Source organism: Mangrovibrevibacter kandeliae, assembly GCF_024519155.1.
Classification (GTDB): Bacteria; Pseudomonadota; Alphaproteobacteria; order Rhizobiales; family Rhizobiaceae; genus Mangrovibrevibacter; species Mangrovibrevibacter kandeliae.
In genome coordinates this window covers 279618-335430 of sequence record NZ_JANIFJ010000005.1, presented here as the reverse complement: position 1 = coordinate 335430, position 55813 = coordinate 279618, and the positions used below count along the sequence as shown (strand labels likewise).

At 68.9% G+C, this 55813-nt stretch carries 54 protein-coding genes and 2 pseudogenes (2 of these 56 only partly in view); 21 read left to right on the top strand and 35 right to left on the bottom strand.

All coding sequences use genetic code 11. From position 1 onward, the window contains the following. From NPA30_RS15175 to NPA30_RS15165, 3 genes are all read right to left on the bottom strand, one after another. Positions 1 to 832: the 5' portion of an adenosine deaminase gene (locus tag NPA30_RS15175; protein ID WP_256803575.1), read on the bottom strand. Its footprint begins 206 nt before the window's first position; the window shows 832 of its 1038 coding nt (coding positions 1-832); it begins with the start codon at positions 830 to 832; the stop codon falls past the left edge of the window. Next, the gene (locus tag NPA30_RS15170) at positions 829 to 2025 is read right to left on the bottom strand and encodes a phosphopentomutase (RefSeq protein WP_256803574.1); all 1197 of its coding nucleotides are present in this window, start codon (positions 2023 to 2025) and stop codon (positions 829 to 831) included. Before NPA30_RS15170 ends, NPA30_RS15175 begins: the two co-directional genes overlap by 4 nt. Positions 2026 to 2139: 114 nt before the next feature. Continuing rightward, the gene (locus NPA30_RS15165; RefSeq protein ID WP_256803573.1) at positions 2140 to 2712 is read right to left on the bottom strand and encodes a pilus assembly protein N-terminal domain-containing protein; all 573 of its coding nucleotides are present in this window, start codon (positions 2710 to 2712) and stop codon (positions 2140 to 2142) included. Between the two features lie 321 nt (positions 2713 to 3033). On the opposite strand from NPA30_RS15165, the gene NPA30_RS15160 reads away from it, so the two are divergent. From NPA30_RS15160 to NPA30_RS15115, 10 genes are all read left to right on the top strand, one after another. After that, positions 3034 to 3210, top strand: a complete 177-nt coding sequence (locus NPA30_RS15160; RefSeq protein ID WP_256803572.1) for a Flp family type IVb pilin — start codon at positions 3034 to 3036, stop codon at positions 3208 to 3210. Positions 3211 to 3311: 101 nt separating this feature from the next. Beyond that, positions 3312 to 3503 carry a Flp family type IVb pilin gene (locus tag NPA30_RS15155; protein ID WP_256803571.1) on the top strand — a complete coding sequence of 64 codons (192 nt, stop codon included), beginning with the start codon at positions 3312 to 3314 and terminating at the stop codon, positions 3501 to 3503. A gap of 85 nt (positions 3504 to 3588) precedes the next feature. Next, complete coding sequence (locus tag NPA30_RS15150) at positions 3589 to 4098, top strand: A24 family peptidase (RefSeq protein ID WP_256803570.1); 510 nt, start codon at positions 3589 to 3591, stop codon at positions 4096 to 4098. Between the two features lie 131 nt (positions 4099 to 4229). After that, positions 4230 to 5063: a Flp pilus assembly protein CpaB gene (gene cpaB, locus NPA30_RS15145; protein WP_256803568.1), complete on the top strand. Its 834-nt coding sequence runs from the start codon at positions 4230 to 4232 to the stop codon at positions 5061 to 5063. 11 nt (positions 5064 to 5074) lie between these two features. Beyond that, entirely contained in the window at positions 5075 to 6661 is a 1587-nt protein-coding gene (locus NPA30_RS15140; RefSeq protein ID WP_256803567.1) for a type II and III secretion system protein family protein, read from the top strand. Positions 6662 to 6687: 26 nt separating this feature from the next. Further along, positions 6688 to 7401 (top strand): CpaD family pilus assembly protein, encoded by a 714-nt coding sequence (locus NPA30_RS15135; RefSeq protein ID WP_256803566.1) that lies wholly within the window; start codon positions 6688 to 6690, stop codon positions 7399 to 7401. A gap of 5 nt (positions 7402 to 7406) precedes the next feature. Further along, positions 7407 to 8693, top strand: coding sequence for an AAA family ATPase (locus tag NPA30_RS15130; RefSeq protein ID WP_372338824.1), 1287 nt, complete (start codon positions 7407 to 7409; stop codon positions 8691 to 8693). Between the two features lie 30 nt (positions 8694 to 8723). Beyond that, positions 8724 to 10229 carry a CpaF family protein gene (locus NPA30_RS15125; protein WP_256803565.1) on the top strand — a complete coding sequence of 502 codons (1506 nt, stop codon included), beginning with the start codon at positions 8724 to 8726 and terminating at the stop codon, positions 10227 to 10229. After that, the gene (locus NPA30_RS15120; RefSeq protein ID WP_372338829.1) at positions 10226 to 11239 is read left to right on the top strand and encodes a type II secretion system F family protein; all 1014 of its coding nucleotides are present in this window, start codon (positions 10226 to 10228) and stop codon (positions 11237 to 11239) included. Before NPA30_RS15125 ends, NPA30_RS15120 begins: the two co-directional genes overlap by 4 nt. 55 nt (positions 11240 to 11294) lie before the next feature. Then, complete coding sequence (locus NPA30_RS15115) at positions 11295 to 12251, top strand: type II secretion system F family protein (RefSeq protein WP_256803619.1); 957 nt, start codon at positions 11295 to 11297, stop codon at positions 12249 to 12251. Positions 12252 to 12338: 87 nt separating this feature from the next. On the opposite strand, the gene NPA30_RS15110 is transcribed toward NPA30_RS15115, so the two are convergent. Further along, positions 12339 to 13157: a tetratricopeptide repeat protein gene (locus tag NPA30_RS15110; RefSeq protein WP_256803563.1), complete on the bottom strand. Its 819-nt coding sequence runs from the start codon at positions 13155 to 13157 to the stop codon at positions 12339 to 12341. Positions 13158 to 13298: 141 nt separating this feature from the next. Here NPA30_RS15110 and NPA30_RS15105 point away from each other — a divergent pair, with 141 nt between their 5' ends. The 3 genes from NPA30_RS15105 (at position 13299) to NPA30_RS15095 (ending at position 15965) form a co-directional block, all read left to right on the top strand. Further along, positions 13299 to 14693 (top strand): leucyl aminopeptidase family protein, encoded by a 1395-nt coding sequence (locus tag NPA30_RS15105; protein ID WP_256803562.1) that lies wholly within the window; start codon positions 13299 to 13301, stop codon positions 14691 to 14693. A gap of 64 nt (positions 14694 to 14757) precedes the next feature. Next, positions 14758 to 15108, top strand: coding sequence for a MarR family transcriptional regulator (locus tag NPA30_RS15100; protein ID WP_256803561.1), 351 nt, complete (start codon positions 14758 to 14760; stop codon positions 15106 to 15108). After that, on the top strand, positions 15105 to 15965 hold the full coding sequence (locus NPA30_RS15095; RefSeq protein WP_256803560.1) for a C40 family peptidase: 861 nt from the start codon (positions 15105 to 15107) through the stop codon (positions 15963 to 15965). Before NPA30_RS15100 ends, NPA30_RS15095 begins: the two co-directional genes overlap by 4 nt. Positions 15966 to 16115: 150 nt before the next feature. Here the strand turns inward: NPA30_RS15095 and NPA30_RS15090 are convergent, their stop codons facing one another. Next, positions 16116 to 17030 (bottom strand): LysR substrate-binding domain-containing protein, encoded by a 915-nt coding sequence (locus NPA30_RS15090; protein ID WP_256803559.1) that lies wholly within the window; start codon positions 17028 to 17030, stop codon positions 16116 to 16118. A 74-nt stretch (positions 17031 to 17104) separates the two neighbouring features. Here NPA30_RS15090 and NPA30_RS15085 point away from each other — a divergent pair, with 74 nt between their 5' ends. Continuing rightward, complete coding sequence (locus NPA30_RS15085) at positions 17105 to 17377, top strand: hypothetical protein (RefSeq protein ID WP_256803558.1); 273 nt, start codon at positions 17105 to 17107, stop codon at positions 17375 to 17377. A 6-nt stretch (positions 17378 to 17383) separates the two neighbouring features. Here the strand turns inward: NPA30_RS15085 and NPA30_RS15080 are convergent, their stop codons facing one another. The 12 genes and pseudogenes from NPA30_RS15080 to NPA30_RS15030 all read right to left on the bottom strand — a co-directional run bounded on the left by NPA30_RS15080 (position 17384) and on the right by NPA30_RS15030 (position 29750). Then, on the bottom strand, positions 17384 to 18325 hold the full coding sequence (locus tag NPA30_RS15080) for a 2-hydroxyacid dehydrogenase (RefSeq protein WP_256803557.1): 942 nt from the start codon (positions 18323 to 18325) through the stop codon (positions 17384 to 17386). Positions 18326 to 18328: 3 nt separating this feature from the next. Then, a complete protein-coding gene (locus NPA30_RS15075) occupies positions 18329 to 18976 on the bottom strand; it encodes an NUDIX domain-containing protein (RefSeq protein ID WP_256803556.1) in 648 nt (215 codons plus the stop codon). Next, a complete protein-coding gene (locus NPA30_RS15070; RefSeq protein WP_256803555.1) occupies positions 18973 to 20628 on the bottom strand; it encodes an ABC transporter ATP-binding protein in 1656 nt (551 codons plus the stop codon). The genes NPA30_RS15075 and NPA30_RS15070 overlap by 4 nt, the downstream gene beginning before the upstream one ends. Before the next feature lie 10 nt (positions 20629 to 20638). Further along, positions 20639 to 21685, bottom strand: coding sequence for a cation diffusion facilitator family transporter (locus NPA30_RS15065; protein ID WP_256803554.1), 1047 nt, complete (start codon positions 21683 to 21685; stop codon positions 20639 to 20641). Next, positions 21682 to 21906 carry a type II toxin-antitoxin system VapC family toxin gene (locus NPA30_RS15060; protein ID WP_256803553.1) on the bottom strand — a complete coding sequence of 75 codons (225 nt, stop codon included), beginning with the start codon at positions 21904 to 21906 and terminating at the stop codon, positions 21682 to 21684. Before NPA30_RS15060 ends, NPA30_RS15065 begins: the two co-directional genes overlap by 4 nt. A 43-nt stretch (positions 21907 to 21949) precedes the next feature. After that, positions 21950 to 22114: pseudogene (locus NPA30_RS19640) on the bottom strand (PIN domain-containing protein); the annotation flags it as partial. Then, positions 22105 to 22359 (bottom strand): hypothetical protein, encoded by a 255-nt coding sequence (locus NPA30_RS15055; protein ID WP_256803552.1) that lies wholly within the window; start codon positions 22357 to 22359, stop codon positions 22105 to 22107. The pseudogene NPA30_RS19640 and the gene NPA30_RS15055, both read right to left, overlap by 10 nt. Before the next feature lie 23 nt (positions 22360 to 22382). Continuing rightward, on the bottom strand, positions 22383 to 23585 hold the full coding sequence (locus NPA30_RS15050; protein WP_256803551.1) for an ABC transporter permease: 1203 nt from the start codon (positions 23583 to 23585) through the stop codon (positions 22383 to 22385). A 1-nt stretch (position 23586) separates the two neighbouring features. Beyond that, positions 23587 to 24723, bottom strand: a complete 1137-nt coding sequence (locus NPA30_RS15045) for a microcin C ABC transporter permease YejB (protein ID WP_256803550.1) — start codon at positions 24721 to 24723, stop codon at positions 23587 to 23589. A 126-nt stretch (positions 24724 to 24849) separates the two neighbouring features. Next, positions 24850 to 26718 (bottom strand): extracellular solute-binding protein, encoded by a 1869-nt coding sequence (locus tag NPA30_RS15040; RefSeq protein ID WP_372338828.1) that lies wholly within the window; start codon positions 26716 to 26718, stop codon positions 24850 to 24852. After that, positions 26718 to 28652 carry an extracellular solute-binding protein gene (locus tag NPA30_RS15035; protein WP_256803548.1) on the bottom strand — a complete coding sequence of 645 codons (1935 nt, stop codon included), beginning with the start codon at positions 28650 to 28652 and terminating at the stop codon, positions 26718 to 26720. Before NPA30_RS15035 ends, NPA30_RS15040 begins: the two co-directional genes overlap by 1 nt. Positions 28653 to 28877: 225 nt before the next feature. After that, on the bottom strand, positions 28878 to 29750 hold the full coding sequence (locus tag NPA30_RS15030; protein ID WP_256803547.1) for a c-type cytochrome: 873 nt from the start codon (positions 29748 to 29750) through the stop codon (positions 28878 to 28880). Positions 29751 to 29976: 226 nt separating this feature from the next. On the opposite strand from NPA30_RS15030, the gene NPA30_RS15025 reads away from it, so the two are divergent. Together NPA30_RS15025 and NPA30_RS15020 are read left to right on the top strand one after the other, a co-directional pair. Then, the gene (locus NPA30_RS15025) at positions 29977 to 30705 is read left to right on the top strand and encodes a 3-deoxy-manno-octulosonate cytidylyltransferase (RefSeq protein ID WP_256803546.1); all 729 of its coding nucleotides are present in this window, start codon (positions 29977 to 29979) and stop codon (positions 30703 to 30705) included. A 2-nt stretch (positions 30706 to 30707) separates the two neighbouring features. Beyond that, a complete protein-coding gene (locus tag NPA30_RS15020; protein WP_372338823.1) occupies positions 30708 to 31676 on the top strand; it encodes a prephenate dehydratase in 969 nt (322 codons plus the stop codon). Positions 31677 to 31697: 21 nt separating this feature from the next. Here the strand turns inward: NPA30_RS15020 and bluB are convergent, their stop codons facing one another. The 12 genes and pseudogenes from bluB to NPA30_RS14965 form a co-directional block, all read right to left on the bottom strand. Beyond that, positions 31698 to 32306 (bottom strand): 5,6-dimethylbenzimidazole synthase, encoded by a 609-nt coding sequence (gene bluB, locus NPA30_RS15015; RefSeq protein ID WP_256803544.1) that lies wholly within the window; start codon positions 32304 to 32306, stop codon positions 31698 to 31700. Positions 32307 to 32415: 109 nt separating this feature from the next. Next, positions 32416 to 32673 (bottom strand): annotated as a pseudogene (locus NPA30_RS19635) (hypothetical protein); the annotation flags it as partial. Between the two features lie 30 nt (positions 32674 to 32703). Then, positions 32704 to 33396, bottom strand: coding sequence for a TetR/AcrR family transcriptional regulator (locus NPA30_RS15010; protein WP_256803543.1), 693 nt, complete (start codon positions 33394 to 33396; stop codon positions 32704 to 32706). Between the two features lie 233 nt (positions 33397 to 33629). Further along, entirely contained in the window at positions 33630 to 34988 is a 1359-nt protein-coding gene (locus tag NPA30_RS15005) for an enolase C-terminal domain-like protein (RefSeq protein WP_256803542.1), read from the bottom strand. Positions 34989 to 35000: 12 nt separating this feature from the next. Further along, positions 35001 to 35843, bottom strand: a complete 843-nt coding sequence (locus NPA30_RS15000) for an ABC transporter ATP-binding protein (protein ID WP_256803541.1) — start codon at positions 35841 to 35843, stop codon at positions 35001 to 35003. Next, on the bottom strand, positions 35840 to 36841 hold the full coding sequence (locus tag NPA30_RS14995; RefSeq protein WP_372338822.1) for an ABC transporter substrate-binding protein: 1002 nt from the start codon (positions 36839 to 36841) through the stop codon (positions 35840 to 35842). The genes NPA30_RS15000 and NPA30_RS14995 overlap by 4 nt, the downstream gene beginning before the upstream one ends. 38 nt (positions 36842 to 36879) lie before the next feature. Next, a complete protein-coding gene (locus NPA30_RS14990) occupies positions 36880 to 37653 on the bottom strand; it encodes an ABC transporter permease (protein WP_256803540.1) in 774 nt (257 codons plus the stop codon). A gap of 185 nt (positions 37654 to 37838) precedes the next feature. Next, positions 37839 to 39029 (bottom strand): M24 family metallopeptidase, encoded by a 1191-nt coding sequence (locus NPA30_RS14985; protein ID WP_256803539.1) that lies wholly within the window; start codon positions 39027 to 39029, stop codon positions 37839 to 37841. Next, entirely contained in the window at positions 39019 to 39795 is a 777-nt protein-coding gene (locus NPA30_RS14980) for a sugar phosphate isomerase/epimerase family protein (protein WP_256803538.1), read from the bottom strand. The genes NPA30_RS14985 and NPA30_RS14980 overlap by 11 nt, the downstream gene beginning before the upstream one ends. A 56-nt stretch (positions 39796 to 39851) precedes the next feature. Next, the gene (locus NPA30_RS14975) at positions 39852 to 40865 is read right to left on the bottom strand and encodes a hydroxyacid dehydrogenase (RefSeq protein ID WP_256803617.1); all 1014 of its coding nucleotides are present in this window, start codon (positions 40863 to 40865) and stop codon (positions 39852 to 39854) included. Between the two features lie 5 nt (positions 40866 to 40870). Continuing rightward, positions 40871 to 42724 carry a DUF2264 domain-containing protein gene (locus NPA30_RS14970; protein ID WP_256803537.1) on the bottom strand — a complete coding sequence of 618 codons (1854 nt, stop codon included), beginning with the start codon at positions 42722 to 42724 and terminating at the stop codon, positions 40871 to 40873. Beyond that, positions 42721 to 43770, bottom strand: coding sequence for a LacI family DNA-binding transcriptional regulator (locus tag NPA30_RS14965; RefSeq protein WP_256803536.1), 1050 nt, complete (start codon positions 43768 to 43770; stop codon positions 42721 to 42723). Before NPA30_RS14965 ends, NPA30_RS14970 begins: the two co-directional genes overlap by 4 nt. A 176-nt stretch (positions 43771 to 43946) precedes the next feature. Between NPA30_RS14965 and NPA30_RS14960 the strand changes: the two genes are divergently transcribed. After that, complete coding sequence (locus NPA30_RS14960; protein WP_372338827.1) at positions 43947 to 45239, top strand: ABC transporter substrate-binding protein; 1293 nt, start codon at positions 43947 to 43949, stop codon at positions 45237 to 45239. Between the two features lie 177 nt (positions 45240 to 45416). On the opposite strand, the gene NPA30_RS14955 is transcribed toward NPA30_RS14960, so the two are convergent. The 6 genes from NPA30_RS14955 to NPA30_RS14930 are packed head-to-tail and all read right to left on the bottom strand — an operon-like array spanning position 45417 to position 51726. Further along, positions 45417 to 46499, bottom strand: coding sequence for an ABC transporter ATP-binding protein (locus NPA30_RS14955; protein WP_256803534.1), 1083 nt, complete (start codon positions 46497 to 46499; stop codon positions 45417 to 45419). A 23-nt stretch (positions 46500 to 46522) separates the two neighbouring features. Next, entirely contained in the window at positions 46523 to 47596 is a 1074-nt protein-coding gene (locus NPA30_RS14950) for a Gfo/Idh/MocA family protein (protein ID WP_256803533.1), read from the bottom strand. Then, a complete protein-coding gene (locus NPA30_RS14945; RefSeq protein WP_256803532.1) occupies positions 47589 to 48602 on the bottom strand; it encodes a Gfo/Idh/MocA family protein in 1014 nt (337 codons plus the stop codon). Before NPA30_RS14945 ends, NPA30_RS14950 begins: the two co-directional genes overlap by 8 nt. Positions 48603 to 48610: 8 nt before the next feature. After that, positions 48611 to 49489: a carbohydrate ABC transporter permease gene (locus tag NPA30_RS14940; RefSeq protein ID WP_256803531.1), complete on the bottom strand. Its 879-nt coding sequence runs from the start codon at positions 49487 to 49489 to the stop codon at positions 48611 to 48613. Continuing rightward, entirely contained in the window at positions 49482 to 50435 is a 954-nt protein-coding gene (locus NPA30_RS14935) for a carbohydrate ABC transporter permease (protein WP_256803530.1), read from the bottom strand. The genes NPA30_RS14940 and NPA30_RS14935 overlap by 8 nt, the downstream gene beginning before the upstream one ends. 4 nt (positions 50436 to 50439) lie before the next feature. After that, the gene (locus tag NPA30_RS14930; RefSeq protein WP_256803529.1) at positions 50440 to 51726 is read right to left on the bottom strand and encodes an ABC transporter substrate-binding protein; all 1287 of its coding nucleotides are present in this window, start codon (positions 51724 to 51726) and stop codon (positions 50440 to 50442) included. 324 nt (positions 51727 to 52050) lie between these two features. On the opposite strand from NPA30_RS14930, the gene NPA30_RS14925 reads away from it, so the two are divergent. The 4 genes from NPA30_RS14925 to NPA30_RS14910 form a co-directional block, all read left to right on the top strand. Continuing rightward, entirely contained in the window at positions 52051 to 53196 is a 1146-nt protein-coding gene (locus NPA30_RS14925) for a Gfo/Idh/MocA family protein (protein WP_256803528.1), read from the top strand. Positions 53197 to 53207: 11 nt separating this feature from the next. Next, a complete protein-coding gene (locus tag NPA30_RS14920; RefSeq protein ID WP_256803527.1) occupies positions 53208 to 54374 on the top strand; it encodes a dihydrodipicolinate synthase family protein in 1167 nt (388 codons plus the stop codon). Positions 54375 to 54474: 100 nt separating this feature from the next. Next, positions 54475 to 55323 carry a sugar phosphate isomerase/epimerase family protein gene (locus NPA30_RS14915; RefSeq protein ID WP_256803526.1) on the top strand — a complete coding sequence of 283 codons (849 nt, stop codon included), beginning with the start codon at positions 54475 to 54477 and terminating at the stop codon, positions 55321 to 55323. A gap of 50 nt (positions 55324 to 55373) precedes the next feature. Then, positions 55374 to 55813, top strand: the beginning of a protein-coding gene (locus NPA30_RS14910; protein ID WP_256803525.1) for a Gfo/Idh/MocA family protein. 775 nt of this gene lie beyond the right edge of the window; only the first 440 of its 1215 coding nucleotides appear in the window; its start codon is at positions 55374 to 55376; its stop codon lies beyond the right edge, outside the window.

Sequence of the window (55813 nt, the reverse complement as noted above, 5' to 3'; positions counted from 1 at the left end):
TGACCGTCACTTTCGCGCCGGCCTGGTGCAGCGCTCGCAGCGGATGGGCGGCGAGATCGGGATAGAGACCGAGCGCGAGGTTGGAGCCCGGGCAGACCTCCAGCACGATGCCGGCCTCGACGATCCGCGAGACGAGGTCGGGGCTCTCGGCGGCGCGCACGCCGTGCCCGAGCCGCTCGGGCCGCAGAGCGTCCAGCGTCTCGGCGACCGCCTCGTGCGCGCATAATTCACCGGCGTGCGCGGTGAGGCCAAGACCGGCGTCGCGGGCGATGTCGAAGGCGCGGGCGAAATCGCGTGGCCGCCCCTGCCGCTCGTCGCCGGCCAGGCCGAAGCCGGTAACGAGGGGATGCGCGCACCGCGCGGCGAACTCGGCCGCTGTCTCGACGACCTCGGCACCGAGATGGCGCACCCCGACCACGATCATGCGCGACACGATGCCGGACTGCGCTTCGGCCTGCCGCATGCCCTCGGCGAGGCCGGCGACGTAGGCCTTCGCGTCGAGCCCGGCGGCGCGGGCGTGGTCGGGCGAGACGAAGATCTCGGCGTACAACGTGCCGCAGGCGGACAGGCGAGCGAGATGGTCGCCGGCCAGTAGGGCGAAGTCCTCCTCGGTGCGGAACGCCGTGGACACCCGGTCATACCCGGCGAGGAAGCTGGTGAAGTCGTGCCAGCGATAGTTCTCGGCCTCGAGGATGTCGGAGAGATCGATGCCGTAGCGCTCGGCTTGGCGGATGGCCAGCGCCGGCATCGCGGCGCCCTCGATGTGGCAGTGCAATTCGGCCTTCGGCAGCCAGCGCAGCCGATCGCCGTCGGCGGGGGCGCTGCCTCTCACAGGAAGCTCCGGCCGTGCCGGCCGGGCGCCAGGCCCAGATGCGCGGCGATCGTTTCGCCGATGTCGGCGAAGCTGTCGCGACGGCCGATCGACCGGGTGCGGATCTGCGGCCCGAAGCCGAGGATCGGGACCCGCTCGCGCGTGTGGTCGCTGCCCGTCCAGGAGGGGTCGCAACCATGGTCCGCGGTGATCACGGCGAGGTCGTCGGCCCGCAGCCGGCGCTCGAGTTCGGGCAGCCGCCGGTCGAACGCCTCGAGCGCCGCGGCATAGCCTGCGATATCGCGCCGATGGCCGTAGAGCGTGTCGAAGTCGACGAAGTTGGCGAAGACGAGATCGCCGTCGCCCGTGTCGTCGAGGGCGCCCAGCATGGCGTCGAACAGCGCCATGTTGCCGTCGCCCTTGCGCACCTCGTCGATGCCCTGGTGGGCGAAGATGTCGCCGATCTTGCCGATGGCGACGACGCGGTGGCCGCTCGCCTGGACGCGGTCGAGCAGGGTCGGCTCGACCGGTGGCACGGCATAATCGCGTCGGTTCGCGGTGCGGCGGAAGTCGGCGGCGGTGGTGCCGACGAAGGGGCGGGCGATGACCCGGCCGATGTTCAGCGGATCGACGTGTCGCCGCGCGATGGCGCAGAGCGCATAGAGCCGCTCGAGCCCGAACCCCTCCTCGTGCGCGGCGATCTGCAGGACGCTGTCGGCGGAGGTGTAGAAGATGGGCTTGCCGGTGGCGATGCTGTCCTCGCCGAGTTCGGCGATGATCTGCGTGCCCGAGGCGTGGCGGTCGCCGAGGATGCCGGGAATGCCGCTGTCGTCGACGATCTGGTCGATCAGCGCGGCGGGGAAGGTGGGAACGGTGCGAGGGAAATACCCCCAGTCGAACGGCACCGGCACGCCGGCGATCTCCCAGTGGCCGGAGGGCGTGTCCTTGCCCTTCGAGCGCTCGCCGGCCGAGCCGAAGAAGCCGCAGCCCTCGCCCGGAGATCCGTCGAGGCCGGCCGCGAGCGGCAGGCCCAGCCGATCGAGATTGGGAAGTGCGAGGGGCCCGGAGCGTCCGCCAGGACGGTCGGCCTCGCCGCGGGCGCAGGACGCCCGGATGTGGCCGTAGGTGTCGGATCCTTCGTCGCCATAGGCCGCGGCATCGGCTGCACCGCCGATCCCGAACGAATCCATGACCATGAGGATTGCCCGCGCCATCGCCTCACCCGTGCTGCACGCCGGCCGGTGCCGAGGCTGCATGTGCCGGTTACCCTAAGCCGACGAACCGAGAAGGCAATGGACGCGCTGCGCCGACCCGGACGGCGTCTGGCGTCAGTGGCCGCCGGTGGCGAGCTGCTGGTGGGAGGTGAACTGCCCGCTCGCGGCGGTGAAGCTGTCGCTGTTGTCGCCGACGGTCACCGTGGGTTCGCACTCGGGCGCGCAGGCATAGGTGGAGCGCTCCGCCTGACGGAACACCCGGACGGTGCCGTCTTCACTGCTCTTCACGGTGACGTTCGTCTCCAGGATTGGATCGCCGTCGTTGTCGAGGATGATCAGATTGGTGACGCCGTAGGAGCGGCCGGTCAGGATTAGGGTCTGGGAGTCGTGGACGGTCGCGTCGACGATGGCCGGGTTGCCGATGATGATCGAGGCCGCCGGACGTGCGACTTTCAGAAGCTTGGCATGATCCAGGCTCACCATCATGCCGCGTCCCCGGGTCGTCTCGACCGAGGCGAAGACCGAGCCGCCGGCGGAGGCGGTGCCGACGTCGTCCGCCGGGACTTCGATGAGGTCGGCCGCACCGGCATCGGCGATCGCGAGCGCGAGCGGCAGAAGCGAGAGAAGGGCGGTGCGGCAGAACAGGCTCGGCATGAAACTCGTCTCGGTGATGGCGATGCCCGACAATGACATCCGTTTGGTGAAGCGGCAGTTAATTCGCCGAGCTGATCGGTAACCTTGCTACAGCCGCCCCGGGACCGGTTGAGAGCGATCGTAAAGCTCTCTAAGCACTTTGTGGAAAGGCCCTGCGGCGCCTTGCGGGGCGGGCTCCGGCCTGTCGCCGCGACAAGTTCAGCTCAAAATTTACTCAAGTATCTCCCGTTTTCGAAAGCATTGGATAAGCGTGTTCGTTAAGTGGATCGAAATGTCCGAGGGCTAGTCTGGGTTCAACCGATCGGCGGAAAGCTGACGGGAATGCTGTTGCAAACGGTCTCAGGAGTCCGAACAATGTCCAAGCTCTATTCTCGCTTCGTCAAGAACGAGTCCGGCGCCACCGCCATCGAATACGGCCTGATCGCCGCCCTGATCGCGGTCGGCATCATCGCCGGCGCGTCGCTGCTCGGCAGCAACCTCAGCTCCAAGTTCTCGGCGATCGCCACCAAGATCGGCACGACCGTTCCGTAATCGGCCGGCACGACCGAACGCCTTCGGGTGCAGCCCTCGGGCTGCATCCTCCTGTCCGTGCGGACAGGCACCGCCCCGATCGCCATCATGCGAGCAACGCGATGACGCATTTCACGCCGCTGTGGAAGCTCAAGAGATTCTGCGGGGCCCGCTCCGGTGCCACCGCCATCGAATACGCGCTGATCGCCGGGCTGATTGCCGTCGGCCTGATCGGCGGCGCGGCCACGCTCGGTACTGATCTCGGACTGAAATACACCGCCATCGCGGGACTGTTCACCGCCGGGGTCGAATAAGCGCCGGCCATTCGAGCCTGCCTGCCGCGGCGTTCACGCCGGCCGAACCGTCACCGCCACTCGCCGATCCGACCGTGAGGACCGCGTGACCCTCGCCCAACTGCTCCTCCTCGTCTTTCCGCTGCTGATGCTGTACGCGGCGGTTTCCGACCTCCTGTCGATGACGATCCCCAACTGGCTCTCGCTCGTCCTCATCGCGGCCTTCGGCGCCTTTGCGGTGGCGGCGGGTGTGCCTCTGGCGGCGCTGGGCGCCCACGCGCTGGTCGCGGCGCTCTGCCTGATCGTCACCTTCGGCTTCTTTGCGGCCGGCTGGATGGGGGGCGGGGACGCCAAGCTGATCACCGCGACGGCGATCTGGTTCGGACCTTCGCCGGAAATGGCGCAGTACGTCACCTATGCCGCGATCTACGGCGGTGTCCTCACCTTGATGCTGATCGCGCTGCGTGCGGTGTTCAAGCCGACCTTCGGCGTCGCCTCCCTCGACCGCCTGCTCGATCGCGCAACCGGCGTCCCCTACGGCGTGGCGCTCGGGGCCGCGGGCCTGGTGACCTTTGCCGGCAGCTACGGCCCGCAGCTCTGGGGCGCGGCCGTTTAGCGATGCGCAAGGAGTCCTAACGGTTTTCGACCGGCGGAACCGGACCGAGAGAATTCGTTAACCATGCATTGAGGATTTTCCGGCGATAACCATCCCAGCCCGCACGTGTGTCGATCTGCTGGGGATTGGAAATGAGACTTGCTCGCCTCGCCGTCATGGGAGTTGCCGTCGTCGCGGCCGTGGCTGCCGGCACGGTCGCGCTCAACCTCAGCTCCACCGAGCAGCCCGAAAGCGTGATCATCAGCGCGGCGCCGGTGGAACCGCCGATCCGGCTGACCGACGTCCTGGTAACGACCAAGGAAATCCCGATGGGCGGCCTCATCGACGGGGCGCTCGACTGGCAGTCCTGGCCGGCCGATAACGTCGCCTCGAGCTTCATCCTGAAGAGCCAGCGGCCGAACGCGATCACGGAACTCAAGGGCTCCCTCGCACGCCAGTCGTTCTTCCCGAGCGAGCCGGTGCGTGAATCAAAGCTCGTGAAGTCCGACCACGGGTTCATGTCCGCGATCCTGCCGGCCGGCTCGCGCGCGGTCGCCGTGCAGATTTCGGCCGACACCTCGGCCGGCGGCTTCATCCTGCCCAACGACCACGTCGACATGATCATGGCCCGCCGGCGTGCGACCGACGCGAGCGCCGGCACCGGCGGCGCGACGCAGTACGACACCGAGACCATCCTCCACAACCTGCGCGTCCTCGCGATCGACCAGACGATCGAGGAGAAGGACGGCGAGAAGGTGGTGGTCGGGTCCACCGCGACGCTGGAAGTGACGCCCGAACAGGCCGAGGCGGTGACGGTCGCCCAGCAGATGGCGGACCGCCTCGTGCTGTCGCTGCGCTCGCTCTCGGACTCGGTGCCCGGCGGCAGCGGCTACACCGCCTCGATGCTGCAGGACGACCAGTCCCGCAACGCCAAGATCCGCATCGTCCGGTTCGGCCTGACGAGCGACATCACCACCAAGAAGTGACGAGAGCGATCATGACCTGCGTCCGGACTCTCCGCCAGCGCCTGCTCGCCACCGCCCTCGGTGCGCTCACGGCAATCGGGCCCTGCCTCGCCAGCCTGCCGGCCGCGGCAGCCGGGGACGACAGCGTCATCAGCGTCAGCCGTCCGCATCAGACGATCACGCTCGGCCTCGACAAGTCGAAGGTGATCGACCTGCCGCGGGACGCGCACGACATCCTGGTCGCCAATCCCGCCGTCGCCGATGCGATCACCCGCACGTCGCGGCGCATCTACATCTTCGGCAAGCAGATCGGCCAGACGAACATCTTCGTCTTCGACGGGCAGGGCCACGAGGTCGCCGTGCTGGACCTGCGCATCGAGCGCGACATCCACGGTCTCGAAGACACCATACGCAAGTACATCCCGAACTCCGAGGTGAACGCCGAACTCCTCAACGACAACGTCGTCCTGACCGGCGCGGTGGAGACGCCGCAGGACGCCGCGCGCGCCGTGCGGCTGGCCGAGATCTACGTGACCGGCGGCGAGGCGACCACCAGCCAGTACATCAAGAGCGCCAGCGGCTCGGCCGGCAGCGGCGGCAGCGACGTCTCGCAGGCCTCGGAAGAGCGCCAGAAGAGCCAGATCGTCAACCTCCTGCAGATCCGCGGCGAAGATCAGGTCACGCTCAAGGTGACGGTCGCCGAGGTGCAGCGCTCGGTGGTCAAGCAGCTCGGCCTCGACGGCACGATCCAGAGCACCATCGACGGCATCGCCTTCGGCGCGGTCAGCGACAGCCCCTTCGGCCTCGGCAAGGCGATGTCGTCGGCCGGCGCGAACATCGCCGGCTCGATCGGCAGCTCCGACATCAGCGGTCAGCTGACGGCGCTGGAGCAGGCCGGCGTGATGCGCACGCTGGCCGAACCGAGCCTCACCGCCATCTCGGGCGAGAGCGCGAGCTTCAAGGTTGGCGGCGAGTTCCAGATCGCGGACGGCAAGTCGGAGACGCCCGAGACGCGCACCCCGATCCTCAACGCCGCCGGCAACATCGTCGGCTACGACACGACGCCGGCGACGGTGGACTACCCGCACCGCACCATCGACTACGGCATCGGCCTCGATTTCACCCCGGTCGTGCTGTCGCCGGGACGCATCAGCCTGAAGATCCGCACCAGCGTCTCCGAGCCGACCTTCGAGTCGCCGTTCTCCATCCCGCGCGGCTCGCTCGCCGCCGGCGTCAACCTCATCGGCATCCGCAAGCGCCTCGCCGACACCAGCGTCGAACTGCCCTCCGGCGGCTCGCTGGTGATCGCCGGCCTGGTGCGCGACGAGGCGCGTCAGGTGATTTCGGGGCTGCCGGGCCTGGCCAAGGTGCCGATCCTCGGCACGCTGTTCCGCAGCCGCGACTTCCAGCACTACGAGACCGAGCTCGTCGTCATCGTCACGCCCTATCTGGTGCGGCCCGTGGCACGCCAGGATCTCGCCCGTCCCGACGATGGCCTGAACTTCACGAGCGACGGCTCGGCCAACTTCCTCGGCAAGATCAATCGCGTCTACGGCGCGATGGAGACCAAGCTGCCGCCCGGCCGGTACCACGGCGTGGTCGGCTACATCTACAAATGACCGACGCAAGGAGAGGGACCGTGTCCATGCCCGCCCGCCTGGGCCACACTTCCAGGCCCCGCCGCCTGCGTCGCCTGCCGGCCGGTGCCGTTCTGGCGGCCGCACTGCTCGCCGGTTGCGCCGACCGGCACAGCGTCGACGTCGGCGCCGTTCCCGACGACTATCGCACCCGCCATCCGATCGTCGTGTCGGAGGCCGAGACCGCGATCGAGCTGCCGGTGGTCTCGTCGGAGCACCGCCTGCCCGAGTCGGCGCGGGCCCGCGTGGAAGAATTCGCCGGCCGGTTCAAGACCGCCGGCGCCTCGGTCATCCGCGTGATGCTGCCGTCCGGCTCGCTCAACGAGGCGGCGGCCGGCATCGCCTCCAAGGAGGTCGTGACCATCCTGCGCCGACAGGGCATCGCCAACGACCGCATCCTGCTTCAGCCCTACGAGGCCGGCGGTCTTTCCGGGCCGGCGCCAATCCGTCTCTCGTTCAACGCGCTGGCCGCGCGGACCGCGCCGTGCGGCCGCTGGCCGGAGGATCTCGGCGACACGAGCGAGAACAAGAACTACTTCAACTTCGGCTGCGCCTCGCAGCAGAACCTCGCCGCCCAGATCGTCGATCCGCGCGACCTTCTCGGGCCGCGCGCCTCCACCGGCATCGATGCCGAGCGGCGCACCAACATGCTCGACAAGTATCGCACCGGCGCCGCGACGGCGTCGGCCAAGCCCCCAACCGATCTCGACTACGACTGGTGAGCGCGATGGCCAACAGCAGCACGGAAGCGATGGCGTTCGCGGATCCGGCCGGCGGCATGGACGGCGAGACGCCCGAGGGCATGGAGCTCGCCCGGGCCATCCCGCGCATCTCGATCCAGGCCTTCTGCGAGACCGAAAGCGTCGCCGGGCCGATCGAGAAGTGCGGCCAGGACCGGCGCATGGCCAAGGCGCACATGCGCGTCCACATGGGCGGCATCCGCGCGGCCATCGAGCACTACACGAACGCGCCGACGCCGAACCTCGTGATCCTCGAGTCCCGCTTCGCGCCGGCCGAACTCGTCGAGGAGCTCGAGGGGCTCGCCGAAGTCTGCGATCCCGGCTCCAAGGTCGTGATCATCGGCCACTACAACGACGTGAACCTGTACCGCGACCTGATCCGCCGCGGCATCTCCGAATACATGGTGGCGCCCGTCGGCATGGCCGACGTGATGGGGATCGTCACCGACCTCTTCGTCTCGCCGGACGCCGCGCGGCTCGGCCGCTCGATCGCCTTCATCGGCGCCAAGGGCGGCGTCGGGTCCTCCACGATCGCCCACAACGTCTCGTGGTCGATCTCGAAGCTCTTCGCCACCGACGTGGTGCTCGCCGATCTCGACCTCGCCTTCGGCACCGCCAACATCAATTTCGACCAGGATCCGGCACAGGGCATCGCCGAGGCCGTCTACTCGGCCGACCGGATGGACGACGTCTTCCTCGATCGCCTCCTCGCACGGTGCTCCGACCACCTGTCGCTGCTCGCGGCCCCTTCGATCCTCGACCGCACGTACGACTTCGCGTCCGACGCCTTCAACGACCTGATCGATACCGCCCAGCGCGGCGCGCCGGTGGTGTCGCTCGACGTGCCGCACATCTGGACGGACTGGACCCGCACCGTGCTCGGGCGTGCGGACGAAATCGTCATCACCGCGACCCTCGACCTCGCCAACCTGCGCAACACCAAGAACCTCGTCGACACGCTGCGGCGGCACCGTCCGAACGATCGCCTGCCACGGCTCGTGCTCAACCAGCTGGCGATGCCCAAGCGGCCCGAGATCTCGCCCGAGGAGTTCGTGGAGCCCCTCGGACTCGAGCCGGTGGCGCTGATCCAGTTCGATCCGCACGTCTTCGGCATGGCCGCCAACAACGGTCGCATGATCGCCGAGACCGACGCCAAACATCCCGCCGTCGAAGCGTTCCAGCAGATCGCGCACGTGCTCACCGGCCGCGTCACCGCCAAGCGGCCGAAGAAGGCTTCGCCCCTGCAATTTTTCGGCCGCCTGCGTGGCAGGTAAGGCCGGCGTGTTCACGAGGATCGTCTAGCCATGTTCGGCAAGCGCGGCAAAGAGGGCGCAAGGCCCGAAGCTCCGGCGAGCGAGCCGGCGAAGCCGGTCGTCAGCGCACCGCCGATGTCGGCGGCGATGCCCGTCAGCTCGGCTCCCCCGGTGCTGGAAGACAGCCGTGGCGCAGGCCTCGGCCGCACGGCCCCGGCCGCGACCCCCGCGCCGGTCGCGCCGCCGCGCGCCCCGATGAAGGCAAAGTCCGAAACCTTCTATACGACGAAGACCGAGGTGTTCGCGGCGCTGATCGACACGATCGATCTCTCCCAGCTCGCCCGGCTGGCGCCGGAGAGCGCGCGCGAGGAAATCCGCGACATCGTCAACGACATCATCGCGATCAAGAACGTCGCGATGTCCATCTCCGAGCAGGAGGAACTGCTCGAGGAGATCTGCAACGACGTGCTCGGCTACGGCCCGCTCGAGCCGCTGCTGGCCCGCGACGACATCGCCGACATCATGGTCAACGGCTCGCGCCAGACCTTCATCGAAGTCGGCGGCAAGGTGCAGGAATCGAAGGTCCGGTTCCAGGACAACCAGCAGCTCCTCAACATCTGCCAGCGCATCGTCAGCCAGGTCGGCCGGCGCGTCGACGAATCCTCGCCGATCTGCGACGCGCGCCTTCCGGATGGCTCGCGCGTCAACGTCATCGTGCCGCCGCTTTCCATCGACGGTCCGGCACTGACCATCCGAAAGTTCAAGAAGGACAAGCTGACCCTCGATCAGCTCGTCAAGTTCGGGGCGATCACGCCGGAGGGCGCCGCGATCCTCCAGATCATCGGCCGGGTGCGCTGCAACGTCGTCATCTCCGGCGGCACCGGCTCGGGCAAGACGACGCTGCTCAACTGCCTCACCCGCTACATCGACGAGGACGAGCGGATCATCACCTGCGAGGACTCGGCCGAGCTGCAGCTGCAGCAGCCGCACGTGGTCCGCCTCGAGACCCGCCCGCCGAACATCGAGGGCGAGGGCGAGATCACCATGCGCGACCTCGTCAGGAACTGCCTGCGCATGCGGCCCGAGCGGATCATCGTCGGCGAGGTGCGCGGTCCGGAGGTGTTCGACCTCCTGCAGGCGATGAACACCGGCCACGACGGCTCGATGGGCACGATCCACGCCAACTCGCCGCGCGAGTGCCTGAAGCGCATGGAATCGATGATCGCCATGGGCGGCTTCACCCTTCCGGCCCAGACGGTGCGCGAGATCATCGTCGGCTCGGTGGACGTCATCATCCAGGCGGCGCGCCTGCGCGACGGCTCGCGCCGCATCACCCACGTCACCGAGGTGGTGGGCATGGAAGGCGACGTCATCACCACCCAGGACCTCTTCGTCTACGACATCCTCGGCGAGGACGCGAACGGCAAGATCGTCGGCCGCCACCGCTCCACCGGCATCGGCCGGCCCGTCTTCTGGGACCGCGCCCGCTACTTCGGCGAGGAGCAGCGCCTTGCCACCGCCCTCGACGCCTCCGAGATGAAGGGCGAGGGCATCTGATGAGCCCGACCCTTGCCATCGTCCTCTTCGTCGCGCTCACGACGCTCGCCGTGGCGGCATTCGCCTATGCGTTGCTCGAGCCGCGGATTTCGCAGGAGCGACGGGCGGGCACGCGCCTGAAGCAGTACAAGACGGCCGAGACCGACAGCCTGTCGAAGGGCGTCGCGCGCGATCGCGTGCAGGAGGCGGCCCGGCGGCGGCGCAACATCCAGTCCTCGCTGAAGGAGATCGAGACCCGTCAGCGCGAGCGCGACAAGCACGTGTCCAATCCTTCGCTGGCGCGGCGGCTGGAGCAGGCCGGCCTGCCGATCACCGTGCGCGCCTACGTGGTGTGGAGCATCGTGTCCGGCTTCGTCTGCCTGCTCTTCGGACTGCTGTTTCAGCCGTCGCTGCTCGTCGCGCTCGGCCTCGGCGTGATCGGAGGGCTCGGCCTGCCCCGCTGGTACATCAACCGGCGCGCCAAGCGCCGCAAGAACAAGTTCATCACCGAGTTCCCGAACGCCATCGACCTGATCGTCCGCGGCATCAAGGCCGGCCTGCCGCTGAACGACTGTCTGCGCATGCTCGCCCAGGAGACGCCGGAGCCGGTTCGCGGCGAGTTCGTGAAGATCGTGGAGGCGCAGCAGGTCGGCATGACGACGGCGCAGGCGGTGGAACGGCTCTACCAGAACGTGCCGCTGGCGGAGACCAACTTCTTCTCCATCGTCATCACCATCCAGTCGCAGGCCGGCGGCAATCTGTCCGAGGCGCTGAGCAACCTGTCGAAGGTGCTGCGCGAGCGCAAGAAGATGAAGGCCAAGATCCAGGCCGTCTCGATGGAGGCGAAGGCCTCAGGCGGCATCATCGGTTCGCTGCCGGTGGTGGTGGCGCTGCTCGTCTACGTCACCACGCCCGACTACATCACGCTTCTGTTCACCAACTCGATCGGCAACATGATCCTCGCCGCGTCGGCGATATGGATGTCGATCGGTGTTCTCGTGATGAAGCAGATGATCAACTTCGACTTCTAGGTCGGCGGGCGGCGCAAGGAGGAGCACCACGGTGGACAGCCTGTTCGGCATACCGATGACCACGCTGCTCGGCGTGCTCGTCGCCGTCGCGACCTTCGCCGCGCTGATGACGGTCGCCCTGCCGCTGCTCGCCCGCAACGAGCTCAAGGGCCGGATGAAGGCCGTGGCGCTCGAGCGCGACGAGGTGCGGGCGCGCGAGCGCGCCCGCCTCAGCGCCGAAAAGGATCGCGGCGGCTCGCTGCGCGAACGCGAACAGCGGGGCGTGGCCGCTGCCGTCGTCGAGCGGCTCGACCTGAAGAAGGCGCTCGCCGACGACAGGACGGTGCAGAAGCTGCGCACGGCCGGCTATCGCGGAAAGCGGCCGCTGACGCTGTTCCTGTTCCTGCGTGCGCTCCTGCCGATCGTCTTCTTCGTGCTCGCCGCAGCCTATGTCTTCGGCATCGGCATCATGGCCGAACGCCCGTTCTTCGTTCGCCTCGTGATCTGCCTGATCGTGGCCTATATCGGCTTCTATGCGCCGATCTTCTACGTCTCCAACAAGGCAGCCAAGCGCAAGAAGTCGATCAACCGGGCCTGGCCGGACGCGCTCGACCTGCTGCTGATCTGCGTCGAGTCGGGCATCAGCATCGAGGCGGGATTTCGCCGCGTCGCCGACGAGATCGGCATCCAGTCGGTGCCGCTCGCCGAGGAGCTGGTGCTCCTCAACGCCGAACTCTCCTACCTGACCGATCGCAAGCAGGCCTACGAGAATCTGGTGATGCGCACCGATCTCGACGGCGTGCGGTCGGTCTCGACGGCGCTGATCCAGGCCGAGCGCTACGGCACCCCTCTCGGCACCGTCCTGCGCACGCTCGCGCAGGAGGACCGCGACATCCGCATGAACATGGCCGAGAAGAAGGCCGCGGCGCTGCCGCCGAAGCTGACCGTGCCGATGATCCTGTTCTTCCTGCCGGTGCTGTTCGCGGTGATCATCGGGCCGGCGGTGATCCAGGCGATGGGCATCGCGCACTGAGACGCCGGCGCCCGCCCGGGGCGGAGGACCTCCGGCACCGGTCGACGCCGTGTGCGAGGCGACGGGCGCGAGGGTCGGCGACGGGGGTCAGGACTTCGGCTTGTCGCCGTCCTTCAGCATCGACCAGGTGTTCTGCTGTGCCAGCATCTGCCGGAGATAGGCGACGTTCGCGGTGGCCTGGTCCGCCGGAAGCTCGGCCGAGGCAATCTTCTCGGCTTCGTCGAACCGCCCCTGCAGTCCGACGCACAGCGCAAGGTTCTGCCGGATGCGGCTGTCGGCGCCGGGCTGCTGCGCGGCCTGCCGGAGGGTCGCCTCGGCCTGCTTGAGGTCGCGCGCCAGGAGGTAGGACATGCCGAGATTGGACAGCACCGACGGCTCGTTCGGCTGGATGTCGAGCGCCTTGCGGTAGAGCACCCGCGCTTCGTCCGGCTTGCCGATCTGGTCGAGGATGGCCCCTTCCGCCGACAGCAGGCGCCAGTCGGGATAGTCCGGCGTCTGGGCGCGATGGATCGCATCCAGCGCCTTATCGAAATTTCCGGAGGCGGCGAGCGCCTTGCCATAGGCGGCGAGCACCTCCCGGTCCTTCGGGAAGGCGATCGCCATCTGCTGCATCACCGCCAGAGACTGGTCGTTGCGGCCGGTCATCTGGAGGGCGGCTGCGTAGGAGAGACCGACGGTCTTGTCCTTCGGGTTCTTATCGTAGGCGGCACCGTAGCGCCGCACCACGCCGTTGAGCTCGGCGCTGCTCATGCTGGCGAGCGCCGCCCCGGTCACCGGGCGGCTGATGGAGCCGGTGGTGAGCTTCGAGGTCGAACTGCACGCGGCGAGGGCGGCAATCGCGCAGAACGCCGGAACGAGGAGTGCCTTCCGCTGCCGGCAGGCCGGCTTATAATACGACGAGGGCAAAGGCGATCTCCTGTCCGGCCGTGCTGACGCATCCCTGTCTTTGGACGCGCCGTCGCCGGACCCTAGGTCGTTAACCCTGCCTGAAGATTGACTCGGGTGGCGCGGCGCTGATCCGGCCGCCGAGGACGTGAAGGACATCCCATGCATCATCGCCTGCTGCCTCCCGACCATGCGGGAGCCCTGCCTGTCTGGCCCGTCGCGGCGCGAGCCCTGGAGGCGGCGCCGCAGGCCGCCCGGGACTGGGCGGCGCTCGTCGGCTTCAAGGCGGGAGCCGGCGAACTCCTGCCCGTGCCCGGGGCCGAAGGGAGCCTCGCCGGCGCGTTGCTCGGGCTCGGCGGCGAAGAGGGTGGCGCGCGCGGCGATGCGCCGATGCGCTCCCTCCTCGTCGGAGCGCTCGCCGGGTTGCCGGCGGGCGACTGGCGGCTCGCGGCGCAGGAGGGACTCGATCCGGCACTCGCGGCGCAGGCCTTCCTGATCGGCGGCTATCGCTTCGAGCGCTACCGCAAGCCGCAGGACGGCGAGGGGCCGCGGCTCGTCGTTCCCGACGGCGTTGACCCGGACGAGGCGGTCGCGGTGGCCGAGGCCGTCGCGCTCGCCCGCGATCTCATCAACACGCCGACCAACGACATGGGACCGGACGGCATCGAGGCCGCCGCCCGCGCCCTCGCGACCGAGTTCGGGGCCGAAATGCGCAGTGTCGTCGGCGACGACCTCCTGTCGCAGAACTTCCCGATGATCCACGCCGTCGGCCGGGCCAGCGCCGTCGCACCGCGGCTGATCGACCTGACCTGGGGCGCCTCCGACGCGCCCAAGCTGACCCTCGTCGGCAAGGGCGTCGCCTTCGACACCGGCGGCCTCGACATCAAGCCGGCATCGGCGATGCTCCTGATGAAGAAGGACATGGGCGGTGCGGCCAACGTGCTCGCGCTGGCCCGCCTCGTGATGGCCCGCCGGCTCGGCGTGCGGCTGCGCGTGCTGGTGCCCGCGGTCGAGAACTCGATCTCGGGCGCGGCCTTCCGCCCCGGCGACGTGCTGAGGAGCCGCAAGGGCAAAACGGTGGAGATCGGCAACACCGATGCGGAGGGACGGCTCGTTCTCGCCGACGCGCTGGCGCTCGCCGACGAGGAGGCACCGGAGCTGCTGATCGACATGGCGACCCTGACCGGCGCGGCGCGCGTCGCGCTCGGTCCGGACCTGCCGCCCTTCTACACCGACGACGACGCCTTCGCCGCCGCGCTGTCAGAAGCCGCTTCGCAGGTCGCCGATCCCGTCTGGCGCCTGCCGCTCTGGTCGCCCTACGCCGGCAATCTCGCCTCGAAGGTCGCCGACATCAACAACGTCACGAGCGACGGCTTCGCCGGCTCGATCACCGCCGCCCTGTTCCTCCAGGGCTTCGTCGAGCAGGCGAAGACCTGGGCGCATTTCGACATCTACGGCTGGCGGCCGAAGGCGGGCCCGTACGGTCCCGTCGGGGGCGAGGCGCAGGCGATCCGTGCGCTCCATGCGCTCGTCGCCGCGAAATACCCTAGTCGCTGACTTGGCGACGGCTCTGCTCGACTCTAGCTTTCGGTTCGCAGGCGAAACGAGGCTGAGTCGGGCGGTGGGGTTTGAACTGAGACCGGCGCAGGCGCTGCGCCTCCTGCATCGAACTTCGCTCAGCCAGGCCCGAAGTCAGGCTCCCGATCTCACCTTGCGCCAGACGGCGATCCTCTTGACGATCTATCTGGAGCCGCCGCCGCACACGGTGCGCGGCCTGGCCGCAAGGCTGAACGTGACGAAGCCGGTGATCACCCGGGCGCTCGACACGCTCGGCCGCATGGACCTCATCGAGCGACGCCGCGACGACGCCGACAAGCGGAGCGTGCTGGTCCGGCGAACCCCGGCGGGCAGCCTCTACGTCGCCCGGATGGCCGACCAGTTCGTCGAAGAGGCGGGGGCTCTCGCGTCGTGACTCTCAATCCGCGTCTGAACGCGTTCCGCGATGATCTCGCCGACGCCCGGCTGGAGGGCCAGGTGGCAGCCGCGCGTTTCGTCGCCGGCCGGCCAGCCAGGGTGACGGCGGCCGTCGCGCCGCTGCGGCGCCAGCCGCGTGCGGATGCGCCGCTCGACACCGAGGCGCTGCACGGCGAGGCGGTGTCGGTCTTCGAGGAGGATCGCGAGGGCTGGGCCTGGGTGCAACTCGCAGCGGACGGCTATGTCGGCTACCTGCCAACCGGCGCGCTCGGCCAAGCCGACCCGGTGCCGACGCATGTCGTGATCGCACCGCGCACGCTGGTCTTCCCCGGCCCCGACATCAAGCGACCGCCGCTCGGCGACGTGCCGATGGGCGCGGCGGTGCGCGTCGTCGGCGAGGCAGAGGACCACAATGCCCGCTATGCCCTCGTCGAGCCGGCGGGTGCGATCGTGATCCAGCATCTGGCGCCGATCGGCCAGCGCTCGCCGGATTATGTCGCAGTCGCCGAACGCTTCCTCGGCGTGCCCTATCTGTGGGGCGGCAAGACGGCGAGCGGCATCGACTGCTCCGGCCTCGTCCAGATCGCCTGCGCCATGGCGGGCATCGCCGCGCCCCGCGACAGCTCCGTGCAGGAGCGCGAAGTCGGCACCCGCTTGGCGGGCGTCGAGGCGCTGCAGCGCGGCGATCTGGTGTTCTGGCCCGGACATGTCGGAATCATGCTGGATGGCGAGCGGCTGCTGCACGCCAACGCCCATCACATGATGACCGCCATCGAGCCGCTGGCCGAAGCCATTGCCCGGATCGCCGCGAAGGGCGCGCCGGTGACCGGGGTCCGACGGCTCGCTGTCGGCTGAAGATCCATGGCTTCGGCGTCCCTGCGGTCCCGCGACCGCCCCACGGGCCTAGACCGGACGAGCCGATGTGCGAGGACGGGCGCCCGAGCCGGTCGAACACCGTCCCGTCCTGGCGAAAGTGGGTGAACGAGTGCTGCCCGACTGGCCGGTTCAGGCGGGTGCGCCGTGCACCGGCCGCGCCGGATCCACCGCGGCGAGCAGCCAATCCCGGAAGGCGCGGATCTTCGGCAGGTTGCGGCGTCCCTCCGGATAGCAGAGCCAGTAGAAGCGGGCCTCCTCCGCCATCGCGGCAAAGGGCTGGATCAGCGCGCCGGAGTCGAGCTCGGTCCGGTGGAAGGTCGGCGTGAGAATGGCGACACCCGATCCGCCAATCGCCGCCCGCGCCTCCAGATGCTGGTCGCCCATGCGCGACGAAGGCCAGCGGTGCGGATCGAAGCCGACGACCCCGCAGCGCTCGAACCAGAGCCGCCACCACGGGTCCTCCGGATCGATCAACGGATAGCGCATCAGGTCCGCGGCGTTCGTCGGCAACCCCAGCCGCTCGACCAGCGGCCTGCCGAGCATCGGCGTGAACTCCACGGGAAACAGCCGGTGCGCGATCAGGCCCGGCCACTGGCCGTCGCCGGAGCGGATCGCGGCATCGATGTCCTCGCGCTTGAAGTCGGCAACGCGCCGCGTCGGGTCGATGCGCGTCGCCATGTGCGGATGGTGCAGTTGGAAGCTGCCGATCCGCGGCGCCAGCCAGTTGGCGGCAAAGGTGGGGATTACGCTGAGCGACAGGACGTCGCCGGCACTGCCGCTCGCGGCCGCGAAGACCCCCGCCAGCCGATCCAGCGCCTCGGTCGTCGCCGGTGCCAGAAGCTGGCCCGTCGGTGACAGCTCGACCGCGCGTGGCCGGCGCAGGAAGAGCGGCGTCCCCACACGCTCCTCCAGCACCTTGATCTGATAGCTCACGGCCGCCTGGGTCATGCCCAGCTCGGCCGCGGCCCGGGTGAAGCTCAAGTGCCGTGCGGCCGCCTCAAAGACGCGGATCGCCGCGAGCGGCGGCAGGTCGCGACCGGTCATGCATCAATCCTCCTTATGCAGGATGATCGAGCTTTCGTTGGAAGACAAGCGGCCGCAGGCGCAGATGAAGGGGCATGAACCAATTGGAGCGCGGAGCGGAAAACGCCGCGATACAGGTAATGTCGCTTCTCTATTTCGCGCGGAGTAACCGCGTCGCCGTCTTTGTCGACCGGCTGAAACGCGTGTTGCGCAGCGCTGGCGCCAGGCGAGCGCGCATCAATCCCATTGATCCGTCGACGCTTCCGGCTCAGCGTCTTCGCGACCTCGGCCTGCTCGACGGGAAAGGCGGCACGAGCGATGAGAATCGCCGCGGTTGCGGGACGGCCGCTTATCGCGACCTGCTCTGATCGGCGTCAGTACCCGGCGCTACGATCGACCAGATGGCGCAGCGGATCGCCGCGGTCGTGCGCGTCCATCTGGGCGACCATCAGCGGCAGCAGCGCCTCGGGGTCGGAGACCGCCGCGGCGTGCGGCGTGACGAAAACCCGCGGGTGCGCCCAGAGCGGGCTGTCCTGTGGAAGGGGTTCGGTCGCGAAGACATCGAGCGAGGCTTCCATCAGGGTGCCGGCATCCAGCGCGGCGAGGATGTCGGCCTCCACCTGCAGGCCGCCCCGGCCGGCATTGATCAGCACCGGGCCGCCGAGCGGCGTCACCGACTTCATCTTCGACAGGAACGCGGCGTCGACGATGCCGGCGGTCTCGGCCGTGAGCGGCAGCAGCACGACGACGATGTCGCTCAGCGCGAGAAACCGGGTGAGGCCCTCGGCGCCGTGGAACGTCTCGACACCGCCGACGGTGCGCGGGCTGCGCGTCCAGCCGGCCAGCCGGAAGCCGAGTGCGCCGAGCTTGTCCGCCGCGTCGCGGCCGAGTTCGCCAAGGCCGAGAATGCCGACGGTGACGGCGCCCGCCGCCGGCTGGGAGCGCTCGTGCCAGAGGCGTTTGCCCTGCTGCTCGCGATAGACGCGGCCCTGCCGCAGATGGTCGAGCACCCGCCAGACGACGAATTCCGTCATGCGCTGGGTGAGGTCCTCGGCGACGACCCGCACGATCGGCACGTCCGGCAGATCCGGATCGCGCAGGAGGTGATCGACCCCGGCGCCGAGCGAGAAGATGGCCTTGAGGCCGGGCAGGCCGAGGAGGGCACGGGGCGGCTGCTTCCAGACGATCGCATAGTCGACTGCGGCGTCGTCGCTTCCGCTCCGTTCGGTGATGACGGAGCGTTCGGGCGCCACGCGCCGCAGGATGTCGAGCCAACGGCCGGGATCGAAGCCGGTGGCGCTGAACAGGATCGTCATGGATCAGGCCTCGTCGAGGGTGGCGTTGAGCGCGGCGGCGCGGGCACGCCCCTTGCGGGCGAACCAGTGGGTGCAGTTGACGAGGAAGCCGTTTTCGACGCGGCCTTCGTCCACCGCATCGATCAACTCGTCGACCTTCGCCAGAACCGGCCGGATGTCCTCGCCTTCGTCTGCCTGACCGGCGGCGCTCGGCAGGTCCGACGCATCGACGATGGCCAGATAGATGATGGCGTATTCGTCGGAGAAGCCCGGCGAGGAGAGAAAGGCGTAGCAGCGCTCGATCGCCTTCGCCGCGAGCCCGGTCTCCTCCGTCAGCTCGCGCGCCGCGGCCTCGTCCGGCGCTTCGCCCGGGTCGATCAGGCCCGCCGGCAGCTCGAGCGACGCCGCGTTCGCCGTCGCGAGGGCCGCGCCGATGCGGAACTGCCGGATCGCGACGATCGCATCGAGCGCCGGATCGTAGGGCACGACGACCACGATCGAGCCGATGGCGATCGCCTCCCGCCGAACCGGCGCGCGCATCTCTCCGTCGTCGAGCCCGCGATAGGAGACCGTCCAGTCGCTGAAGGTGCGGAAGTTGTCGGCCAGCACCTCCTGCGCATGGATCTCGAAGTCGAGCGGCTGGTCGGCGAGCGCGTCGCGATAGTGGCTCACTGCGACACCACCCCGGTCGGCGCCGTCTCGATGCGGAAGGCGGCTGCCATCAGGGCTTTCGTGTAGTCGGTCTGCGGCCGATCGAAGATCTCGTCCGCCGGCCCGCGCTCGACCACGACGCCGTTGCGCATCACGATCACCTCGTTCGACAGGGCACGCACCACCTTCAGATCGTGGCTGATGAAGAGATAGGCGAGGTTGTGGCGCTTCTGCAGGTCGCGCAGGAGATCGACGACCTGCGCCTGCACGCTCATGTCGAGCGCCGAGGTCGGCTCGTCGAGCATGACGAAGCGCGGGTTCAGCACCATCGCCCGGGCGATCGCGACGCGCTGGCGCTGGCCGCCGGAGAACTCGTGCGGATAGCGGAATCGGGTCGCCGGATCGAGACCCACCTCCTCGAGCGCCGAAACCACCCGAGCGTCCCGCTGCGCGGCCGACAGGGAACGCTCATGAATGCGCAGCCCCTCGGCGATGATGTCGGCGATCGACATGCGCGGCGAGAGCGAGCCGAACGGGTCCTGGAAGACGATCTGCATCCGCTCGCGCAGGGGCCGCATCGCGCGGAGAGCGCGGGTGTCGATGCGCTCGCCCTCGAAGCGGATTTCGCCCTGCGAGGAGATCATGCGCGACAGCGCGAGGCCGAGCGTCGTCTTGCCCGAGCCGGACTCGCCGACGACGCCGACGGTCTGGCCGGCGCGGATCGCGATGTCGATGCCGTCCACCGCCTTGACGTGATCGGTGGTGCGGCGCAGGAGGCCGGTCTTGATCGGGAACCAGACCTTGAGGTCGTGTGCCTCCATCACAACAGGCGCATTGGCGTTGGCCGGCGGCGGCGCGCCCTTCGGCTCGGCAGCTAGGAGGTGCCGCGTGTAGTGATGCTGCGGGTTCTCGAAGATCGCTGCGGTCGGCCCGGTCTCGACGATCTTGCCGCGATACATCACGCAGACCCGGTCGGCGATCTTGCGCACGATGCCGAGATCGTGGGTGATGAACAGCATCGCCATGTGCCGATCGGCCTGCAGCTTTTTCAGCAGTTCCAGGATCTGCGCCTGCACGGTGACGTCGAGCGCGGTCGTCGGCTCGTCGGCGATCAGGAGGTCCGGCTCGTTGGCGAGCGCCATGGCGATCATCACGCGCTGGCGCTGGCCGCCCGACAGCTGGTGCGGATAGGCGCCGAGACGCTTCTCCGGCTCGCGGATGCCGACCTGTCGCAAGAGTTCCAGCACGCGTTCGCGCGCCTGGCGGTCGGACAGTCCGCGATGAAGCTTCATCACCTCCCCGACCTGCTTCTCGATCGTGTGCAGCGGGTTCAGCGAGGACATCGGCTCCTGGAAGATCATCGAGATCTTGTTGCCGCGGACCTTGCGCAGGTCGCGCTCGTCGTCGTCGATCAGGTTCTCGCCGCGATAGAGGATGGCGCCCCGCGGATGGCTGGCGGCCGGGTAGGGCAGGAGCTTCAGGATCGAGAGCGCCGACACCGACTTGCCGGAGCCGGACTCGCCGACGAGCGCCACCGTCTCGCCGGGCGCGATGTCGTAGGAGATGCCGTCGACGGCGGTCGAGACGCGCTCGCCCTGGCGGAAGGCGACGGCGAGGTCCTGGACCGAGAGGAGGGTCTCGGCGGGTGACGTCCGGGCTGCAACCTGGTCCATGCGGGGTTCCTCAGACGGGCGCGGCGTGGGCGTGATGGTCGGAGTGGGTGTGGCCGGCGTGATCGTGCGGATGGTGCGCGTGCTCCCGGTGACCACAGCCGTCTTCCACCTCGTCCGCGCAGATGCCGTACTCGATCTCGACCGTGGTGTGGCCGATGCCGAAGGCCTCGCGCATCTCGGCCTTGATCGCACGCGTCACCGCCATTGCGTCGCTGTCCTCCTCCAGGCAGGCGTGGAGAGTCGCCATCTTGCGCTCGGGCGTGATCGTCCAGGCATGCAGATGGTGAACCTCGCGCAGCCCGGCGACCTGCCGGGTGAGATGCGGCGCGACCGCCTCGACGGCGAGATCGGTCGGCGCCCCCTCGAGCAGCACCTGACCGGCGTCGCGCACCAGCCTGTAGGCGGAGGCGAGCAGCAGCAGCGCGACGAGGACCGACAGGATCGGGTCGATCGGGGTCCAGCCGGTGAGGAGGATCACCAGCGCCGCGGCGAGCGCGGCGACCGAGCCGAGAAGATCGCCCATCACGTGCAGCAGCGCGCCGCGCATGTTGAGGTTCTCACGGTCGCCGCCGTGCAGCACGAAGAACACCGCGACGTTGACGAGCAGTCCGGCCGCGGCGATCGCGAGCATCGGGCCACCGAGGATCGCGGCGGGCTGCTCGAGCCGGTGCCACGCCTCGTAGACGATCAGCGCGGCGATGGCGAAGAGCGCAAGGCCGTTCACGAAGGCGACGAGCACCTCGAAGCGATCATAGCCATAGGTGCGCCTGTCGTCGCGTGGCTTGCGCGTCAGCCGGAACGCGATGACGCCGAGGCCGAGCGCCGCGAAGTCGGTCAGCATGTGCCCGGCATCGGCGAGCAGTGCCAGCGAGCCGGACCACAGGCCGCCGACGACCTCGGCCAGCATGAAGGCGCCGGTGAGGATGGCGGCGATGGTCATCCGACGCTCGTTGGCGCCATGGGCGTGGCCGCCGATGGCGTTGTGCGAATGGCCGTGGTGGTGGCCGTGGTCACCCGAAGGGTGGTGGTCGTCATGCATGGTCCGGCGATCGCTCATCTGTCTTCGGCACCATCGAGATCAAGGGCTCGAAGGCGAACGACGGTTTCGGGTAGTTGCAACCGTCTGTCCTCGGACAGGAGGTGGCTGCATCCGGTTTCGACGGCTGTCGCGATATGGATCGCGTCCGCGAGTTTGTTCTTCAGTTTCGCCCGCATGGTGGCGCTCCGTCTCAGAATGGTCCGATCGACCGGCACCACCAGCAGCAGCGGACCGGACACGAGCGTTTGCTCGTAGATCCACCAGAGCGGCGTCTTCGAGTTCGACCGGCTTGGCGAGGGCCTCGGCCAAGGTCAATTCGCTCGTGAATAGCTGGCCTCTGTCTGCCGCGACACGTTGCACGAATCGCCTCAGGGTGTCGTTCCGCCGCTCCACCAGGTCGATGAAGACGTTCGTGTCGAGATAGATGGTGCCGCCGGTCAGTCCCATTCGTCCCGCAATTCGCGAACGCGCGCCACGGCCTCTTCGATGCTCGGGTTCCGATCTGCCGCGGCCCCCCAGAACCTCAGGAGCGACGACTGCCGCGCCTCGATCGCGTCCGCGGCCGGTTCAGGCTCGACGAACTCGCCTTCGAAGACGGCGGTCACCGGCTTGCCCGGAGCGAACGCCGCGCGCACATCTTCGGGAAGTTCATTCAGTTCGAGCGTCTTCGTGATTTTACCGATCTCGCCCACGGCCATTGTCCTCTCGACCTGTCCTACCCGAAGCTCTTCCTGGGGTCGAAGGCGTCGCGCACGGCCTCGCCGATGAAGACCAGCAGCGACAGCATCAGGCTTATCACGAGGAAGCCGGAGATGCCGAGCCAGGGCGCCTGCAGGTTGTTCTTGCCCTGAGCGAGAAGCTCGCCGAGCGAGGGTGAGCCGGGCGGCAGCCCGAAGCCGAGGAAGTCGAGCGAGGTCAGCGTCGAGATCGAGCCGTTCAGGATGAAGGGCAGGAAGGTCAGCGTCGCCACCGTCGCGTTGGGCAGAAGGTGGCGGAACATGATCGTCCAGTCGCCGACGCCGAGCGCGCGCGCCGCGTTGACGTATTCGAAGTTGCGGGCGCGCAGGAACTCCGCCCGCACCACGCCGACGAAGGCCACCCAGGAGAAGAGCAGCATGATCCCGAGCAGGATCCAGAAGCCCGGCGGCAGGATCGCGGCGATGATCAGCAGCAGATAGAGGACCGGGATCGACGACCAGATCTCGATGAAGCGCTGGAACAACAGATCCACCCAGCCGCCGAAATAGCCCTGCACCGCGCCGGCGAAGACCCCGATCACCGCCGAGGCGGCGGTCAGCACGAGGCCGAACAGCACGGAGATGCGGAAGCCGTAGATCAGCCGGGCGAGGACGTCGCGTGCCTGGTCGTCGGTGCCGAGCCAATTCCAGTTGCCGACGATGCAGTTCGGATCGTCGACGCCTTGGGGATAGCGCTGGCAGCGCTCCTCCTTGGTGAAGGTCCAGGACGGAGCGGAGGGCGCCGGGGTCGGAATCTCGTTGTTGACGCTCTGGTAGGAGTAGCGGATCGGCGGCCAGATCGCCCAGCCGTTCTGGTCGATCTCGTCCTGTACGAAGGGATCGCGGTAGTTCGTGACCGGCAGGAAGCCGCCGAACACCTCCTCGGGGTAGTCGACCAGGATCGGGTAGTAGAAATCGCCCTTGTACTCGACGAGCAGCGGCTTGTCGTTGGCCACCACCTCGGCGAGCAGCGTCACCACGAACAGCACGGCAAAGATCCACAGCGACCAGTAGCCCCGGCGATTGGCCCTGAAGTTGCGCCAGCGCCGCTGGTTGAGCGGCGACAGGCGCGGCGGTCGGCTCGGCTCGGGCGACAACTGGCCGAGCCCGGCCGCCTCGTCGAGTGCCGTGTCGCGGGCCTCGAGTTCCTGCGGCCGGTCGGCGTCGCGGATCGTGTCCATCTCAGACCTCCCGCCGCTCGAAGTCGATCCGGGGATCGATCCAGGTGTAGGTGAGGTCGGAGATCAGGCTCGTGAGAAGTCCGATCAGCGAGAAGATGTAGAGCGTCGCGAAGACCACGGGGTAATCGCGCTTGTAGATGCTCTCGAAGCCGAGCAGGCCGAGGCCGTCCAGCGAGAAGATCGTCTCGATCAGCAGCGAGCCGGTGAAGAAGGCCGAGATGAAGGCGCCCGGAAAGCCGGCGACGATGATCAGCATGGCGTTGCGGAAGACGTGGCCGTAGAGGACGCGCCGCTCGGTCAACCCCTTCGCCCGGGCCGTGGTGACGTACTGCTTGCGGATCTCGTCGAGGAAGGAGTTCTTCGTCAGCAGCGTGGTCGTGGCGAAGGCCGAGAGCGACAGCGCGATCAGCGGCAGCGTCAGGTGCCAGAAGTAGTCCGGCACGACGCGGCCGAAGCAGCGCGGGAAGCTGAACGAGTTGTCCCAGGGCGCGCACCAGTCGCCGTGCAGGTTGTCGGACAGGAGCCCGCGCAGCGGGAACAGGTCGTAGAAGGAGCCGCCGGCGAAGAGGACGATGAGGAGGACGGCGAACAGGAAGCCGGGGATCGCATAGGCGACGATCACGACGCCGCTGGTCCACACGTCGAAGGCCGAGCCGTCCTTCAGCGCCTTCTGGATCCCGAGCGGAATCGAGATCAGGTAGGAGAGGAGCGTGATCCACAGGCCAAGCGAGATCGACACCGGCATCTTTTCCAGGATCAGGTCGATCACCGAGACGGAGCGGAAGTAGCTGTCGCCGAAGTCGAAGCGCAGATAGTCCCACAGCATCTTGCCGAAGCGCTCGAGCGGCGGCTTATCGAAGCCGAATTGCTTCTCCAGCCGCTTGATGAACTCCGGATCGAGCCCCTGCGCGCCGCGATATCCCGAGTTCGAGCCGCCTTGCGTCGATTGCTGCGCGCCGAAATCGGCACCCGAGCCACTGACGCGTTCGGCCGCGCCGCCACCTTGACCCTGCAGTTCGGCCAGCACCTGTTCGACCGGTCCGCCCGGCGCGAACTGGATGACCACGAAGGAGATCGCCATGATGCCGATCAGTGTCGGGATCATCAGGAGCAGGCGGCGAAGGATGTAGGCGCCCATGAGCGGTGTCTGCTGCTTCTCGTCTAAGGCGGCGCGGCACAAGGAGAATCAGCGCCGGCCGGGCAGCGGGCACTGTGCCACAAGCGCCCGCGGGTTGCGAATGGCGTCGCGGTCAGACGCGTCGCCTCAGGCGCGGCCGATCGCCTTCGCCTTCTGTTCGTCGAACCACCAGAGCGATTCGACCGGCCAGCCATAGTCCGGTTTCGGCTCCTTGAAGCCGAAGACGTTCCAGTAGGCGGCCCGGTGCACCGGCGAGGTGATGTTCGGCAGCCAGTCGAGCCGCCACCGCAGCACACGGTCGAGCGCCCTCATCACCGTGTTCAGTTCCTCGCGGCTGGTCACGCCCGCGACACGCTCGATCAGCGCGTCGACGCCGGCATCGGCCATGCCCGGATAGTTGTAGCCGCCCTGACGATCCTTCGAGCTCGAGCCGAAGAACAGCGCCAGGCTCTCGCGTGTCGGGTTCGAGCCGAGCGAGAAAGCCGCGAGGATCATGTCGAAGTCGAAGCGGTTGATCCGGTCCTGATACTGCGCCGCATCGACGAGGCGGATCGAGGCGTCGACGCCGAGGGCGCGCAGCGTCTCGAACATCTTGGCGTAGACCCGCTGCTGCTCTGCGCCGTTCGACAGGAACTCGAGCTGGAACGGTTCGCCCCCGGCGTTGGCGAGCCGGCCGTTCTTCTGTGTCCAGCCGGCCTCGCCGAACAGCCGCAGCGCCTCGCGCAGCACCGTGCGGTCGCGCCCGCTGCCATCTGTCACCGGCTGGGTCCAGACCGGGCCGAACACCGCGTCGGGGATCTGGCCGCGCAGGGGTTCGAGCAGTTCCAGTTCGGCCGGCGACGGGGTGCCCGTCGCCACGAAGTCCGAGCCCTCGAAGGGCGACTGCGAATGCGAGCGCTGGCCGAACAGGAGGTTGGCGTTGGTCCACTCGAAGTCGAAGCACATGTTGATCGCGCGCCGCACGCGCGGGTCCGCGAAGCGCTCGCGCCGCTGGTTCAGCGCCCAGCACTGGAAGTGAGGGCGGTGCTCGGCGGGGAACTCGCGCCTCACCACCTCGCCCCGAGTGACGGCAGGAAAGTCGTACTCGGTCGCCCAATCCTTGGTGGTGAACTCCTCGCGGAAGGTGATCAGACCCTTCTTGAAGGCTTCCAGGGCCGGCTGTCGGTCACGGAAGAAGTCGATGCGGATCGTGTCGAAGTGGTTGAGGCCACGTGCGAACGGCAGGTCCTTCGCCCAGTAGTCCGGGCGCCTGCGGTATTCGACGAACCGGCCGAACTCGAAGTTGCCGATCGCGTACTGGCCGCTGCCGGGAATGGGTTCGCTACCGGTGCGCGCAAACGTCTTGCCGTCGAAGAAGGCCTTCGGAACGATCGGCATGCCGAGGGCGTCGAGCGCGTCCGGCAGGCTCTGCTCGCCGGAGAAGGCGATCGTGACGGTTCGCTCGTCCTCGGCCGTCGCCGCGACCATCGTGCGCAGCACCACCTGCAGGCTCGGATGGCCATCGACCTTGAAGGTCTCGTAGCTGAAGGCGACGTCGGCTGCCGTCACCGGGTCGCCCGTCGAAAAGCGAGCCTCCGGCCGCAGCCGGAAGGTGAAGCGGTTCTTGTCGGGCGAGACGCTGACGCTTTCGGCGAGCGCGCAATAGTAGGAGCTCGGTTCGTCGAGCGTCGAGGTCATCAGCGAATCGTAGAGGAGCTCGATGCGAGGCGGTGCATTGCCTTGCAGCACGAAGGTGTTGAGCGTGTCGAAGGTCAACGGCGACTGGTTGAGCACCCAGTTGGAGACTGCCAGGTTCATCTCGCCACCATCCGGCGCGTCCGGCGCCGCGTAGTCGAGAACGTCGTAGCCTGGACCGTATTTCAGGTCGCCGAACACCGAAAGAGCATGCAGCGGGGTGTCGGCGGCGATGTCGGCCGCCGCGAGGCGGGGCAGAAGCGCGCCGGCGCCGGTCGCGAGCGCCAGCTGCCCGAAGCGGCGGCGGCTGAGCAGGTGCATCATGGCTTGGCCGAGGCCGCGTCGCTTCCGGCCTGCTTGATCCACCAGGAGTAGGGATCGATGCCCGAGGATTCCGGCTGCTTGTCCGGCATCCCGAACTTGTCCCAGTAGGCGAGCCAGATCTTGCCGAGATACCACTGCGGGACGACGTAGTAGTTCCAGAGCATCACCCGATCGAGAGCGCGCGTCGCCGAGACGAGCTCCTCGCGGTTCGGTGCAAACACGATGTCGTCGATCAGCTTGTCGACCGCCGGATTCTTGATGCCGGCGTAGTTGCGGCTGCCGGGTGCGTCGGCGGCAGCGCTCGACCAGAAGTCGCGCTGCTCGTTCCCAGGCGAGAGGGACTGCGGATAGTACTTGATCGAGGTCGCCTCGAAGTCGAAGTTGCGCATCCGGTCGATGTACTGGTTCTGGTCGACGACACGGATGTTCGTCTTGATGCCGAGGCGATTGAGCTGCCGCGCATACGGCGAGAGGACGCGGTCGTCGCTCGGGTCGTCGGCGAGGAACTCGATGGTGAAGGGCTCGCCGGTCTGGCCGTCGACGAGCGAGGAGCCGCGCAGCTCGTAGCCGGCCTCCTTGAAGAGGCTGAGCGCCTCGCGCAGGTAGCTCCGCTCCGCGTTGGGCTGGCTGTAGTCGGGCAGGGTGTACGCCTTGGTGAAGACCTCGTCCGGAATCGTTCCGCGCAGCGGTTCCAGGTACTTCAGCTCGCCCGCCGACGGCAGGCCCTCGGCGGCGAGTTCGCTGTTCGCCCAGTAGCTCGTGATGCGCTGGTAGAGGCCGAAGAACAGCGTCTGGTTCATGTCCTCGAAGTTGTAGGCGAGAGTCAGCGCCTTGCGCACGCGCGGGTCGGAGAACTTCGGCAGGCGGTCGTTGAGGACGTAGGCCTGCATCGACTCGACGCCGTGACTCTCGAGTGTCTTGCGGATCACCTCGCCGCTCTCGGCGGCCGGGAAGTTGTACTCCTGCGCCCAGCGGCGCGAGATGTTCTCGATCCTGTAGTCGCTGAGGCCGCCCTTCTTGAACGCTTCCCAGGTCGCGTTGGAGTCGCGGAAATAGACGTAGTGCATCGTGTCGAAGTTGTAGCGACCGACGCGCGTCGGGTTGTCGGCGGCCCAGTAGTCCGGCACCCGGACCCAGTCGATGCTGGAGCCGGGCGTGAAGGCGCCGATCTTGTAGGGACCGGAGCCGAGCGGCGGCTCGAGCGTCGGCTGCGTGATGTCGCGCGTCTTGCCCGAAGCATCCTTGCCCTCCCACCAGTGCTTCGGCAGCACGGTGAGATCGCCCATGATGTTCGGCAGTTCGCGGTTGTTGGCCTGGTCGAAGCGGAAGGTCACCTCGTTGTCGCCGGTCTTCTCCGCCGACACGACGTTGTGGTAGTAGGACGCCCACTGGGGGTGCAGCGACTTCAGCGTTTCGAAGCTCCAGATCACGTCCTCGACGGTGATCGGTTGGCCATCGTGCCAGCGCGCCTTGGGATTGAGCCGGAAGGTCGCCGACGAGTAGTCCGCCGGGTACCGCACCGCTTCGGCGACCAGCCCGTACGAGGTGGCCGGCTCGTCGGTCGATTGCTCCATCAGCGTGTCGTAGAGCAGCCCGCCGCCGAAGTTCGGAAGGCCGGCGGCCGGTGTGCCCCGCACGATGAACGGGTTGAAGCTGTCATAGGAGCCGACGGCGACGGAGTTGAAGGTTCCGCCTTTCGGCGCGTCGGGATTGACGTAGTCGTAGCGCTTGAAGTCGTCGCCGTACTTGGACGGCCCGATCAGCGACGTCCAGCTGCGCCACGCGGTGTCGGCGGCCTGACCTTCCGGGGCGGCCGCGGGCGTTGCGGAGGGCGTATCCTGCGCTTGCGCCGGCGTGGGCAGCGGAGCGAGCGCCAGGAACAGCGGCAGTGAGAGGATCAGGTGGCGGACGGGGCGCAGGGGCAGCGTCAAGTCGAACTCCGGTCGCATCGTGACGGGTCGGCGGGTCGGCGGGGCGGCGCAAGACCCGATGGCGGCATTGTGGGCCGGGCATTGTGGCCTTCGTTCGATCACATAGGGTCGGCCACCGAAAGTCTAACCACGTAAGGGAGGCGGCGCGACGGTGACGTGCTCAGCCGCCAAACAAAAAACCGGGCACAAGGCCCGGTTTCTCAGGTCGTTTCGCGCTTCTCCGCTTCACTGTGCCGGAGCGGGCTGTCCTTGCGCCGGCGCCGGTTGCGCCGGAGCCGCACCCTCGCCCGCGGGGGCACTGGTGTCCCCGGCAGTCGGCGCACCCGCCGGCTGGCCCTCCGGCTGCGGCGCGTTCGGCGTGGTGTCGCCGGTCGCCGGTGCGGTGGCCGGGGCAGGCTCGGAGGCGGTGCCCATCTTGTTGCCGGTCGTGGTCGTGTCTGTGGTGGCCGCGCCCTGCACCGCCGCGTTGCTGTCTGTCGTGGTCGAAGGATCAGTCGCGGCCGGCTGGTCGCCCGCCGGCGCCGCCGTGTCGGCACCCTCGGCCGGCGGCGGGGGCAGCGGCTGCGGGTTGTCGCTGAGGGTGCGCAGGTAGGCGATCAGATTGGCGCGGTCCTCAGGCTTCTTCAGGCCGGCGAAGCCCATCGCGGTGCCGGGGATGCGCTGCTTCGGGTTGGCGAGGAAGTAGTAGAGGTGGTCGTAGTCCCAGTGCTCCTCGCCGCCCTTGGAGAAGTCCTTCATCGCAGCGGAGTAGCTGAAGTCCGAGATCGAGGCGATCGGGCGGCCGACCACGTCCCACAGATGCGGGCCGACTTTGTTGGCGCCACCCTTGGAGCCGTCGTGGCAGGCCTGGCACTTCTTGAACTGCGCCTCGCCGGCGCTGGCGTCGGCCGACTGCAGAAGCGCCTCGATCGGCTCTTCCTTCGTCTCCTCGGCGCCGCCCGCCGCGGGAGCGGCCTCCTCGGCGGCCGCGACGACGAAGCCCGGCTTCTCGGGGACCTCGGAGTGGAAGATACCTTCGGCGAGGAGACTGCCGCCGAACACCAGGAAGACCGTCCCCAAAACGGCGCCGAGAATCTTGTTGACTTCGAACGAATCCATAGGCTGGGACGGCTCCCTCGTCAGGCCGCCCGCGATGCGGCCGGCGCAGCTCCCTCAAAACGCGCCGGACCCTAGGTCTTTTGCCTTGCGAAGGCAACACCTATAAGAGGCGCGCGCAAGCCTGGAAGCGCCGTATTTACAGGTGTTTCGGCTGGCTTGCTGTCGGTTGCGGAAGTCTTCGAACCGGCTTCGGCAACCGGATCGTCGCCCGGGTGAAAGGTACCGGATGTCCACGCTCGTTCTGATTCCCGCCCGGCTGGCCTCGACCCGCCTGCCCGGCAAGCCGCTCGCCGACATCGCCGGCAAGCCGATGATCCTGCGTGTCGCCGAGCAGGCGACTGCCGCGGCACTCGGCCGGGTCGTCGTCGCGACCGACACGCCCGCCGTCGCCGCCGCGGTGCGCGCCGGCGGCTTCGAGGCGGTGATGACCCGCGTCGAGCACCAGTCCGGCTCCGACCGCATCTACGAGGCGCTGCAGGCGGTCGATCCGGATGGGGAGGTCGAGACGGTGGTGAACGTGCAAGGCGACCTGCCGACCATCGATCCGGGAATCATCGCCGCCGCGCTGGCGCCGCTCGCCGATCCCGCCGTCGACATCGCGACGCTGTGCGTCGAGATCACCGAGGCGGGGGAGAGGACCAACCCGAACGTCGTCAAGCTCGTCGGCGCGCCGCTCGCCGCCCGGCGGCTGCGGGCCCTCTACTTCACCCGCGCGACCGCGCCCTGGGGCGAGGGGCCGCTCTACCACCATGTCGGCCTCTACGCCTACCGGCGCGCCGCGCTGGAGCGCTTCGTGGCGCTCGGCCCGTCGGCGCTCGAACAGCGCGAGAAGCTGGAGCAGCTTCGGGCGCTGGAGGCGGGGATGCGGATCGACGCGCGGATCGTGGACACCGTGCCGCTCGGCGTCGATACGCCGGAGGACCTCGAACGGGCCAGGGCCCTGTGTGGAGCATGACGATGACAGCAGACGACCGGCCGATGATCGCCTTCCAGGGCGAGCCCGGCGCCAACTCCGACATGGCCTGCGCGGCCGTGTTCGGAAAGGCCTACGAGCCGCTGCCGTGCCCGTCCTTCGATGACGCCTTCGCGGCGCTGAAGAGCGGCACGGTCGAGCACGAGGGCCGCACCCGCACGGTCGAGCGGGCGATGATCCCGATCGAGAACACGCTCGCCGGGCGCGTGGCCGACATCCACCTCCTGATGCCCGACTCAGGCCTGCAGATCGTCGGCGAGTACTTCATGCCGATCCACTTCCAGCTGATGGTGCTGCCGGGCGTCGGGCGCGACGAGATCCGCAGCGTCCACAGCCACATCCACGCCCTCGGCCAGTGCCGGAAATACATCCGTGCCAATGGCTGGAAGCCGGTGGTAGCGGGCGACACGGCAGGTGCGGCGCGTGAAGTCGCCCAGAGCGGCGAGCGCAGCCGCGCGGCCCTCGCGCCGCGGCTCGCGGCCGGCCACTACGGGCTCGACATCCTCGAGGAGGACGTCGAGGACGCCGCCAACAACGTCACCCGCTTCGTCATCCTGGCCAATCCGGACCACCAGCCGCTGGTCGACCCGGAGGAGCAGCGGCTGAGCCTGTGGGCCGGGCGCGACGCAGCGATCGACGCGGCCGGGCGCGCCTATATCAGCCGCGACGTCGTCACCACGTTCGTCTTCCGGGTCCGCAACATCCCGGCGGCGCTCTACAAGGCGCTCGGCGGGTTCGCGACCAACGGCATCAACATGACCAAGCTCGAGAGCTACCAGCTCGGCGGCAGCTTCTCGGCCACGCTGTTCTATGCCGACGTGGAGGGCCATCCGCACGATCCGGCGCTCGGCCGGGCGCTGGAGGAACTCCGCTTCTTCTCCGCCGAATACCGCACTCTCGGCGTCTACCCGGCGGCGTCCGACCGGCGGGCGCTGCTGCTGCCGGGCGAGTAGCCGCGGTCACGCCGGGCCGGGTCAGCGGACGAGAACCGTCCGCCCCGCACCCGTGCGTCCCTGCCAGCCGCGGCGCTCCAGTTCGGGCGTCGCGTGCTCCTCGGCCGGCCAGCCGAGGCAGAGATAGGCGACGAGGCGCCAGCCGGCCGGCACGTCCAGCGCGGCCGTGACCGCTTGCGGGTCGAGGATCGAGACCCAGCCGAGGCCGAGGCCCTGCGCCCGCGCAGCGAGCCACAGCACGTGGATCGCCCCGACCACCGACCAGTCGAGTGTGTCCGGTATCGTCCCGCGGCCGAGGCCGTGGCCCTGAGCGGTCGCGCCGTCGCAGAACACCGCGAACTGCAGGGGCGCGCGGTCGAGCCCGGCGAGCTTGAGGCCAGCATAGAGGCGCGCCCGATCGCCCTCGTAGCCCGCGAGTGCCTCCTCGTTGCAGGCCTCGAAGCTCGCGCGCACCGTGGCGCGCGCGCCGGCGCTCTCGACCCGCACGAAGCGCCAGGGCTGGCTGTTGCCGACCGAGGGCGCCAACTGCACGAGGTCGAGGAGATCCTCGACCAGCGCTTCCGGCACGGCGTCCGTCCGGAAGTGGCGCACGTCGCGGCGCCAGACGAGCAACTGCTTCAGGATCTCCACGGCGGGTCCGTCGGCGGCGGAAGGCGGGCTGGAGGGTGCATCCATGCTGCAGCCATACGGGCTCGCGGGCCGCCGCGGAAGTCGTGCGAACGGCGCTGCGACACCGGGCTCAGCGGCGTTGTGGTGGATCGCTTACGGGAGCCGTGCCAGGAGCGCCGCACCGGCCGCCGGCCCCGGTCAGGCGCATCATCTCGGCGCTCATCCGCGCACAGTAGAGGCTGGCGGCCGCCGTGCGTTGGCCGCTCGTCAGCATCGCCGGGTCGACGCTCCAGCGCCCATCGTCGTCCGGAAACGGCCCGGTGCCCGGCACGAATCCCGGATCGATCGCGATCTGCCCGTCGACCGCAGCCGCGACTTCCGCCGGCGAGGGCTCCCGGCGCGGCGGTCGCGCGGTCGCTCAGCCGCCGGGCTTCAGCCCGTTCATCACGAAGTCCACGACGTGGTCCCGGCGGGTGTCGACGCCGCTCTTCGACTTCAGGTCCTTATCGAGGATCACCGACAGCGTGTAGATGTTGGAGAAATAGAAGAACGAGATGCCGGCGATCGTCAGCCACAGCTGCGCCGGGTCGACCCCGGCGCGGAAGACGCCGGTCGCGACGCCGCGGTCGAGGATCGTCTGGATCATGCCGATCAGCGGCGAGTGCATCGACTTGATGCGCGAGGAGTGCTTCAGGTGCCGGGCCTGATGCAGGTTCTCGCTGTTCAGGAGATTGATGAAGACGCGATCGCCGACGAAGGACTCGAAGGTGTAGCGCACGAGGGTCCGCATCGCCTGTTCCGGCTCGAGTTCGGCGAGATGCAGCCCGAGCTCGGCGGTCCGCACCCGCTCGTAGGCGGCTTCCAGGACGGCCAGCCAGAGCCCCTGCTTGTTGCCGAAATAGTGGTAGATCATGCGCTTGTTGGCGCGCGAGCGCGCGGCGATCGCATCGACCCTTGCGCCGGCAAAGCCGCGCGAAGAGAACTCGCTCGTCGCCGCCGCGAGGATGTTGGCCTTGGTGCGCTCCGGATCCCGTGTCCGCGTCCCCGTGGCGGCCGCCGGCTTGGCGGCCTGCCGCTCGGTGTCGCGCTCGGGGGAGATGGCGTCGTCCAAGGCAGCTCTCCTCTCAGCAATCCGGCGGCAGCAGCCGGGGCGGTGCCGTTCATCGGGCGTGCCGCCCGCCTGCGCGGCATGTCCGGTTCGCTCATTCCTGCGGACCGGGGCCCGGATCTGATCGATCCGGGCTTCGACCCCTGGCATCGGCTGCGCCGATCTTCGTCGTCAAGCAGAAGAGCGCGATAGCGCAGCGGCGCAGATTGCGCCACGGCTGACGCAGTAATTTCACGTCAGATCGCGCGCATGGCGCTGAAATCGGGCTCGGCTCCGCTGGCAAAGCCCGGCGCCGTCAGAAGCGAGGCCGTCGGCAGCACGCCGCCGCGCACCGCCAGCCGCCAGCCCTCGCCGCCGTTCGCATAGAGATCGGGATGCGCCGCCGCCATCGCGTCTGCCTCCGCAGCAGGGGCCGGACCAAACCCGTCGACATAGTGATGGCCGTTGCGCTCGACATGCGCGATCCCGAGGAGGGCGGCGAGCGCGGTGTCCTGCTGCACGGCGAGGCCGGGCTGGCAGGTGAGGTCCTCGCCGGCGACGAAGAAGCGGCCGGGTTGCCCGGCCTCGGCGCTGAGCCGGCGCGCCCGGGCGCCGTTGAGGAGCGCCTTGTAGAGGCCCTTGCAGCTCTTGGAGGACACGCCGCGATAGCCGAGCCCGACGGCACGCGGAAACGCGTCGAAGCGCCCGTCCGACTCGTCGATGATCACCGGCACGGCCTCGGCGACCGAGCCGAGCGGCGTCGCAAGCGTCAGGTCACGCGGGAAGGGCTGCTCGAGGTAGAGGAACCGTCGGCGGGCGAAGCCGAGGTCGTCGCGGCTCTGCAGGGCCTCGACGAAGCGGGCGAGCGGATCCGGGCGGTACTGCTCGTTGGCGTCGAGGGTGACGCCGTCGATCGCGCGGTCTCCCAGGCGGCGGCCGATGGCGGCCAGCCGCTCGATATCCGCCTCCGGATCGCCGCCGAGCTTGATCTTGAGGTGCCGGATGCCGCTTTCGGCGAGGCTGTGGTCGAGAGCGTCGAGGTCATCGACCATGCCGACGGTCCAGCGCACGGCGACGGCAGCCGGCGGCGCACGGCCCGACAGGACGGCGTGGATCCCGACCTCGTCGAGATCCGGCGTCAGCCGCGCGTCGAGGCCCGCGAGATTGCCGGTGATGCCGTCGCGGGCATTCGTGCCGAACGCGCGAAACAGCGCGTCGAGGATCGCCTTGTCGATCACCGAGGGGCCGTAGCTCGTGACGAGCTCGGCCGTCCCCGGCGTCGGCACCGCCGTCGTCTCGAAGCGGACGCGATGGCCGAACGCGGTGTCCGCGCCCTCCGCCGCGAGGTAGGCATCCCGCGCCGACACCAGGCTGCGGCGCAGGTCGTCCACCGTCTCGGCCGGGCTGCGCTCGGGGCGCCGGTCGAACCAGCGCGGCATCATCATCTCGGCCGTCGCGCCGCTCGCGCGGCCGGCGCCGTCGACCGAAATGACCACCCGCACGAAGGCCTGCGGCGCCGAGCGCACCGTCACGTCGCCGAAGCGGAACGGGTGGAGAAACGTCATCTCCCGCTCGAACAGGTCGATCGCCTCGATGCGGATCGCCGGAGCCCTCATCGCCTCTCCCTCTCAGTCCAGGGCGCCGATCGCTGCGAAGTGGCCGCGGATCCGCTTCACCAGGGCGATGAAGCCGCGTTCGCCCATCATCTCGAGGTCGCGCGGTCGCGGCAGCTCGACGTCGTAGACCGCCTCGATCCGACCGGGGCGGGGCGACATCACCACGACGCGGTCTGCCAGGAACACGGCCTCCGGGATGGAGTGGGTGATGAACAGAATCGTCTTGCCGGTCGCGCCGTGGATGCGCTGCAGCTCGACATTCATGTGCTCGCGCGTCATCGCGTCGAGCGCGCCGAAAGGCTCGTCCATCAGGAGGATCGCCGGGTCGTGCACGAGTGCCCGGCAGATCGCCGCGCGCTGCTGCATCCCACCGGAGAGCTGCCAGGGGTAGCGGGTCTCGAAGCCCTTCAGTCCCGCTGTTTCGAGAAGCTGCAACGCCCGTTCACGGTACCGCGCACGGTCGAGCCGGCGCACATCCACCGGCAGCATGACATTGCCGAGCACGCTGCGCCAGGCGAGCAGCACCGGGCTCTGGAAGACGATGCCGACGTCGTCCGGCGGTTCGCGCACCGGGCGGCCCTCGATGGAGATCTCGCCGCTCGTCGCCGGGATCAGGCCGGCCACCAGCTTCATCAACGTGGACTTCCCGCAGCCCGACGGCCCGACGACGGCGACGAACTCGCCGGCCCGCACGTCGAGGCTGACGGAGGAGAGCGTCGGCGTCTCGCCCGCCTTCGTTCGATAGGTCTTGGAGAGGTCGCGGATCCCGATCAGCGGGGCGGCAACCGGCGGGATGGGCACCGGACCGGCGGCAGCCGGCCCGGTCTCTGCGACGCGCGACGTGGCGATCCTCATTCGGCCGCCGGCAGGTAGTCGTTGGTGTAGAAGGTGTCGACTTCGTCCTTGGCCTCGGCCTCCAGGCCGCCATACTGGATCAGGAGATCGACGGTCTGCTGCATGTTCTGCGGCGTGACGCGGAACGGTGGCTGACCCTCGGTGTCCTTGGTGTGGTAGAGCGGGATCGTGCGCTGGAAGCCCTCCAGAAGCGTCGGCTCCTTGCCGGCCTTCGGCAGCGCGTCGAGGATCGCCTTGGCCGCTTCCTCCGGATGGGCCGAGGCATACTCCACCGACTTCGTCGCCGCGGCCATGAAGTGCCGCACGAGGTCCGGGTCGTTCGACAGCGTGTCGTCGTTCACGATCACGCCGGACGAGACCATGTTGATCCCGTAATCGGCGAACATGATCGGCGTCACGTCCTTGCCGGTCGCGTCCTTCAGCTTCATGCTCTGGTCCATCGAGTAGCCGAGCAGCATGTCGGCGCGCCCGTTCGCGACGGCGTTGAGCTTGGTCTGCGCGTCGCCCGAGACGACGTTGAAGTCGGAGTCCTTCAGGCCGGTCGTCTTCAGGAAGAGCGGCCAGATCTGCGACATGGAATCGCCGGGGGTCATAGCGACCGTCTTGCCCTTGATGTCCTCGGGCTTGCGGATGTTCTTGTCGGTGAAGGCCATTACCGACATCGGCGAGAGCTGCAGCGCGACGCCGACCGCCTTGACCGGCGCGCCCTTCACCGCGGCGCGGATCATCGTCGGCACGTCGGCATAACCGAAGGTCGCCGTGCCGGCGGCCACCGCCTGGATCGTCAGCGCCGAGCCGCGCCCCTCCTGGATGTCGAGATCGACGCCCTCGTCGGCAAAGAAGCCCTTCTCCTTGCCGAGATAGAACGGTGCGTGCTCGCCGTAGACGTACCAGTTGAGGAGCAGGGTGGCCTTCTCGGCGGCCGCGGCACTGTGCATCGCGGCAAGGCTCGCGGCGCCGGCGACCAGCATGCCCGTCAGAACGGTCTTCAGCGTCATCGTCTTTCTTCCTCCCGTTGTTGTCTGCACGTCAGCCCTCAGGCCGTCGCCGCGACGTCCACGCGGCGGCTGGCCTGCCAGGGCACCACGATCCGTTCGACGAGCTCGATGAGCCAGAAGAGGATCACCCCGATCAGCGCGAGGATCACCAGCGCCGCGAACATCGTCGGCAGCTCGAAATTGCCGATCGAACGCTGCAGCACGAAGCCGATCCCGGAGTTCGCGCCGACGAACTCGCCCACCACCGCGCCGACGACGGCGAGCGTCACCGACACCTTGAGGCCCGAGAAGATGGAGGGCAGCGCCTGCGGCAGGTTCACGTAGGCAAAGCTCTGCAGCCAGTCGGCGCGCATCGAGCGCACGAGGTCGCGCATCTCGGGATCGACCGACTTGAAGCCCTGGACGCCGGAGACGACGATCGGGAACACGCCGAGCAGGAAGGCGGTCAGCACCTTCGGCAACATGCCGAAGCCGAACCAGACGACGAGCAGCGGCGCGATGGCGACCTTGGGCACCGACTGCGAGAAGACGAGCAGCGGGTAGACGTAGGATTCCACCGTGCGCGAGCCGGCGATCAGCATGGCGAGCGGAATGCCGACCGCGACCGACAGCGCGAAGCCGCCGAGCGTGGCGAGCGTCGTCGGAACCGCCTCCGCGAGCAGCGTCTGCCACTGGTCGACCATCGCCTCCGCGACGTCCAGCGGGCGCGGGATGAGGTAGGCCGGGATGTTGAATATCTGCACCGCCAGCGCCCACAGCGCCACGATGATGACCAGCAGCAGCGCCGGGCGCAGCCAGGCCGCATCCCCCATTGCACGCAACGATACCCGACCGGCTCTCGCCCGCATCACGTCGCCTCCCAACAACGTGCCCACGTAAGTAACTAATCGGATGGTTACATGTCTGTCAATCGCGATCCGCCGCTTGCGCGCGTGAAGGCTGGCGTGCCGCGTGTTCGCGGGTTCCTGCGAACTGACCGACAGCGGAGCGAGGCGCCTCAGGTGCCGGACGGCATGTTCCAGCCCCGGCCGCCGTCGCCATAGGCCTCGAAGCCCGACGCGGTCACGGCGAGCGTATCTTCGAGCTTGATGAAGCCGCGCCGATGCTTCCACGTCGTCTCGATCGAGACGACCATGCCGGGCTCGAGCGGGTGCTCGCGGTCAGCTGCGGGATAGGGGACGGGCGCCTTGTCCATCAGGCGCGGTGCCTCGTGCGTGACGAGGCCCATGCCGTGGACGACGAACTCGAGCCCCGCGCCGTCCATCGGGCCGCAGGCGTGCCGTGCCGCGGCCTCGACGTCGCCGCCGGGTGCGCCGGGCCGGATGGCGTTTCGTGCCGCCATCTGGATCGCCTCGATCGCCGCGAGCGCGTCGACGAGCTCGGCGTCCGGCGCGCCGACGATGCCCATCCGGCAGAGGTCGCCGAGATAGCCGCGGAAATTGCCGCCGGAATCCAGCGACACGACGTCGCCGACCTCGATCGGCTGGCGCGACGGCGCCCGGTTGTGGCTGCGGCCGGCCGTGACGAGGCAGAACTCGAAGGTGAGGTCGCGCGCCACCTGTTCGCGCCGCAGCCGCGTGACGAGGTCGTGCTTGGTGTCGCCCGGCCGCATCGCGGCGAAGGTCGCGCCCATGGCCTCGATCACCATGTCGGAGGCGTAGGCGAGGGCGGCGAGCTCGTCCGGGCGCTTGATCGCCCGCAGGCGCTCCAGCACCACGGTTGCGTCGGCGATGGGTGCGTCGGGAAGCGCTTCGCGCAGCGCCAGGTACGCGTCGGTCGGCAGGAAGCCGACCTCGATGCCGATCCGCGCCGTGTCTCCCGCAAGCGCCCGGACGCAGTCGATGCCGCAGGCGGTGGCGTCCAGCGTGCCGCGCGTATCGAGATGCAGGTCCGACAGCCAGAAGGCGCCGAGTTCGGCCTCGAAGCGCTCGTTGGAGTTGCCGACATAGGCGGTCGCTTCGGCCGCGCCCTGCCGGTAGACGACCATCGGCAGGTAACGGCTAAGGCCGGTCGCGTCCATGTAGTCGAACATGAAGAAGCGATAGCCGCCAAGAAGGTACTGCACGTTGTGCTTGGACGTCGCGAGGAGGACGTCGAGCCCGGCCGCCTCCATCAGGGCGTCGAGCCGGGGCGCATCGAAGGGCGGGATCCCGGCTCTGACCGGGAGGGCCCGGGGTCTATCGGTCATCGCGCGTCCCGTCCCGGCCCGGCTCCCGTTTCGGTCGACGTGGACCGGCACCTGGGGCGTCACACAGGGCGATCAGCGATGCTGCGTCGGACCGCAACTGCGCAAGGTCGTCGCCGGCCACGAATTCCAGCATCGCATAGCGCGGTTTCTGCCAGCGCCCGGCCGGCAGGGCGCCGAAGACGGCGGACCAGTAGGCGGCATGGTCGGCGAGCGGATAGCGGCGGCGCTCGGCGTCCCAGGCGAAGACATGCAGGTGACACACGTCCGGCCCAATCAGCGTCAGCTCGTCGAGCGCCGCCTCGAGCGGCAGGCCCGGCGCCGGCTGCCAATAGAGATAGACGTCGTCGCGCCCGATCGCATCGACGAGTGCGCGGGCCGAGGCTGAGTCGTCGGTCAGCGAGCCCGGATGGAATTCCAGCCCGACGGTGATCGCGTGCCGCGACGCCTCGTCGGCAATGGCCACGATGGCGGATGCCACGGCGGCGCGCTCGGTGGACGTGTAGCCTTGCGAGGGCCGATCGCGGGTGCCGGGCCAGATGCGGATGTGATGGGCACCAAGCGCCGCGGCTGTCTCGACGGCGCGATGGACCATGTCGGCCGGGCTGTCGGGCGCGACGAGGTAGGCGCCATAGGAGGACACCGCGAGGCCGGCGCCGCGCGTGCGTTCGCCCACCCGACGGGCTTCATTGATGTCGCCGGGAGGGACGTGCACGTCCCCGCCCCATTCGATCGCGGCGAGGCCGGCGTCGGCGGCGGCGTCGATCACCGCCGCCGGCTGGAGGTGGCGCAGCGTGACCGAGCAGAGGGCGGGGCGGAGGCCGCTCACGCCATCGTCTCCAGCTGCGCGGGATCGACGGCGTGCAGCAGCGGCTCGCCGGCCGCGTAGCGTTCGATCTCGGCGATCGCCAGTTCGCCGAGGCGCGTGCGCTCGAGGCCGATCGCGCCGGCGATGTGCGGCGTCAGGAAGAGGTTCGGCGCCTGCCAGAGCGGCGAGCCCGGCGCCGGCACCTCGGGTTCGGTGACGTCGATCACGGCGAACAGCCGGCCGTCCTGCAGCTCGCGCGTCAGCGCCGCCTCGTCGACCAGCGCGCCACGCGCCGTGTTGATCAGCGTCGCGCCGTCGCGCATGGCGGCGAGGCGTGAAGCGTCGATCATGTGGCGGGTCGCGGCGAGCGAGGGGGCGTGGAGCGACACGACGTCGGACGCCGCGCAGAGCGCGTCGAGCGAGACCAGACGGGCGCCGAGCCGTTCTGCTTCGGCTTCGTCCAGCATCGGATCGCTGACGAGGAGTTCGATATCTTCGAAGCTCTGCAGCAGCGAGAGCACGCGCCGGCCGATGCGCGAGGCGCCGACGACGCCGACCGTGCGCCGGGCGGCCCCGATCGGCAGCGCCAGCATCGGGTTGGTCTGCTGCCGGCTGCGGGTGCTCCCGTAGAGTCGCTCGAAGTCGAAGGCCCGCTTCAGCGCGAGGATGACCATCGCCAGGGTGAACTCGGCGACGGGCCGGGCGTTCGCCTCGGCGGACGTCGTGACCGCGATGCCGGCCGCGAAGAGGTCGGGCGGCGCCAGCGCCTTGATCGTCCCCGCGGCATGGGCGACGAGACGCAGGCGGGGCATCGCCTCGCGCACGCCTTGTTCGATGGCCGGGCACCCCCAGCCGGTGAGCAGCACCTCGGCGCGCGGCGCCAGCGCCTGAAAGCGCGGGTCGTCGAAATCGCGGAGCGGCCGGCGGTCGAGAATCTCGGCCGAGCCGGCAAGGCGATCGAGAAGATTTTCGGTCAGGACGTGCGCCGTGCGCGCCGGGTCCATCGCGATCAGCACCGCGGGGCGATCCAGCCGCATCAGGGCGCGACCTCGATCGCGCTGACCGTGCGGCCGTCGCGCGCGAAGCGGGCGTCGAGCGCGGCGAGGTCGGGCATGGCCGGCACCGGCGGCAGGCCTCCCTCGGCGAGCGCCGCACGCGGGAGCGCCACGACAGCCGTCACGAGCAGCGTCTCGCCAGCGGGGAGGTCGCCACGCAGCTGCGCCACGCTGGTCTTCGAGACGACGAGGTTGGTGTTGGGCAGCGGCTTCTGGGCGACCGGTCGGCGCGCAACGCTGGATCCGAGGTCGACGATCGCGGCGACGTCGTGCGGTCCCTCCACCTCGACCCGGTCCGCGGTCGTCTCCACCCGGTCCGCGTCGCCTTCGCCGCGCTCGATGGCAAAACCGCCCTCGGCGATCGCCAGCGGTCGCGCCGAGCGGATGCGGTGGATGCGCAGGTGCCAGGCACCGGCCGGCACGAGCGTCGTCTCGACCTCGACATCGGTGAAGGGCCGCCACCGGGCGCGCAGCGCGTCGCCGGCGATCTCGGCCGTCTCGTTGGTCTCGCGCACCCGGTAGTGCAGGCCGTCCTCCGAGAAGGCGAGCGTGTTGTCGAAGGCCGCCGTTTCGAAGCCGCGCTCGTCCATCTCGACCGAGAAGCCATAGCGCGAGGCATAGGCGAACTTGGCGTATTTCTCCGGGCCGGCGCGCATCGCAAGGTTCTGCTGGCCGCTCGACAGGGCGACGACGTTGCCGGGCGTCTGCAGCAGCACCATGCCGGGGTGGCGCTGCGGGCGGGGTAGGGGGGCGTCGGCGAGCGGTGTCTCCGGCGCTGTCCAGAACGGGTGCGCGGCCGGCAGCATCAGCGGCAGGAAGGCCTTGAAGGCCCAGTAGGGCGAGCCGCCGGAGTTGTAGCTCTCCGACATCGAGAGCTGCGGATAGCCGTAGCCGATCGACAGCACGCCGTCACCGAAGGCGATCGGACGCTCCGCCCACCAGCGCAGATGACGCAGGTACAGCCCCTTCACTGCGCCCCATGGCAGCGCCTCCTCCTCGGCGAAGGCAAGCGCGCCCCAGAAGCCGGCGCAGGCGAAGCGGTAGGTCATGCTGCGGCCGAAGGCGAGCGTGCCGCCGTCGGCATCGAACCAGGCGCGGAAGTCGGGGGCAAAGGCGCGGGCCCGCTCACGGAAGCGCAAACCGCGCGGGTCGCCCGGTGGCGACAGGCGGGCGTGGATCAGGCCGTAGAAGTGCATCGCGAAGGCGATGTAGTGGTCGATGCGCCGCTCGTTGCCGTCCCGGTACCAGCCCTCGCCGAGATAGAAGCCGTCGAGCTCGTCGAGATAGGTTTCGCTCAGCGCGCGGTCGAAGTCGATGCCGAGCCGCTCGAGTGCGAGATCGACCATCACGCGGAAGAACTTCCAGTTGTTCGCCGCGTAGTCGTAGCGACGGGCATCGAGCAGATACGCGGCGATGTTGGCCTTGGCCGCCGCACTCTGCGGGTCCCACAGATGCTGCGGGACGAGGCAGAGCGCAAAGCCGATCGCGGCGAGCTCGACCAGCCGCTGGTCCTTGTCGCGCACTCGCCCCCAGAACTCTGGATGCGCCGGATCGGTGCCGTTGGCGAGCCCCTGCGCGAAGCGATGCCAGTGCGGGAAGTCGCCGCCGCCCGCCGCAAAGGGCGCGAGGCCCCACAGCGGCCGGGCGAAGCCTTCGAGATCCGCCGCGGCGCGGTCGAAATGTGCCGCCACCGCATCGAGTCGCACCCGTGCATTGCCGTTCGAGAAGTAGGGCAGGAGCGGATCGAACAGGTCGAGCAGCGCCTCCGCGACGTCGTCGCGGGTGACGAGCGGATTGCTGCAGAGCGGGTTCTGCGAGACAGGGTCGAGGATCATTCTGGGGCCTTCGAGCGGCAGGGCGCGACGGTGCCGCCGGCGACAAGCGTGACGGCGACCTGCATCTGGCGGGCGAGCGCAGCCGGTTCGTCGAGGCGGCGGCGCATCAGGAGCAGTGCTTCGTCGGCGATGGCGCGGCGGTCGACGTGGAGCGTCGTCAGGCGCGGCGTCATCATCGCGGCGAAGGGGAGGTCGTCGAAGCCGACGACGGAGAAGTCGTCCGGGATGCGCCGACCGGTCTTCTCGACGGCGTGCAGGGCGCCGAGGGCGATGGCGTCGTTCATGCAGAAGGCGGCCGTCAGGTCGGGGTGCAGGTCGAGAAGGCGGGTGATCATGTCGCCGGCCTCCTCGAAGGTGCGGCCCGCGAACTGCAGGATTCCGGTGAGCCCGACGGCGCCGCGGGCCACCTCGACCTCGCGCCAGAAGCCGCGCAGGCGCTCGCGCACCGTCGCCCGTCCGGCGCCGCCGAGGTAGGCGACCTTGCGATGCCCCGCGTCGAGCAGCGTGCGGGTGCCGAGCCGGCCGCCATAGAAGTTCGACGGCGCGACGCAGTCGAAGCGCATGTCGGGATCGGCCCCATTGACCAGGACCACGGGCTCGCCCCGGGCCTGCACCCGCTCGGCGGCCCCGGCGTCGAGGTCGACGCCGACGAGGAACAGCCCGCTGCTGCCCGCCCGAGGTTCGAGCGCCGCCTCGTCCGCCGCAAGGCGGTCGTGGCTGAGCAGCCGTACGGCGAGTTCGGCACCCCCCGCGCTTGCCGCGTCGCGAAGCCCGGTGAGGATGTCCTGGTAGAATGGGCCGAGTTCGCCGGTCGTGCGTTCGGCCGGAAACAGGACCGTAAAGGTCTCGCCCTGCAGCGAGGAGCGTCGTCCGCCCGCCGCTCCGGCCGAGCGGCGCACGTAGCCCAGGCGCTCCGCGGTCTCGCGCACCGCCGTCTGGACGGACGGGCTGATGCCGGCATCGCCCGCCAGCGCACGCGAAACGGTGCTGACCGAGACCCCTGCGGCGCGGGCGACGTCGGCCTGTTTTGGACGCTCGGCGGTCAAAAGAGGGCAGTCCTGTTCATGGCCGGGAGCCTACGTCATGCGGTTGCACATGCCAATGCAAATTTGCGTATTTCGCAAATCAGGCGGCATATTTGCAATTTGCATTACGGGATGCTTCTGTTGGGCTATCGCCCGGATAACAGGGCGGAGGAAGCCGACGGGAGGAAACCATGGCTTTGATCGTCGACAGGAGAGGTCTGCTTCGTTCAGGCGCTGCATTTGGCGCACTCGCCCTCACGGGTCTGCCGCGCGGGGCCTTCGCTGCGGGTACGGACATGCGCTGCGTCTGGTGGGGTTCGGCGGAGCGAAACCAGCGCACCCAGGCCGTCATCGACCTCTACGTGAAGCAGAACTCCGACCTTGCGATAACCGGCGAGCCGATCGCCGGCTCGGACTACTGGGTGAAGCTCGCCACTGCGATGGCCGGCCGCAACATCGCCGACATCTTCCAGCTCGAGCCCTCGACCATCTCGGACTATTCCGGCCGCGGCGCCTGCATGAAGCTGGACCCGTTCGTCGGCTCGGCGCTCGACGTGTCGAACTTCGCCGAGGGGACGGTGAAGCTGACGACGATCGACGGCACGCTCTACGGCGTCGGCCTCGGCCTCAACTCGTTCGCGATGCTCTACGACGCCGATGCGATGGCCGCGGCCAAGGTCGAGATCCCTCGGGATCGCCAGATGACCTGGACGGAGTTCGCCGCCCTTGCCAAGGCGTTCAAGGCGAACGGTCCGAAGAAGCGCAACTACTGGGCGGCGCCCTATGGCGCGCGGTACTTCTACCTCTTCGACGTCTGGCTGCGGCAGAAGAACAAGGAGCTCTTCAAGGACGGCGGCATCGGTTACGACGCCAGCGACGCCGAGGAGTGGTTCGCCTACTGGGAGGACCTGCGCCAGAACGACCTCTGCGTCTCGGCCGACATTCAGACCCGCGACGACAACTCGATCGAGACGAATTCGCTGACGCTCGGCAACTCGGCGATCGGCTTCGCCTATTCCAACCAGCTGATCGGCTACCAGAAGCTGGTGCCGGGGACGCTGGACCTCACCGCCTTCCCGAAGATGGAGAGCGGCCCGAGCGGCCACTACTATCGGCCGGGGCTCATCTGGTCGATCGGCGCGACTTCGCAGAACGGCGAGGCGGCGGCCCGGTTCATCAGCTACTTCGTCAACGACATCGAGGCGGGCAAGATCCTCGGCGTCGAGCGCGGCGTGCCGCTGTCGCTGCCGGTGCGCGAGGCTATCCTGCCGGGTCTGAACGAGACCGAGAAGAAGACGATCGCCTATATCGACTTCCTCGCCGACAAGGTGGTCGCCTATCCGCCGCCGGCGCCGATCGGGGCCAACGAGTTCGACCGCAACGTCATGCGTGTCGTCGCCGACCAGCTCGCCTTCGGCCAGATCGACGTCAAGACGGCGGCGCAGAGCCTCGTCGACCGCGGCAAGGAGGTCCTGAGCGCCCGCAAGTAGCGTTCAGGTGGCAGACGGGCGGAGGCCGCGCATCCCTGGATGCGCGGCCTCCGTCGTTTTCGGGGTGGGCGACAGAGGCGTGACGGCGGGGGCGCCCCGGCGCGCGGTCGATCCTCCTGAGGAAGAAGCATCGGCCCGACGTCGGCGGCCGGTCGTCCGGGCATTCGGAGCGGCGGATCAGATCCGCCGGCCGTCCTCGCCGAAGATGTGCGCGTCCTTGAGGTCGAAGGCGAGGGGGATCGTCTCGCCCGAGCGCAGCCCGGTCTGCCCCTCCATCAGAAGCGTCGCCGGTTCGCCCTCGGCCGTGTCGGCATAGATCACCGCCGAGCCGCCGAGATGCTCGACGAGCTGCACGCGCGCAGCGCCGAGGCCAGGCCGGCCCTCGGCCGCCGAGGCCTGCAGGTGCTCCGGCCGGATGCCGAAGGTCAGCGGCTCGTTCCGCCTGGCGCCGACTGGCTGGTCGAGCCGGATCGCCTGGCTGCCGAGCAGGATGGTGCGGCCGGACTGGTCGTTCTCGGCGAGGCGCGCCGGCAGGAAGTTCATCTTGGGCGAGCCGATGAAGCCGGCGACGAAGCGGTTGGCCGGCTGGTTGTAGAGATCGAGCGGCCGGCCGACCTGCATGATGCGGCCCTCGCGCAGCACCACGATCTTGTCGGCCATGGTCATCGCCTCGACCTGGTCGTGGGTGACGTAGATCATGGTGTTGCCGAGCGTCTGGTGCAGCTTGGCGAGCTCGACGCGCATCTGCACGCGCAGCTCCGCGTCGAGGTTCGACAGCGGCTCGTCGAACAGGAAGATCTTCGGCTCGCGCACGATCGCCCGCCCGATGGCGACACGTTGGCGCTGGCCGCCGGAGAGGGCCTTCGGCTTTCGGTCGAGGAGAGGGCCGATCTGCAGGATGTCGGCCGCATGCTTCACCCGCTCGGCGATGGCGTCCTTCTTGAAGCCCGCCGTCTCCAGGCCGAAGGCGAGGTTCTTGTAGACCGACATGTGCGGATAGAGCGCGTAGGACTGGAAGACCATCGCGATGCCGCGCTTGGAGGCGGGCACATCGTTCATCGGCTCGCCGGCGATCAGAAGCTCGCCGCCGGTGATCTCCTCCAGCCCGGCGATCATCCGCAGGAGCGTCGACTTCCCGCAGCCGGACGGGCCGACGAAGACGGTGAACTCGCCCGGCGCGATCGACAGGTCGATGCCGTGGATGGCGGTGAAGGATCCGAAGCGCTTCTCGATCCGGCGCAGTTCGATGCTGGTCGACATGGGGAACGTCCTTGCGTGCGGCGTCAGGCGGCGGGCCGCCAGCTCGCATAGTTCGGGTGGTCGGCGGCGATCGGGAGCGTCACGTCCCGCCCGCTCGAGGCGGAATCGTAGAAGGCGGTGACCAGCTCGAGCGCACGGCGCGCGTCGGCGCTCGTCACCGGTGCCGGCTCGCCGGCGACGAGCCTGGCGTGGAAATCGGCCATCTGGCCGGTGAACCGGCGGCCGACCGGCCGGTGGTCGGAGAGCACCGCCTCGATCCGCGCGGCGACCTCGGGACTCGCCGGCTGGATCGACCACGGCTCGTCCGCCGGTGAATAGGGCGAGAGGCCGCTCTCGAACGTCACGTTCTCGAAGCAGAAGCGCAGCCGGCTGATCTCGGTCTGGGCGCCGAGCGTCGCGCTGGAGGTGACGAGCGCGCCGTTCGCCATGCGCCAGCTCGATGACACGCAGTCCTCGACCTCGATGTCGTTGACGAGCGTGGCGACGCGGGCGAACAGGTTCTCGACGGGCCCCATGAAGTAGGTCACGAGGTCGTGGATGTGGATGGCGTGCGTCATGAGCACGCCGCCAAGCTCGGTCTCCCAGCGGCCGCGCCACGGGTTGTCGTAGTAGGCGGCGGTGCGCTTCCAGTGCGTCTCGGCGGTCGCGACGAAGGGGCGCCCGGCAAGTCCGGCGTCGAGGATGCGCTTGGCCTTCTGCGCGCCGTCCCCGTAACGGTACTGGAAGATCGGCATCAGCCGGCCCATCGCGCCGCGCTCGACCGCCATCACCTCGTCGACGTCCCGCAGGGAGCCGACGAGCGGCTTCTCGCAGACGACGTGCTTGCCGGCCTTGAGCGCGGCGATCACCATCCACTTGTGTGTCGCCGGCGGCGTGCAGACGTCGACGATGTCGACGTCGTCCATGGCGAGGACTGCGTCGAAATCCGCGACGCGTCGCTCGATGCCGAACTCGTCGGCGACCGTGTCGAGCCGCGCTTGGTCGAGGTCGCAGAGCGCGACGACCCGGAACTTGTCCGGCTGGGGCTTGTAGCCCTCGACGATGTGCGAGCGGCCGATGCCGCAGCCGACGACGGCGACGCGGTAGGGATCAGGCATCGGACGCGTCCTCGGCGAGCTTCTGGGCGGTGAGTGCGAGTTCCATGGCGAGGAAGCAGCGCGCCTGCGGCATCGCCGTCTCGGTGCGCGCGCGAATGTCGGCGAGGAGCTGGCGGCCATAGGGCAGCGCGACGTCGGAACAGTCGATGTGGCGCACGCCGTCGCGATCGGTCAGGAACAGGTGGTCGCCGCCGGGTCGCCCCGCGGGGTCGACATACTTGCGCAGCTCGATCGAGCCGTGCGTGCCGGTGACGAAGAGGCGCCCGTCACCCCAGGTCGGCAGCCCGTCCGGCGTGAACCAGTCGACGTGGACGAAGCCGGTGGTGCCGCCGCCGGACAGGATGACGTCGCCGGTGTCCTGGAGCTCGGGCGTGTCGGGATTGGCGCGGTTGGCGACCGTCGCCGCGACGACCGAGGCGGTTTCGGCGCCGGTGAAGAACAGGAACTGCTCGCACTGGTGCGAGGCGATGTCGGCGAGGATGCCGCCATAGCGGGCGCGCTCGAAGAACCAGTCCGGGCGGGAGGCCTTGCGCAGCCGGTGCGGGCCGAAGCCGGCGGTCGCGACGACGCGGCCGATGGCGCCGGCGGCGACGAGTTCGCCGGCCTTCACCGTCGCCCGGTTCTCGAAGTGCTCGGAGTAGAGGATCGACAGGATGCGGCCCGTGTCGGCCTGCGTCCGACGCAGGAGGTCGAGCTGCTCGAGGCTCACGGCACCGGGCTTGTCGAGCATCACGTCCTTGCCGCGGCGCATCGCCTCGACCGCGATCGGGGTGCGCTCGCTCGACACGGCGGCGGAGACGATGAGTTCGATCGACGGGTCGTCGAGCAGCCGCTCGGCCTCGGAGACCGGCTCGGCGCGCGGGAAGGCCTCGGCATAGTCCCGGGCGAACTCGTCCCCGGCGCCGTGGAAGCCGACGAGCTCGGCGCCGGCATCGAGGAGGCAACGCGTCTGGCCGAAGATGTGGTTGTGGGCGAGGCCGATGGCGGCGAAACGGACGGGACGCATGACGAGCCTCAGCGCTTGAGACCGGTGGTGGCGATGCCTTCGATCAGGAGGCGCTGGAAGAAGAGGAAGAACAGGAAGACCGGCACGAGCGAGAGGTTCGACATGGCGAACAGCGCGCTCCAGTCCGACTGGCCGGTGGAATCCACAAAGGAGCGCAGGCCGAGCTGGACGGTGTAGGTGCCGATGTCGTTGAGGTAGATCAGCGGCCCGAAGAAGTCGTCCCAGGTCCAGATGAAGGAGAAGATCGCGGCGGTCGCCAGCACCGGCAGCGACAGCGGCAGCATGATCTTGCGGTAGATCCGCCAGGGACTGCAGCCGTCCATCATCGCCGCCTCGTCCAGCTCGCGCGGGATCCCGCGGAAGAACTGCACCATCAGGAAGATGAAGAAGGCGTCGGTGGCCAAGTATTTCGGCACGATCAGCGGCAGGATGGTGTTCACCCAGCCGAGGTCGAGGAACAGGATGTATTGCGGGATCAGCGTCACGTGATAGGGCAGCATCAGCGTGCCCAGCATCAGCGCGAACCAGAAGTTCCGGCCGGTGAAGTTCAGCCGCGCGAAGGCGAAGGCCGCGAGCGAGCAGCCGAAGACGTTGCCGATGGTGGCGAGCACCGAGATGACGAGCGAGTTCCAGAAGAACTGGCCGAACGAGACCTGCAGGCCGCTCCAGCCGCGCACATAGGCGCCGAGCGACACCGAGGAGGGGATCAGCGAGGTCGAGCCGAAGATCTCGTCCTGCGGCCGGAACGAGCCGGAGATCATCCACAGGATCGGATAGAGCATCGCGAGCGATGCCAGGATCAGGACGGCGTGGATCAGCACCGAGTGCGACAGCGGTCGCCGGCGCCGCCCGCCGATCGCCGGTGCCGCCGCCGTGACGTCAGTCATCGTAATGCACCCAGTAGCGCGCCGACAGGAAGGAGATCGCGGTGAAGGTCGCGATCATCACGACGAGGATCCAGGCAAGCGCCGAGGCATAGCCCATGCGCAGGAAGCTGAACGCCTCCTGGTAGAGGTAGAGCGTGTAGAACAGCGTCGAGTTGATCGGGCCGCCGGTGCCGGACGAGATCACGAAGGCCGGCGTGAAGGCCTTGAAGGCGTCGATCGTCTGGATCACGACGTTGAAGAAGATCACCGGCGTCAGCAGCGGCAGGGTGATGCGGAAGAACTGCCGCACCGGGCCGGCGCCGTCGAGGTTGGCCGCCTCGTAGATGTCGGTCGGCACCTGCCGCAGCCCGGCGAGGAAGATGATCATCGGCGAGCCGAACTGCCACACCGACAGGATGACCAGCGTGTAGATCGAGTAGTTCGGGTTGGAGATCCAGCTCGGCCCCTCGATGCCGAAGAGCTGCCACAGGACGAGGTTGATGAGGCCGTCCGAGGCGAAGAGCTGGCGCCAGAGCACCGAGATCGCCACGCTCGCGCCGAGCAGCGAGGGCAGATAGAAGATCGCGCGGTAGATCGGCAGCCCGCGGATGCCGCGGTTGAACATCATCGCGATGGCGAGCGCGAAGATCAGCTTCAGCGGCACCGACAGCGCGACATAGAGGAAGGTGACCTTCATCGCCGCGACGAATTTCGGGTCGGCGGTCGCAATCCGCACATAGTTCGCCGCGCCCGCCCAGTGCGGAGCCTGGATGAGATCGTAGTCGGTGAAGGAGAGGTAGAGCGAGGCGAGCGCCGGCCCGAGCGTCAGCCCGAAGAAGCCGATCAGCCAGGGCGTGAGGAAGAGGTAGGCCGGGGCGTTGCGGCCCCAGGCGAGCCGCAGGCCCTTCGGGCGTGCGACCGGCCGGTGGGCCGGCCCCTCGACCCAGGTTGTGGGCTGCACCGACATCGGTTCAGCCTCGCGCCAGGACGTCTTGCGCCTGCTTGACCATGTCCTCGCCGGCCTGCTCCGGCGTCTTCTGGCCGAAGCCGACCTCCTCGTTGATGCGCTTCAGGACGAACTGCAGCTCGCCGGCACCGGTAGGCGGCGGCGGGGGCAGAGGGATCGCCCTCGGCGTGATGGCGCCGATGTAGTCGACGATCTTCGTCGCAGTCGCGTCGAGCGACGTGGCGACCGCGTCGCGGATCTTCGCCGACGCTGGGACACCGCGCTCGATTCCAAGCGCCTTGGCCGCGGCCGGGTCCTCGACGAGGAAGTTGCAGAACGCGACCGCGGCCTCCTTGTCGGCGGCGCCGGACGACACGCTGATCAGCATCGACGGCTTCAGGTAGTGGCCGGACGGGGCGTCGGGCGAGCGCGTCGGGTACGGGCCGAGCGAGAGCTCGGCCTTGTTCAGCGCCTGGTAGCCGATGAACTGGTTGGAGTGGAAGAAGGCTGTCGCCGCCTTGCCGGTGGTCAGCGCGTTGGTCTCGATCGTCAGCTGGTCGAGCGCCTGGACGTCGGCGGGCACGCAGGCGCCGCTCTTGCGCATCCGGTCCCAGAAAGCGAACCAGTTCGTCGCGTCCCCGACGGCGTAGCCGAGCTTGCCGTCGTCGGTGTAGAGGTTCTTGCCGTCTTGCTGCAGCCAGCCCTCGAAGGCAGGCTCGACGCCGCCCGCATCGGCACTGGCATAGAAGTTCGGCTTCGGCTTGTTGGCTGACATCCGGGCCGCCCGGTCGGCGAACTCGTCCCAGGTGATGCCCGGCTCCGGCGCGTCGACTCCGGCCTTCTCCCAGGCCTTGGCGTCGAAGCCCATCGTCACCGAGTTGACGCCGAGATTGATGCCGTAGAGCTTGCCGTCGACGCGGCCGGAATCGATGTTCTGCTGGCCGAAGTCGTCGATCCTCAGCGCCTTGCCGAGATCGTCGTCGAAGGGCATCAGCGCGCCGCGGCGCGCGTACTCGAAGATGTAGCGGTAGTCCATCTGGATGAGGTCCGGCGCGTTGCGCCCGGCAACCTGCGTGGCGAGCCTCGGCCAGTAGTCGCTCCAGCCGGTGAACTCGCCGACGATGTCGACGCCCGGCGCGGTCTGCCTGTAGGCGGCGAGGGCGGCGTTGGTGCGGTCGGCGCGTTCCTGCGAACCCCACCACAGGAAGCGCATCCGCTTGTCCTGGGCTAAGACGGAGCCCCCGCCGACGGTGGCCAGAAGTGCGGCCACACCGCCGGCGCGCAGTAAGCCGCGACGTGACGTCGTAAGCATGGACAGGTCCTCCCCAGAACCACGGCCGCCTCCCAGCAGCCGCACCGCCGATTTTTCATCGGTTATAACCGGTTGGTTACAAGATGGCCGCCAATGCGCGTCATTGTCAAGCGGTCCTTACGAGGTGGAGCGCGGCGTCTCGCCCGGCACGAGCCCTTCATGACCAGCCGCAGCCGCGCCCGGATCGAGCCGCCGTGGCCGAAACTTCGTGGAATGCCGGATTGACAAGGCGGTCGGAGCGGAAACATAAATAACTGTATAGTTACAAATGCCGCTTCGAGCGGCGCGACGATCCGCCAGGGATCGCGACGGGGAGGACAGAGAATGAGACGGATCGGCGTCATCATGCACGGCGTCACCGGACGCATGGGCTACAACCAGCACCTCGTCCGCTCGGTGCTCGCCATCCGCGACCAGGGGGGCGTCGCGCTGTCCACCGGCGAGCGGGTGATGCTCGATCCGATCCTCGTGGGGCGCAACGCCGAGAAGGTCGGAGCGATCGCCAAGCGGTACGGGGTCGAGCGGTGGACGGACGATATCGACGCCGCGCTCGCCGATCCGAACGACAGCCTGTTCTTCGACGCCGGCACGACGCAGATGCGCGGCAGCCTCCTGTCGAAGGCCATCGCGGCGGGCAAGGATGTCTACTGCGAGAAGCCGATCTCGGACAACGTCGAGGAGGCGCTGGACGTCGCCCGGCAGGCCGAGCGGGCCGGCATCAAGCACGGCGTGGTGCAGGACAAGCTGTTCCTGCCGGGCCTGCGCAAGCTGGCGATGCTGCGCGACTCCGGCTTTTTCGGCCGCATCCTCTCGGTGCGCGGCGAGTTCGGCTACTGGGTCTTCGAGGGCGACTGGCAGGCGGCGCAGCGCCCGTCCTGGAACTACCGCACCGCCGATGGCGGCGGCATCATCCTCGACATGCTCTGCCACTGGCGCTACGTCCTCGACAACCTTTTCGGCAAGGTGCAGGCGGTCAGCTGCCTCGGCGCGACCCACATTCCGCGCCGCGTCGACGAGGCGGGCCGACCCTACGAGGCGGACGCCGACGATGCGGCCTATGCCACCTTCGAGCTCGAAGGCGGCGCCATCGCCCACATCAACTCGTCCTGGGCGGTGCGCGTGCGCCGCGACGATCTCGTCACCTTCCAGGTGGACGGCACGCACGGCTCGGCCGTCGCCGGACTGACCAGGTGCTTCACCCAGCACCGGGTCAACACGCCGAAGCCGGTCTGGAATCCCGACGTGCCGCAGACCATCGACTTCTTCGGCGGCTGGGAGGAGGTGCCGAACAACACCCTCTACGAGAACGGCTTCAAGGCGCAGTGGGAGATGTTCGTCCGCCACCTGTGCGACGACGGCCCGTGGCCCTACGACCTCTACGAGGGCGTCAAGGGCGTGCAGCTCGCCGAGCTCGGGCTGCGCTCCTGGAAGGAGCGCCGCTGGCTCGACGTTCCCGCAATCGAGCGCTGAGGACGGCGACGATGTCGGAGATCAGACTTCCGGTCGAGGGCGGCGCGCTCGAAACCTATCGCCTGTCCGGGCGGGCCTCGCCGCTGGCGCACCGCGGCCGCGCGAGCTTCAACCGCGTCGCATTTGCGGCCGCGCACGTCGTCGCCGACCCGCTGGCGGCGGCCGACCCCTGGATCGACGCGGCGATCGACTGGGATGCGACGCTGCGCTTCCGCCACCGCCTGTGGGACCTCGGCTTCGGCGTCGCGGAGGCGATGGACACCGCGCAGCGCGGCATGGGCCTCAACTTTCCGCAGGCGCAGGAGCTGATCCGCCGCTCGCTGCGCGAGGCGGCGAGCCGCGGCGACGCGCTGATCGCCTGCGGGGCCGGCACCGACCACCTGGCGCCATCGAAGGACCTGTCGCTCGATGCGATCCTCGACGCCTATCTGGAGCAGGTCGCGTTCGTCGAAGGCGAGGGCGGGCAGGTCATCCTGATGGCCAGCCGGGCGCTCGCCGCCGCCGCGCGCTCGCCCGACGACTATCTCGAGGTCTATGGCCGGGTGCTCGACGCCGCCCGGCGCCCGGTGATCCTGCACTGGCTCGGCGAGATGTTCGATCCGGCGCTTGAGGGCTACTGGGGCTCGCCCGACCACGGGGCGGCGATGGACACCTGCCTCGCCCTGATCGAGGCGAATGCCGACAAGATCGAGGGCATCAAGATCTCCCTCCTGTCGAAGGAGAAGGAGATCGCCATGCGCCGGCGCCTGCCGGCGGGCGTGCGGATGTACACCGGCGACGACTTCAACTACGCCGAGCTCATCGCCGGGGACGGCGAGGGGCATTCGGACGCGCTGCTCGGCATCTTCGACGCCATCGCGCCGGCCGCCTCGGCCGCGCTCGAGGCGCTCGCCGCGGGGCGCGAGGCGGAGTTCCACGCGATCCTGTCGCCGACCGTCGCGCTGTCGCGGCACATCTTCCGGGCCCCGACCCGCTTCTACAAGACCGGCGTCGTCTTCCTCGCCTACCTCAACGGGCTGCAGGACCACTTCACGATGGTCGGCGGCCAGGAGAGCGCGCGCTCGACGTTGCATCTCGCCGAGCTCTTCCGCCTCGCAGACCGGGCGAACTGCCTCGACGACCGCGACCGTGCCATCGCCCGCATGCGAGCGGTGCTCGCCGTGCGCGGCGTCGCCTGACGCAGCGGGTCCGGCGGGGAGGCCGGGCCATCCGCGAACGATGATCCAGACGGGGCATCCGGCCGGCGCGCGAGCGCGGCACGGATGCGGGGAGAACGCCATGAGTTTCGAGGGCCTTTCGATCAACTTCGCCACCGTCCGCCAGGGCGGCTTCTTCGGCGAGATCGTCGATGCCTGCCTGCGCAACGGCATCACCGCGATCTCCCCTTGGCGCGAGCACGTGCAGGGCGTCGGCCTCGCCGAGGCGGCGCGCATCGTGCGCGACAACGGGCTGAGGGTCACGGGGCACTGCCGCGGCGGCTTCTTTCCTGCGGCGGACGAGGCCGGGCGCAAGGCCGCCATCGCGGACAATCACCGCGCCATCGACGAGGCGGCGGCGCTCGGCGCGGCCTGTCTCGTGATGGTCGTCGGGGGCCTGCCCAAGGGCTCGCGCGATCTGCCGGCCGCCCGGCAAATGGTGGCGGACGGCCTTGCCGAGATCCTGCCCTATGCCCAGAAGGCCGGCGTGAAGATCGCGATCGAGCCGCTGCATCCGTCCTACGCGGCGGACCGGGCCTGCGTGAACATGCTGGAGCAGGCGCTCGACCTCTGCGACATCCTCGGCGCGGGCGTCGGCGTCGCCATCGACGTCTACCACGTCTGGTGGGATCCGAAGCTCGCCGGCCAGATCGAGCGCGCCGGACGGAACGGGCAGATCTTCGCCCATCACATCTGCGACTGGCTGGTGCCGACCGTCGATCCCCTCAACGACCGCGGCATGATGGGCGACGGGGTGATCGACCTCCTGGCCTTTCGCCGGATGATCGAGGCGGCGGGCTTCCACGGGCCGCAGGAGGTGGAGATCTTCTCGCACCGCTGGGGCGCCCTGCCGGTCGACGAGGTGCTCGCGACGGTGAAGGAGCGCTATCTCGCCTGCTGCCAGCCCGGCGGCGGCGATGACGCGGCCTGACGGCCGATCGAGCTTCAGTTCGGCGGGAGGCCGGCATGTCGGATACAGGGATGCGACGTCGCTACGCGCTCGTCGGGGTCGGCAACCGCGGCACGACGATGTGGGGGCGCGAACTCCTCGCCGGCTGGGGCGCCTATGTCGAGCTCGTCGCGATCTGCGACCTCAACCTGATGCGCGCCGAGCGGGCGCGGGCAATGATCGGCAGCGAGGCCCCGCTCTACGACGATCTCACCCGCATGCTTGAGGAGCAGCGGCCGGACCTCGTGATCGTCTGCACGCCGGACGACACGCATGACGACGTCGTGGTGCGGGCGCTCGAAGCGGGCGCCCACGTCATCTCCGAAAAGCCGATGGCGACGACCCGCGACAAGATCGAGCGGATCCGCGAGGCAGAGGCGCGCACCGGGCGACGCGTCGACGTCTCGTTCAACTACCGCTTCTCGCCGACCGCGGCCCGGATCAAGGAGCTGATCGAGGAGGGCGTCATCGG

What these genes read in the sequence shown, in the direction of transcription:
- NPA30_RS15170 (WP_256803574.1), bottom strand. Translation starts at nt 2,025, where the DNA reads ATGGCGCGGGCAATCCTCATGGTCATGGATTCGTTCGGGATCGGCGGT.
- NPA30_RS15160 (WP_256803572.1), top strand. Translation starts at nt 3,034, where the DNA reads ATGTCCAAGCTCTATTCTCGCTTCGTCAAGAACGAGTCCGGCGCCACC.
- NPA30_RS15155 (WP_256803571.1), top strand. Translation starts at nt 3,312, where the DNA reads ATGACGCATTTCACGCCGCTGTGGAAGCTCAAGAGATTCTGCGGGGCC.
- cpaB (WP_256803568.1), top strand. Translation starts at nt 4,230, where the DNA reads ATGAGACTTGCTCGCCTCGCCGTCATGGGAGTTGCCGTCGTCGCGGCC.
- NPA30_RS15140 (WP_256803567.1), top strand. Translation starts at nt 5,075, where the DNA reads ATGACCTGCGTCCGGACTCTCCGCCAGCGCCTGCTCGCCACCGCCCTC.
- NPA30_RS15135 (WP_256803566.1), top strand. Translation starts at nt 6,688, where the DNA reads ATGCCCGCCCGCCTGGGCCACACTTCCAGGCCCCGCCGCCTGCGTCGC.
- NPA30_RS15130 (WP_372338824.1), top strand. Translation starts at nt 7,407, where the DNA reads ATGGCCAACAGCAGCACGGAAGCGATGGCGTTCGCGGATCCGGCCGGC.
- NPA30_RS15125 (WP_256803565.1), top strand. Translation starts at nt 8,724, where the DNA reads ATGTTCGGCAAGCGCGGCAAAGAGGGCGCAAGGCCCGAAGCTCCGGCG.
- NPA30_RS15115 (WP_256803619.1), top strand. Translation starts at nt 11,295, where the DNA reads ATGACCACGCTGCTCGGCGTGCTCGTCGCCGTCGCGACCTTCGCCGCG.
- NPA30_RS15105 (WP_256803562.1), top strand. Translation starts at nt 13,299, where the DNA reads ATGCATCATCGCCTGCTGCCTCCCGACCATGCGGGAGCCCTGCCTGTC.
- NPA30_RS15090 (WP_256803559.1), bottom strand. Translation starts at nt 17,030, where the DNA reads ATGACCGGTCGCGACCTGCCGCCGCTCGCGGCGATCCGCGTCTTTGAG.
- NPA30_RS15085 (WP_256803558.1), top strand. Translation starts at nt 17,105, where the DNA reads ATGAACCAATTGGAGCGCGGAGCGGAAAACGCCGCGATACAGGTAATG.
- NPA30_RS15080 (WP_256803557.1), bottom strand. Translation starts at nt 18,325, where the DNA reads ATGACGATCCTGTTCAGCGCCACCGGCTTCGATCCCGGCCGTTGGCTC.
- NPA30_RS15070 (WP_256803555.1), bottom strand. Translation starts at nt 20,628, where the DNA reads ATGGACCAGGTTGCAGCCCGGACGTCACCCGCCGAGACCCTCCTCTCG.
- NPA30_RS15065 (WP_256803554.1), bottom strand. Translation starts at nt 21,685, where the DNA reads ATGAGCGATCGCCGGACCATGCATGACGACCACCACCCTTCGGGTGAC.
- NPA30_RS15050 (WP_256803551.1), bottom strand. Translation starts at nt 23,585, where the DNA reads ATGGACACGATCCGCGACGCCGACCGGCCGCAGGAACTCGAGGCCCGC.
- NPA30_RS15045 (WP_256803550.1), bottom strand. Translation starts at nt 24,723, where the DNA reads ATGGGCGCCTACATCCTTCGCCGCCTGCTCCTGATGATCCCGACACTG.
- NPA30_RS15040 (WP_372338828.1), bottom strand. Translation starts at nt 26,718, where the DNA reads ATGCACCTGCTCAGCCGCCGCCGCTTCGGGCAGCTGGCGCTCGCGACC.
- NPA30_RS15030 (WP_256803547.1), bottom strand. Translation starts at nt 29,750, where the DNA reads ATGGATTCGTTCGAAGTCAACAAGATTCTCGGCGCCGTTTTGGGGACG.
- NPA30_RS15025 (WP_256803546.1), top strand. Translation starts at nt 29,977, where the DNA reads ATGTCCACGCTCGTTCTGATTCCCGCCCGGCTGGCCTCGACCCGCCTG.
- NPA30_RS15020 (WP_372338823.1), top strand. Translation starts at nt 30,708, where the DNA reads ATGACAGCAGACGACCGGCCGATGATCGCCTTCCAGGGCGAGCCCGGC.
- NPA30_RS15005 (WP_256803542.1), bottom strand. Translation starts at nt 34,988, where the DNA reads ATGAGGGCTCCGGCGATCCGCATCGAGGCGATCGACCTGTTCGAGCGG.
- NPA30_RS15000 (WP_256803541.1), bottom strand. Translation starts at nt 35,843, where the DNA reads ATGAGGATCGCCACGTCGCGCGTCGCAGAGACCGGGCCGGCTGCCGCC.
- NPA30_RS14995 (WP_372338822.1), bottom strand. Translation starts at nt 36,841, where the DNA reads ATGACGCTGAAGACCGTTCTGACGGGCATGCTGGTCGCCGGCGCCGCG.
- NPA30_RS14990 (WP_256803540.1), bottom strand. Translation starts at nt 37,653, where the DNA reads ATGGGGGATGCGGCCTGGCTGCGCCCGGCGCTGCTGCTGGTCATCATC.
- NPA30_RS14985 (WP_256803539.1), bottom strand. Translation starts at nt 39,029, where the DNA reads ATGACCGATAGACCCCGGGCCCTCCCGGTCAGAGCCGGGATCCCGCCC.
- NPA30_RS14970 (WP_256803537.1), bottom strand. Translation starts at nt 42,724, where the DNA reads ATGATCCTCGACCCTGTCTCGCAGAACCCGCTCTGCAGCAATCCGCTC.
- NPA30_RS14955 (WP_256803534.1), bottom strand. Translation starts at nt 46,499, where the DNA reads ATGTCGACCAGCATCGAACTGCGCCGGATCGAGAAGCGCTTCGGATCC.
- NPA30_RS14950 (WP_256803533.1), bottom strand. Translation starts at nt 47,596, where the DNA reads ATGCCTGATCCCTACCGCGTCGCCGTCGTCGGCTGCGGCATCGGCCGC.
- NPA30_RS14945 (WP_256803532.1), bottom strand. Translation starts at nt 48,602, where the DNA reads ATGCGTCCCGTCCGTTTCGCCGCCATCGGCCTCGCCCACAACCACATC.
- NPA30_RS14940 (WP_256803531.1), bottom strand. Translation starts at nt 49,489, where the DNA reads ATGACTGACGTCACGGCGGCGGCACCGGCGATCGGCGGGCGGCGCCGG.
- NPA30_RS14935 (WP_256803530.1), bottom strand. Translation starts at nt 50,435, where the DNA reads ATGTCGGTGCAGCCCACAACCTGGGTCGAGGGGCCGGCCCACCGGCCG.
- NPA30_RS14930 (WP_256803529.1), bottom strand. Translation starts at nt 51,726, where the DNA reads ATGCTTACGACGTCACGTCGCGGCTTACTGCGCGCCGGCGGTGTGGCC.
- NPA30_RS14925 (WP_256803528.1), top strand. Translation starts at nt 52,051, where the DNA reads ATGAGACGGATCGGCGTCATCATGCACGGCGTCACCGGACGCATGGGC.
- NPA30_RS14920 (WP_256803527.1), top strand. Translation starts at nt 53,208, where the DNA reads ATGTCGGAGATCAGACTTCCGGTCGAGGGCGGCGCGCTCGAAACCTAT.
- NPA30_RS14915 (WP_256803526.1), top strand. Translation starts at nt 54,475, where the DNA reads ATGAGTTTCGAGGGCCTTTCGATCAACTTCGCCACCGTCCGCCAGGGC.